This is a genomic window from Microbacterium sp. GXF0217, assembly GCF_054798195.1.
The window spans coordinates 168598-225425 of record NZ_JBSJZG010000006.1; the positions used below are offsets into that span (position 1 = coordinate 168598).

Consider the following 56828-nt stretch of genomic DNA (forward strand, 5'->3'; position numbering starts at 1 on the left):
CGCTCGCGGTCGCAGCCGGACTCGACGTCTGGCAGACCTGCGTGCTGAGCCTCGTGATGTTCACCGGCGGCTCGCAGTTCGCGTTCATCGGGGTCCTCGCCTCCGGCGGGGTCTCTGCGCTGCCGTCGGCGATCGCATCGGCCGCGCTCCTCGGGGTGCGCAACGTCGCCTACGGCATGCGCATGTCGCCGATCATCGGCCGGGGCGTCTGGCGGCGCACGGCCGCGGCGCACTTCACGATCGATGAATCGACAGCCGTTGCCATCTCGCAGTCGGATCCCCTGTTGAGCCGCGTCGGCTTCTGGGTCACCGGCATCGGCATCTTCGTCGGCTGGAACATCATGACTCTCGTCGGCGCGCTGCTCGGCGACGTTCTGGGCGACCCGAAGGCCTGGGGCCTGGATGCCGCGGCGGCGGCCGCGTTCCTCGCCCTGCTCTGGCCGCGGCTGAAGAAGCGGCAGGCCGTGGCCGTCGGTGTCGCGGCTGCCGTCGTCGCCGCATCCGTCACGCCGTGGCTCATGCCCGGCATTCCGGTGCTGCTCGCCGCGGTCGTCGCGATCGTCGTCGGCTGGTTCAACTGGGGGGAACGCGACGGCGATCGCGAGCGGGAGGTGCAGCCATGAGCATCTGGAGCGCGGTGCTCCTCGCCGCGTGCATCTGCGTCGCGCTCAAGGCATTCGGTTATCTCATCCCGGCGCACGTTCTGGCCGCACCGCGCCCGGCCCGGATATCGGATCTGCTCACCGTCGCCCTCCTGGCCGCTCTCGTGGCGGTGCAGACGCTCGGCGACGGACAATCCATCGTCGTGGATGCCCGCGTGCCGGCGGTGCTGGTCGCCGCGGTGCTGCTCTGGCTGCGGCAGTCGTTCCTCGTCGTCGTGTTCGCCGCTGCGGCCGTCGCCGCGCTGCTGCGGTGGGCGGGCTGGGCGGCGTGAGCCCAGCGGGCGCAGAGCACGACGCCAGTAGACTCGCGGGGTGAACACCTGGCTCTCCCGCATCCTCTCCTGGGCCGCCGCTGCCGTCGTCGGCGGTGTGTACGGAATCGCGGGGACCATCGCGCACAACCTGACCTGGGGGCCGGTGCCGGTCGGGCTGATCATCGCCGCGATCGCCTGCGGCGCGCTCCTCGTCGCGATCCGTGCTCTCACGCACGATCGGGGGTCGACGCTGGCCGCCGGCCTCGGGATGCTGGGGATGGTGACGCTCATCTCCGGCGTCGGTCCCGGTGGTTCCGTCGTGGTCGCCGACACGATCTGGGGCCGGGTGTGGATCTACCTCGTCGCCGGCCTTGTCCTGCTCGCGGTGGCGTGGCCGCGGTTCACTCCCGGCCCGCAGCGTGAGGAGCGCGCCTCCGACGGGACGTAGACTGGGGGAGTGACGTACGTGATCGCTCTGCCCTGTGTCGATGTGAAGGATCGCGCCTGCATCGACGAGTGTCCTGTGGACTGCATCTACGAGGGCGAGCGCTCGCTCTACATCCACCCGGATGAATGCGTGGACTGCGGCGCCTGCGAGCCGGTCTGCCCGGTCGAGGCGATCTACTACGAGGACGACCTCCCCGAGGAGTGGACCGACTACTACAAGGCGAACGTCGAGTTCTTCGAGGAGATCGGATCCCCCGGCGGCGCGGCCAAGGTCGGCGTCTACGACTTCGACCACCCGATCGTGGCAGCCCTTCCCCCGCAGGGGGAGTGACGGTGTCGGTCCACGATCTGGCCGACTACCCCTGGGACGCGGTCGTACCGTTGCGTGAGCGTGCAGCTCAGCATCCCGGCGGCCTGGTCGATCTCTCGATCGGTTCGCCGGTCGACCCGACGCCGGAGATCATCCGCGCCGCCCTCGCCGAGGCCACCGACGCGCACGCCTACCCGCAGACGCTCGGCACTCCGAAGCTGCGCGAGGCGATCGTTGACTGGTACGCGCGCCGGCGCGGCGTTCCGGATCTGACAGTGGACAACGTGCTGCCGACGATCGGCTCCAAGGAGCTCGTCGCCCTGCTGCCGACCCTGCTCGGGCTCGGCGAAGGCGACATCGTCGTGCACCCGACCGTCGCCTACCCCACCTACGAGGTCGGTGCGCGCGTGGTCGGTGCGACTCCAGTGCGCGCCGACGATCCGGCCGACTGGCCGGAGGGCGCCAAGCTCATCTGGATCAACACCCCTGGCAACCCCGACGGGCACACCTGGACCGTCGACGAGCTGGCGGCTGCGGTGCGGCGTGCCCGCGAGATCGGCGCCGTTCTGGCCAGCGACGAGTGCTACGCCGAACTCGGCTGGGACGGCGCATGGGCGACCGAGCCGATCCCGTCCGTGCTCGACCCTCGGGTCACCGGGGGCAGCAGGGCGAACCTGCTGAGCGTCTACTCGCTGAGCAAGCAGTCCAACCTCGCGGGGTACCGCGCCGCGTTCGTCGCCGGGTGCGCTCGCATCGTCGCCGATCTGCTCACCGCGCGCAAGCACCTGGGACTCATGCCACCGGCCCCCGTGCAGCACGCCATGGCCGTCGCGCTGGGCGACGACGCGCACGTCGCGGCGCAGAAGGGCCTGTATCGCGAGCGGCGCGACCTGCTCGTGCCAGCCGTCGCCGCCGCGGGCTTCCGCGTCGACGGTTCCGAGGCCGGGCTGTACCTGTGGGTCACCGAGGGTCGTGATGCGTGGGAGTCGATGGCGCGCATGGCCGACCTCGGCATCCTCGCGGGTCCTGGACCCTTCTACGGCGAGAGCTCGACCGAGCACATCCGCCTCGCTCTCACGGCACCGGTGGAACGGGTCGCCGAGGCGGCGCGACGGCTGCACGCCGCGGGCCTGTAGATATCGGCATCCCGGGCGTGCATCTCTTGGTGGATGTCACAGTAGGCCGGAGTGCGCACTAGGCTGTAATGGCGATTCGGTCGAGATCTGCCGCGGCGCACGACGCCGTGAATCGACGAGCAAGACCAACACGGTCGACACAGACGTAAGAGGAGGCCCGCGTGAGCGCGACGGGAGACCAGCAGCCGAAGGCGACGCTTTCGATCGACGGAACCACGGCAGAGTTCCCGGTGGTACGCGGCACGGGCGGCAACAACAGCATCGACTTCTCGACGCTGACCCGTCAGACCGGATACACCGGCCTCGACTACGGGTTCGTGAACACGGCGTCGACGAAGTCGGCGATCACGTTCATCGACGGCGACCAGGGCATCCTCCGCTACCGCGGGTACCCGATCGAGGAGATCGCGAAGAACTGCAGCTACCTCGAGGTGGCATGGCTGCTCATCTACGGCGAGCTGCCGACGCCGGCCGAGCTGGCCGACTTCGACGAGCGCATCCGCCGCCACACGCTGCTGCACGAGGACCTCAAGCACTTCTTCTCGGCGCTGCCGCACACGGCGCACCCGATGTCGGTGCTGTCGTCGGCCGTCGCGGCGCTGTCCACGTACTACGAGGGCCAGACCGACCCGAACAACCCGGAGCACGTCGAGCTCAACATGGTCCGCATGCTGGCGAAGCTGCCGGTCATCGCGGCCTACGCGCACAAGAAGAGCGTCGGGCAGGCCTTCCTGTACCCGGACAACTCGCTGAGCTTCGTCGACAACTTCCTCAAGCTCAACTTCGGCGTCCACAGCGAGCCGTACGAGGTCAACCCGGTGATGTCGAAGGCACTCGAGCTGCTGCTGATCCTGCACGAGGACCACGAGCAGAACGCGTCCACCTCGACCGTTCGTCTGGTCGGCTCGACCGGCGCCAACCAGTTCGCCTCGATCTCGGCCGGCATCCAGGCGCTCTCAGGGCCCCTGCACGGCGGTGCGAACGAGGCGGTGCTGACCATGCTCGGTCAGATCCGCGAGTCCGGTCAGAGCGTGCAGCGCTTCGTGGAGCGCGTCAAGAACAAGGAAGACGGCGTGAAGCTCATGGGCTTCGGACACCGCGTCTACAAGAACTACGACCCGCGTGCGAAGCTCGTCAAGAACGCCGCCGACGAGGTGCTCGCCTCGCTCGGCGTCAGCGACCCGCTGCTGGATCTCGCCAAGGAACTCGAGGAGATCGCCCTCGCGGACGACTACTTCGTCGAACGGCGCCTCTACCCGAACGTCGACTTCTACACCGGCGTGATCTACAAGGCCATGGGATTCCCCACTCGCATGTTCACGGTGCTGTTCGCGATCGGCCGCCTGCCCGGATGGCTGGCGCAGTGGCGCGAGCTGAACCTCGACCCGCAGACCAAGATCGGCCGCCCGCAGCAGCTGTACACCGGGGCGCCGGAGCGCGCGTTCCCGACGCGCTGATCCCAGCCCGCACAGCGAAAAAGCCGCTTCCCGTGAGGGAAGCGGCTTTTCGTGTCTCGGTGTCAGGCGCGCGGTGCGCTGGACGGACGCTGCGCGCGGCGGCGCTGGTTGCTGCGCTGCTGACCGGATGCCGGGGCGTGCGAGCCGCTCTCGCTCGAGTACCGCGAGACGGAGCCGCCACGGGGGACATCGCTGCGCGCGGATCCGGATGCCGCGTTGCGACCGCCCTGCCCGCGTCCGCCGCCCGAGCGCGAGCCCGCCTGCTTCTGGCCGCCGCGCTGGCCGCCCTGCGACTGACCGCCGCGTGATCCGCCGCCCTGAGGCTTGCGCTGACCGCCGGCCTGCGTCTGCTGCTGAACCGGGGCAGGCTTCACGTATGCGGCGCGATCGCCCACGAGGCCGTCGACGATCTCGTCGGTGACCGGCTCGAGTGCGGCGTCGATCTGCGCCTTGCGCAGCAGGTCCTTCACGTCGCGGCGCTGCTCGGGCAGCACGACCGTGACGACGGTTCCTGCGGCGCCGGCGCGTGCGGTGCGACCGGAGCGGTGCAGGTACGCCTTGTGCTCGACGGGCGGGTCGACGTGCACCACGAGGTCCACGTTGTCGACGTGGACACCGCGGGCGGCCACATCGGTGGCGACGAGGACGCGGACGCCGCCATCAGCGGGATCGGACGAGAACGCGGCGAGGTTGCGCTCGCGAGCGTTCTGCGACAGGTTGCCGTGCAGGTCGACCGCAGGGATGCCCGCGGCGGTGAGTGCCTTGGCGAGCTTCTTCGCCTGGTGCTTGGTGCGCGTGAAGAGGATGCGTCGGCCGAGACCGGACGCCAGCTCGTTGACGAGCGTCTTCTTGCGCTCGGCGTCGGCGAGCAGCACGCGGTGGGTCATCTCGCCGACGGGGACGCTGGCCTCGTCGACCTCGTGGCTGACCGGCTTCACGAGGAATCGGCGCGCGAGCGAGTCGATGCCGCGGTCCAGCGTCGCGCTGAACAGCAGGCGCTGGCCGCCGGCGGGCGTCGCCGTGAGGATGCGGGTGACACCGGGCAGGAAGCCGAGATCGGCCATGTGGTCGGCCTCGTCGAGGACGGCGATCTCCACGGCATCCATGAACGCGATCTTCTGCTTCATGAGGTCTTCCAGGCGACCGGGGCAGGCGACGATGATGTCGACTCCGCTGCGCAGCGCCTGCTCCTGCGGGCGCTGGCTGACGCCGCCGAAGATCGTGGCGACCGTGAGGCCGGCGGCCTTCGCCAGCGGCGCGACGGTCGCGGCGATCTGGGTGGCGAGTTCGCGGGTCGGTGCCAGCACGAGACCGCGCGGGTGCCCGGGGCGCGTGCGGGTGTTCGAGGCGGACAGGCGGGCGACGAGGGGGAGCGCGAAGGCGATCGTCTTGCCGCTGCCGGTGCGTCCGCGGCCGAGCAGGTCGCGACCGGCGAGCGAGTCGGGGAGGGTGTCGCGCTGGATCGCGAACGCCTCGGTCTTGCCATCAGCAGCCAGCACGGCTGCGAGGGGCGCGGGAACGCCGAGTTCGAGAAAAGTAGGCATAGTGGTACTCCGTCACGCGCCGAAGCGGCGCACGATAAGGGTTGAGGGTGGCGACGGCGCAGTGAGCGCATCGGTTCGCCGTTCGAAAGGCCAGACGAATGCTGGTGGTGGGAGCGTTGCGGCTCGCGTTCGGTCCTCAGAGACCCCGTGACGACGACGACGTTGTTCGGCCGGCGGCACGGACAACAGTGACCAGCCTACCAGTCCGCGTATGACCGCATCCGCATGCGGCAGGGACTGGCAGCACTGCAGGTGCTCCAGGCCCGGATCCGCACTGCATGATCGCGAATCCCCTGCAGGATGCGGGAGGCGTATCAGGCGTGCAGAGCCTCGTTCAGGGTCACGCCGACACCCGCGCGTTGCTTTGCCTCGATGGCTCCGGTGACCGAGTTGCGCCAGAAGAGGATGCCGTCGCGGCCGCTGAGCTCCGCGGCCTTGACGGTCTTCTTGCCGCCCTCCGCGGTCTTCGGGCCGTCGGCCAGCACGACCTTCGACCCCGCGGTCACATACAGACCGGCCTCGACGACGCAGTCGTCGCCGAGCGCGATGCCGATTCCCGCGTTCGCGCCGAGCAGCGAGCGCTCGCCGATCGAGACGCGCACGGTGCCGCCGCCAGACAGGGTGCCCATGATCGAAGCTCCCGCACCGATGTCGCTGTTGGCCCCGACGACGACGCCCTGCGAGATGCGTCCCTCGACCATGACCGGCCCGAGCGTGCCGGCATTGAAGTTCACGAATCCCTCGTGCATGACCGTGGTCCCGGGGGACATATGCGCGCCGAGGCGCACGCGGGAGGCATCAGCGATGCGGACGCCCTCGGGGAGCACGTAGTCCGTCAGACGGGGGAACTTGTCGAGCCCCTGCACCTGGATGCCGTTGCGCAGCAGCAGCGGCCGCAACCGGGCAGCATCGGCCGGGAGCATGGGGCCGGCAGAGGTCCAGGCGTTGTTCGGCAGGTGCCCGAAGATGCCGTCCAGATTCAGGTCGTTCGGCTGGACGAGCAGGTGCGACAGCGCGTGCAGGCGGAGATACGCGTCTGCGGTCGACGCCGGCGCCTCATCGAGATCGATCTGCGTCTGAACCAGTTCGGTGCGGACGTTGCGTCGCTCATCCGGCTCGGCCAGCGCATCCCACGTCGCGACAGCGGCGACGGCGTCCGCGGCATCCAGTTCTCCGAAGCCGACCTCCGGATACCAGGCGTCCAGAACCGTGCCGTCGTGTGCGATCGTGGACAGTCCGACACCCCATACCGTGCGCGCATTGCTCATGGGACAACGCTACCGTGCCAGGGCCCGCGGCCGTACGACACGTCCCGCTCGCGTGCGCCGTAGGCTGAGAGCATGGCACTCGATCTCACCGCCTCCTCGCTCGACATCACCAGGGCGATCTGCGACATGCCCAGCGTCTCGGGTGCCGAGGCCGATCTTGCCGATGCGATCGAGGCGGCGATTCGGCCGCTCGCGCACCTCGAGGTCATCCGGCACGGCAACACGATCGTCGCGCGAACGGACCTGGGGCGCGCACAGCGCGTCGTCATCGCCGGGCACATCGACACCGTGCCGATCAACGACAATCTGCCCACGAGGGACCTCGACATCGACGGCGAACCGCACCTCTGGGGTCGAGGAACCGTCGACATGAAGGCCGGCGTCGGGGTGCAGCTCAAGCTCGCGGCCGAGGTGACCGATCCCCTCGTCGACATCACGTGGATGTGGTACGACAACGAGGAGGTCGCGGCGACACTCAACGGGCTCAACCTGCTCTCCGCCGATCGGCCCGATCTGTTCCAGGCGGACTTCGCCATCCTGGGCGAGCCGTCCAACGGGCAGGTCGAGGGCGGCTGCAACGGAACGCTGCGCGCCGTCGTGCGCACCCACGGGATGCGAGCGCACAGCGCCCGCGCCTGGGTGGGCGAGAACGCGATCCACGGAGCGGCCCCGATCCTCGCCCGCCTGGCCGAGTACCGTGCGAAGGAGGTCGCCGTCGAGGGCCTGGTCTATCGGGAGAGCCTCAGCGCGGTGCGCATCACGGGCGGCGTCGCGGGCAACGTCATCCCCGACCTGTGCGAGGTGGAGGTCAACTACCGTTTCGCGCCGAGCAAGACCGCAGCGGATGCCGCAGCGCACGTGCGCAAGGTGCTGGACGGATTCGAGGTCGAGATCACGGATTCCGCCGAGGGCGCGCGTCCGGGACTGGACGCCCCGATCGCGCAGCAGTTCGTCGCAGCCGTCGGCGCGGAGCCGCGCCCGAAGTACGGGTGGACAGACGTCGCGCGCTTCTCCGCTCTCGGGGTGCCGGCCGTGAACTACGGACCCGGTGACCCCCTCCTCGCGCACCACGACCAGGAACGTGTGCCCACCGCTCAGATCGACGCCGTCGAACGCGGCCTGCGCGCGTGGCTGACCGGAGCCTGACGCCGGCCAGGGGCTGGGCGCAGACCCCGCTCGCCGCGCGCATCGCGGCGATCTACATCGTCGCGCGCCTCACAACGACGGGCCTGCTCGCGCTCGCGGCCATGCTGTCCGGCCCGGCGTCGCGCTACGGAGCGGATGCCGGGATCGCCGACTTCGTGATCGGCTGGGACGCGCAGTGGTACTGGCTGGTGGCTGTGGACGGGTACCCGTCCGATCTGCCGCTCACGGAGGCGGGGGACGTCGCCGAGAATGCCTGGGCGTTCATGCCGGTATACGCATACGCCGCCAAGATCCTCGGCCTGCCGCTGGGATCGTGGGGGGCCGGAGCGCTGGTGATCTCGCTCGTCGCCGGCTACTTCGCCTGCATCGCGCTGCACCGCCTGCTGCGCGATCGCATCGGCTCTGCGTCCGCGCTGTGGGCCGTCGCATTCTTCGCATCCGGCCCGCTGGCCGCACTGTTCCAGGTGGGGTACGCCGAGGCGCTCTTCCTCATGATGCTGCTGTTCGCGCTGGATGCCGTGCAGCGGCGGCGCTACGGCATCCTGTACCTTCTGATCCCGCTGATGGCCTTCACCCGCCCAGGAATCCTGGCATTCGCCCTGTTCCTCGGGCTCCACGGGATCGCGCGCTGGGTGCGCCGTGCCCGTGAGTCTCTGGCCGGACGGGAGATCGCGCACATCATCGCGCTCGGCGCGCTCGCGACCGTCACGGGTTTCGCCTGGCAGGCGATCGCGGGGATCGTCACGGGTGATGCGGGGTCGTATCTGGCGACCGAACTCGCCTGGCGGCGCGCCTGGGGCATGGGCGAGTCCGGTTTCGTGCCGTTCCAGGGGTGGGTCGAGGCGGCATCCTTCTGGTTCGCCCACTGGGGGATGCCCGGCTGGTGGGGTCCGATCGTTCTTGCGGTGCTGGTGGCCGCGATCGCCGCCGCGCTGCTGTTCGCACCGTCGGTCCGCCGGCTGGGCGTCGACGTCCGCCTGTGGAGCGCGAGCTATCTGCTGTACCTGCTCGCGGTCTTCTTCCCGCAGTCCTCCACGTTCCGGCTGCTCCTGCCGCTCAGCCCGTTGTGGGGTGCGGTCGTACCGCGCCGGCTCGGATCCCGGCTGGCGGTGCTCGCGGCGTGCCTCATCGGCCAGTGGGTGTGGATCTACCACGTGTACGCCCTCGGGAACACGTTCTGGCAGGTTCCGTGACGCTTGTTCATGACAGATTCTCTCAGCGCGGACACAGGGTCCCGGGGCTACCGATAAACTTGATGCATACCACCGAGGAAAAGGAGCCACGATGGCAGCGATGAAGCCGAGGACTGGAGACGGACCCATGGAGGCCGTTAAGGAGGGGCGCCTCATCATCGTGCGTGTTCCGCTCGAAGGCGGCGGCCGTCTGGTCGTTTCCGTGAACGACGCCGAAGCGAAGGAGCTTCACGACGTGCTCGCAGCCGTCGTGAGCGCCTGAGTCCTCTTCCCGTATCCAGCGGGACGACAAAGGGCGGCGGATCCTGGGATCCGCCGCCCTTTCCGTGTCTGCGGGTCAGTCGGCTTCGGTGACGCTGATCAGCTGCAGCAGTCCTTCGCCGGACGACGAGATCGATGCCAGCACGGCCTGGGACTGCTGCGTCTCCTGGATGAGAGACCGGTAGGCGGCGGTGACCGCATCGCGCTGAACGGGGTCGGCGACCTTGCCGCCGACGAGGATGCGGGGCACCAGGACGATGCCCCCGGTGCGCACAAGCCGCAGTCCGTGCTCGACGTACTCGATGACGTTGTCGGCGTCGGCGTCGACGAGAACGATGTCGTAGGAGCCCTCGTTCATCCGCGGCAGCACGTCGGTGGCCCGACCGGTGATGAATCGGGCACGGGTGGTGGGGATGCGCGCATCGGCGAACGCCTGACGGGCAGCGGCCAGGTGCTCCGGCTCGTTGTCGATCGAGGTGAGGACCGCATGCGGCGCACCGCGCAGCAGCCAGAGCCCCGAGACGCCGGCGCCGGTGCCGATCTCCACGATCGTCTTCGCGTTCACCGCGGCGGCGAGCACGGCGTACTGCGCACCGACGAGCGCGCTGATGGGGGCCGCGCCGATCTCGTCGGCGCGGGCGCGGGCGCGGGCGATGGCGTCCGGCTCGGCGGTGGCCTCGCGAATGTATCGCGCGTTGGCGTCGTGCTCGCTCATGACTTCTCCCGTACTGCTCGTTCCCCTCTTCAGATTAGGCGCATGCCGCGTACTCGGCGGACAGGCGCGGCGGGGTAGCCTTGTCGCATGGGCTTCGGACTCGACTTCGAGAAGCTGCTGGTGATCGGTCTGATCGCCGTGCTGCTGATCGGACCTGAACGGCTGCCGCACTACGCCGAGCAGTTCGCGAAGCTCGTGCGCCGCGGTGGCGAACTGCTGCGCGACACCAAGAGCCGTGTGCAGGAGGAGATGGGGCCGGACGTCGCGGATGTCGACTGGCGAAAGCTCGACCCGCGTCAGTACGACCCCCGCCGCATCATCCGCGACGCGCTGTTCGAGGATGCCGCGCCCGCACCGATCGCGTCATCCGCCACCGCGACCGCCGCTGCGACGGCCACCGCGATCGCCGCGACGCCGATCGATCCGATCACACCGCGGGTCACCCCCGTCTTCACGCGGACGAGCCCGCCGCCGTACGACCCCGAATCCACCTGACCCAACCGGTCTGCCGCTCAGCCTATCTTCTCGCGCAGGTGTTCGATGTCGGCATCCGACACCACGGCGCGGGGGAGCGCCGTCATCGCCGAACTGCTGCGCAGTTGCAGCATGACCGCATCACGACCGGCCTTCATGCGGCGAAAGCCCGTGAAGGGTATGCGCGAGGTGCCCCGCGCGCTCTCCACGCGCAGTTCGTTCGCGCCGACCCTGACCGACACGCTCGTCCCCTCCGGCATCGCGCTGGTGAGCGAGCGCCGCACGCTCGCCGCCGTGAACAGCACGTACAGCACCATGAGCCCGGCGAACAGCGCCGGCATGACGACGAGGCGCCCCGCCTGCGACGGAGCCGCGGTCAGCGCCGTGATGAACGGGATCAGGCTCCACACGAGACCGACGCCGAGCAGCACCCAGACGAAGATCGAGAGCGGCCGGGTGAGCAAGAAGATCGTCGCGTCGCGGGACATGCGGGTCAGCAGATCGCGGTCGACCTGAACGTATCGGGGTGCATCGGTCACCCAGCCATTCTCTCGCGCCGGGTCAGGCCGACGCGAACGGAAGGGAACGGCCGGCGAGGCCGCGTCCCTTCGTCACGATGCGCTGCGCGAGGGCATCGATCGCGGATGCCGCCGCATCCGCCGGATCCGCCTGCACGACCGGGGTGCCTGCGTCCCCACCTGCGCGCAGCGCAGGACTCAGCGGAATCGAGGCCAGGAGCTCGACCTGCTCCGTCGACGTGGACAGCGCCTGCGCGACTTCCGCGCCTCCACCCGAGCCGAACAGGTCGATCACGGTGCCGTCCGGCAGCGCGAAAGCGGCCATGTTCTCGACCACACCGATGACCCTCTGGCCGGTCTGGCGCGCCACGAGTCCGCTGCGGATCGCGACCTCGGATGCCGCGGCCTGCGGAGTCGTCACCACGAGCACCTCGGCATGGGGGAGCAGCTGTCCGATCGAGATCGCGATGTCTCCCGTGCCCGGCGGCATGTCGATGAGGAGCACATCCAGGTCGCCGAAGAAGACGTCGGTGAGGAACTGCTGAACCGTGCGGTGCAGCATGGGCCCCCGCCAGGCGACGACGGATTCGCCGTCGCGGAGGAACATGCCGATCGAGATCGTCTTCACGCCGTGCGCGACGGGCGGCAGCATGAGGTCGTCGATCCGGGTGGGCTGTGTGCCCCCGGGGATGCCGAGGAGCCCGGGGATCGAGAAGCCGTGCACATCGGCATCCACGAGTCCGACCGCGAGGCCGCGGTCGGCCAGCGCGACGGCGAGGTTGGCGGTCACGGTCGACTTGCCGACACCGCCCTTGCCGCTGGAGACGAGGATGACACGCGTGAGCGAGTCCGGTCCGAAAGGCATCTGGCGTGCCGGGCGGCCCGCCCTGAGCCTCTCGGTGAGGGCTTTGCGCTCATCCGGCGTCATGACGCCGACGGACACCTCGACGTCATCGACACCCGGAACGGATGCCGCGGCCGTGCGCACATCCGACTCGATGCGATTCGCTGCCGGGCATCCGACGATCGTCAGCACGATCCCGACGCGGGCGAGACCGTCCTCGACGGCGATGTCGCGCACCATGTCGAGTTCGCCGATCGGCCGGCGCAGCTCAGGGTCGGTGACGGCCTCGACGGCACGGCGGACCTGCTCGGCCGTCATCGCCGCGGACGCCGGGTCGAGAGGGGGCCGGTGCGCGGCGAAGAAGCGTCGTGACCGGCATCCGGGGCGTCTGAGCCGTCGTCCTCGAGCTCGGCGAGCAGCGACCGCAGCTCCTGCCGCAGCACGTCGCGCGTGACGACCTGCGCGTTGCGCTCCTCGAGCGACAGCCGCAGCGCGACGATCTCGCGAGCCAGGTACTCGGTGTCGGCGAGATTGCGCTCCGCCCGCTGACGGTCCTGCTCGATCTGCACCCGGTCGCGGTCGTCCTGGCGGTTCTGCGCGAGGAGGATCAGGGGGGCCGCGTACGACGCTTGAAGCGAGAGCATGAGGGTCAGAGCGGTGAAGCCGAGCGCCGCGTCATCGAAGCGCAGGTTCTCGGGCATCAGCGTGTTCCACGCGATCCAGATCACGCAGAACAGCGACAGGATGAGCAGGAAGGCCGGAGTGCCCATCGCGCGCGCGACCCACTCGGTGAAGCGGCCGAAGCGGTCGCGCGACGTGGGACGCTGGCGGACCGTGCCGCGCCCGAGCGGCGCGTCCAGCCCGGTGCGAGAGCTGCGGGCCATCATCGTCCGCCTCCGTCCGCTGGCTCCTCGATGTCATGCGATCGCCAGTCGTCCGGCAGCAGGTAGTCGAGCACGTCGTCGATGCTGATCGCCCCGACGAGGCGATGCGCGGCATCCACGACAGGAATCGACACCAGGTCGTAGCTGGCCAGCATGCGCGCGACCTCGGCGGCCGACGCGGTCGCGAGCACGGACTCCATGGTGTCGTCGACGATCGCGCCCAGTCGTTCGTGCGGCGGGTAGCGCAGCATCCGCTGGAAGTGCACGACACCCAGCAGGCGTCCGGTGGGCGTTTCGAACGGCGGCAGCGTGACGAAGACCGCTGCCGCGAGCGCCGGGTGCAGCTCATGCCGCCGGATCAGCGCCAGAGCCTCGGCCACGGTCGCGTCCGCCGACAGGATGATCGGTTCGGTGGTCATGAGACCGCCGGCGGTGTCCTGACCGTACGAGAGCAGGGTGCGGACGTCCTCGGCCTCTTCCGGCTCCATGAGCTCGAGGAGCTGCTCGAGGCGCTTCTTCGGCAGCTGAGCGAGCAGGTCGGCGGCGTCGTCCGGCTCCATCTGGTCGAGGATGTCGGCGGCGCGCTCGTCGCCGAGCCGGTCGAGGATGTGCACCTGCTCGTCCTCGGGCATCTCCTCGAGTGCATCGGCGAGACGATCGTCCGGCAGCTCCTCCGCGACCTCGATCATGCGCTGCTGCGGCAGATCGAGCAGCGTGTTGGCGAGGTCAGCGGCGTGCAGTTCGGAGTACGACGCGACCAGCTGTTCCGCGGACTGGGCTTCCCCGGGTGCGCGCTCCTCGTCGACCTCGTTCCAGGCGGCGAAGGCCGTCGGTCCCTTGGCGAAAGGGGAGGCGCTGGTCTTCGGCTTGCGCAGGAACAGCTGGGTGATGCTCCATTCGCCGAGACGGTTCGGTTCGATCGCGACGTCCTCGATGACCGCGGATCCGTCCCCGTCGACGAAGCGGATGCGCCGACCGAGCAGCTCGGCGAGCACGCGGACCTCGCCCGGCCGCGGTTGGAAGCGGCGGACGTTGATGAGACCGGTCGTGATGACCTGCCCTGAGCGGATCGAGGTGACTCGCCCGATCGACAGGAACACATGTCGGCGGCCGGGGATCTCGACCACCAGGCCGATCACGCGCGGTGCCGCGGTACTTCGATACACGACGACGACGTCCCGGACCTTGCCGAGCCGGTCGCCCACGGGGTCGAAGACGGCGCATCCGGCAAGACGCGCGACGAATACCCGTTGAGTGCTCACGCACCCAGCGTAGTCCGCGCCGGCCGGCGAACGGGGCCTTCGGCACCGTCATCGGCATGCGTGGAAGAATGGACGGATGAGCATGCTGAACCGCCCTGCCGACGGTGCCGACATCGGTGAGACCGTCGCCTCGATGCGCGAGTACGAACGAGCGCAGAAGACGGTGTCTCAGCTCATCGCCGGAGAGGTGCCGGCACGCGACATCGCGATCGTCGGCCAGGGGGTGCGGACGGTCGAGAAGATCACCGGTCGCCTCGGCTACGCCACGGCGGCGCGCTCCGGCGCGATCAACGGCCTGCTGATCGGACTCATCCTGTCGGCGATCCTCGTTCTGGGTACACCGGATGCCCCGATCCAGCTGTTCGTCGCCTACCTGTTCATCGGCGTCGCGATCGGCATGCTGCTCAGCCTCGTCACGTTCGCCATCGTGCGTCGTCGCCGTGACTTCGCGAGCGTCACGCAGATGGTCGCCGATCACTACGACGTCACGGTGCTGCCGGCATCCCTCGCGAAGGCGCGGAACGTGCTGGGCCCGCAGCGTCCGGCCGCGACCCGGCCGCCGGTCGACCTCGATGAGCCCCCGCGCTACGGGGAGCGGGTGACGCCGGGCAAGACGGCTCCCGCGAGCCCGGTTGCGGCGTCGAACGCCGCATCGACGACGGGCGAGGGTCCCGTCATCCCGCCGCGTCCGGCCGACCCCCGGCCGCAGTACGGCGAGCGGATCGCGGACGCCGGGACAGCGCCGACGGCTCCGCAGAAGCCGGTTAAGCCCTCGCCGGCTCCCGCGCCGGAGGGCGACGCGTCGACCGAGTCCGACGCGTCGACCGCGCCGGTAGAGCCGACCGATTCGAGCGGTTCGAGCGGTTCGAGCGGTTCGAGCGAGTCGAGCGAGTCGACCGAGTCGACCGACGCCGCGACCGAGCGCCGCGACGAGAAGCCCTCGGCCGACTGAGCCATGACCGAGGAGTCGCTGCTCGTCGACGTGGGTCTGCCCGCCGGCACCGTGACGATCCCGGCGTCCTGGTCAGAGCCCGACGCGCCAGCCGGCGATACCGTGATCCTCGCGCACGGAGCGGGCACCGGCCGAGAGCATCCGTTCCTCGTCGGCCTCGCCGCGGCGCTGAATGAGCAGGGCGTCAGGGTGGTGCGCTTCGACTTCCCGTACCGCGCGCAGGAACGCCGCATGCCCGGTCCGGCGGCGCACGCGATCGCGACCTGGCACGCGGTCCTGGCCGCGGTGCGCTCGCGCGTGGACGGACCGGTGTGGGCGGCCGGCCGGTCGTACGGCGGGCGGATGGCCTCGATGGCCGCAGCCGACGGCATGGATGTCGCGGGGCTCGTGTACCTCGCTTATCCGCTGCATCCGCCGGGCCGGCCCGAGAAGCCGCGGGTCGAGCACCTGCCGGCGATCACGGCGCCGCAGCTGTTCGTGGAGGGCACGAACGATCCGTTCATCCAGCCGCTGGAGCAGTTCGAGCGGGCCGTTGCGACGTGCCAGGACGCCCGCGTCGAATGGATCGAGGGCGGCGGACACTCGTACGAGGTCAAGGGGAACAAGCGCACGGCGGACGTGATCGGCGCTTCGGTCGCGCCCCTCGTGATCGGGTTCCTCTCGGCCACGCGCTGACCTCTGCCACGATGGTCGGGTGAGCCTCGAACGCATCGCCCTCATCTCCGACGTCCACGGCAACATGACGGCGCTCGACGCCGTGCTGGCCGACATCGCGGGTCGCGGCATCCATCGGGTGTTCAACCTGGGCGACACCGCCGGCAAGGGGCCGCGTGGCGAGGCGGCGGTGCAGCGCTGCCGCGAGGCGTGCGAGGTCAACGTACGCGGGAACTGGGACGACTTCCTGCCCGGCATCCGGCCGGGCGAGGGCGAGGGATTGGAGTGGTGGCATCACGAGCTATCTCCCGAGAGCAGGCAGTGGCTCGGCTCCCTGCCGCTGAGCCACGACCTCGTCATGAGCGGACGGCGCATCCGCCTGTTCCACGCGTCGGCGGAGAGCCCGCACATCCGGGTGCATTTCCACCACACGCCTGAGCAGTTCGCCGGCATGTTCGAGAACACATCGATGACGGGTGACGGGCCGGCGCCGGATGTCGTCGGTTACGCCGACATCCACGACGCGTACATCGAGTCCCTCGACAGCAGGACGCTGTTCAACGTCGGCAGCGTCGGCAATCCGCTGGATGTGCCGCAGCCGTCCTACGTCATCCTTGAGGGTGTTCTGGATGCCGAGCAGCCCGCGCCCTTCGGCATCCAGTTCGTGCGGGTGCCGTACGACGTCGAGGCGGAGATCGCGGTGGCCGAGGCCCTCGAGATGCCGGAACGGGGTGTGTGGGCGGTCGAGCTGCGCACCGCCGTCTACCGGGGGAGCCAGTCGTGACGGGTTTCCATCATGTCGAGGTCTGGGTCGCCGACCGCGCAGAGGACGACGCATGGCGGTGGCTGTTGACGTCCCTGGGGTTCGAGCTCGAACAGGAGTGGTCGGACGGGATGTCATGGTCCGCCGGCGGCGCCTACCTGACTCTGACGACCTCGCCGAACCTGTCCGCGGACGCGCACGATCGACGCCGCCCGGGCGTGAACCATCTGGCGTTCCACGGCGGGACTCCGGCCGAGGTCGACACGGTCATGGCGGACGCCGCATCGCATGGCTGGACGTCGCTGTATCCGGATCGGTATCCGCGTGCGGGCGGACCGGACCACTACGCGGGGTGGCTCGAGAACGCCGCCGGGTTCAAGGTCGAGATCGTCGCCTCGCGCTAGTCTGACCGGCATGCCCCTCGCTCTCGTCACCGGCGCCGCGCGCGCCGACAGCATCGCCGCCGGGATCGTCCCCCGCCTGCGCGCGGACGGTTGGGAGGTCGCCACGAGCGACCTGTCGGATGCCGACTTTCCGTGTGATCTCGCGACCCCCGAAGGACCGGATGAGCTCATCGCGGCCGTGGCGCGCGAGCGCGGTCCGATCTCGGCGCTCGTGCTCTCGCATGCGCACGACGTCGAATCCGGCATCCTCGACACGACGGCGGCGAGCTTCGACCGGCATGTCGCGATCAACGCGCGCGCCAGCCTGCTGCTGATCGCCGCCTTCGCCAGGCAGATTCCGGATGCCGGGGGATCCGTGGTCGCCCTCACGAGCGATCACACCACGGGGAACCTGCCATACGGGGCATCCAAGGGAGCGCTGGACCGCCTGGTGATCTCGGCCGCGCGCGAGCTCGGCCCGCTCGGCATCTCCGCGAACGCGCTCAACCCTGGTCCGATCGACACCGGATGGATGCCGGAGGGATTCGCGGACTCGCTCGCGCCGGCGCACCCGCTCGGGCGGATCGGGACGCCGGCTGACATCGCGGCGTTCGTGTCGTTCCTGCTCTCGCCGGAGGGCCGGTGGGTCTCCGGGCAGCTGCTGCACGCCGACGGCGGGTTCTCGGCGCGCTACTGAGTGGCCGTGCCCCTGCCGACGCGGCATGGCATCGCCGACGTGCCGAGCCGCGTCGGCGATGCAGCGAGCGTCACGCCTGGACGCGCGCGATCCAGGCCTCGACCTCGTCGGCGGTGCGCGGGATGCCGGCGGAGAGGTTCTCCGGCCCGTCGGCTGTCATGACGATGTCGTCCTCGATGCGCACGCCGATCCCGCGGAGCTCCTCCGGCACGGTCAGGTCATCGATCTGGAAGTACAGCCCCGGCTCGATCGTGAAGACCATGCCGGGCTCGAGGATGCCGTCGTAGTACATCTCGCGGCGTGCCTGCGCGCAGTCGTGCACGTCGATTCCGAGATGATGCGAGGTGCCGTGCACCATGTAGCGGCGGTGCTGGCCTCCGGCATCCGCGTCGAGCGCCTCTTCGGCTGTGACGGGGAGCACGCCCCACTCGGCGACGCGCGTGGCGATGACCTGCATCGCGGCCTCGTGCACCGTGCGGAACGGCACGCCGACCTTCGCGGCGGCGAACGCGGCATCCGCGGCCTCGCGGACCGTCTCGTAGACCCGGCGCTGCACCTCGGAGAACGTGCCGTTCACCGGCAGGGTGCGCGTGATGTCTGCGGTGTAGAGGCTGTCGGCCTCGACACCGGCATCCACCAGGATCAGATCCCCCTGGGTGACTGTTCCGTCGTTGCGCGTCCAGTGCAGGTAGCAGGCGTGCGGTCCGGATGCCGCGATCGTGTCGTAGCCCTCGCCGTTGCCGTCCTCGCGGGCACGGCGGTGGAACACGCCCTCCACGACGCGCTCGCCGCGTGCGTGGCGCGCGGCGTCGGGGAGCGCGCGGATGATGTCGTCGAAGCCCTGCGCCGTGATGTCGACCGCGCGGCGCATCTCGGCGATCTCGAACTCGTCCTTCACGAGGCGCAGCTCCGAGACGAACTGCGCCAGCCCGGCATCCTCGAGCGTCACATCATCGGTGGCGGGGACGAAGGCGGCGAGATGGTCCGTCGCGACCGCGAGGTCGGCGGCGACGCCGTCGAGCGAGGGCCGGGGGCCGATCCAGAACTCGCCGACCGTGGCATCCGCATAGAACTCGGTCGTCGTGCGATCCGCGCGCTCGCGGAAGTAGAGGGTCACGTCGTGACCGGCATCCGTCGGATCGAACACGAGCACGGAGTCGGGCTCGGCATCCGCGGCCCAGCCGGTCAGGTGGGCGAAGGCGGAGTGCGCGCGGAACGGATAGTCCGTGTCGTTGCTGCGCTGCTTCAGAGAGCCGGCGGGGATCACCAGGCGCTGTCCAGGAAAGGCCGCCGAGACCTTCGCGCGGCGCGCGGCGGCGTACGGCGCCTGGGCCCGAGCGGACGGCAGCGACTCAGGCCGCTCGGCCCACCCGGTCGAGATCGTGTCGAGGAAGCCGCGCGGGAACGGCTGCTTGCGGTTGGTGACGGGCGCCTTCGCCGCGTCGTCTTCGGTGGCCTGTGCGATCGTGTCGCTGGATCCGGTGCTCATGCATCCAGTCTCTCACTCCGGGCCGCCGCGTAGGCTGGGGGAGTGAGCCCCGACAGCACGCCGCAGCCTCCGACGCCCGCCACGACGATCCTCATCGATGCCGGTCTCGTCGTCGTGTTCTGCCTCATCGGGCGCCTCTCGCACGCCGAGGGGATCCTCGGCGACATCCCGGGGCTCGTCGGCACGATCTGGCCGTTCCTCGCCGCTCTCGTCGTCGCGCACGCCGCGGCCCTCGTGTTCCGCGTTCCTGCCGAGCGCGTGCTCCCGGGCATCCTGATCTGGCTCGTGACGCTCGGCGGCGGGATGGCGCTGCGCGCGCTCTCCGGCCAGGGCACGGCATGGGCGTTCATCATCGTGGCGGCGGTGACGCTCGCCGTGTTCCTGATCGGCTGGCGCCTGATCAACGTGCTCGTCCAGCGCCGACGCGACCGCTGAGCTCAGGCGTCAGGCGGCTGGTTCGAGCTGCACGACCAGTCCGCGGTGGTCGCTGCCGTCGGCGTCCAGCACGACGGAGCCGGTCGGCTGCCAGTTGGGGCTGGCCATGATGTGGTCGATCGGTGCGCCGATCAGCTCGGGGAAGGATGCCGGCCAGGTCGATACGACGCCGTTGCCGGTCCGCGTCGCCGCATCCCGGCAGTAGCCCATGTCGCCGCCGTCGATGCCGAGAGACGCCATGTGGTCGATCGTCGCGTTGAAGTCGCCCGCGAGGATGAAGTCGCCCTGCGGGCACTGATCAGCGATCCACGCCAGGTCGCTCTGCCACCGGTTCATGGCCTCGGGGCGCGGCGCGACGGCATGAACGGCGACGACCGTCGGCCCCTGACCGTCCACGGGCATGACGACCGCACTCGGAACCGAGCTGGTGTTGCTGGTCCCGTCGACGGATGACTGGATCACCGAGTAGTCGCCGAGGTCGGGCGAGATCAGGATCGTGGTCTGCCACGCCTGCGGGCCGAGTTCGACCTCGGGGTTGAACTGCACATGGTGCACCCACATCGGGTGCCCCTGCTCGCGCAGCATCACCGCGATCCGGGCGCCGACGGACTCCGCGGTCTCCGGAAGCGCCACGATATCGGCATCCTGAGCGAGGATCTCGGCAGCGATGTCGTCCGCCGTGATCGCCTCGCCTGCGGTGTTCCAGGTGAGCACCCGCACGGCATCCTCGGTCTTGGCCGGGAGCGTGTCAGCCCCGAAGCCGCGCACGGCGCCGATGGCGGCCGACGCGCCAGCTCCGATGATCGCGACGATCAGGATGGACGTCGCGAACCCGCGCAACGGCTTCGCGAACAGCAGCAGCAGCGCGATCACCGCGATGGCGGCGAAAGCGACCACGACCGCACCGCGCACGGCGACGAGCTGCGCGAACGGATACGTCTGCTCCAGACGGAAGAACTGGGGCCACACGACGACCGCCGTCGCGATAGCGAACAGCACGGTCAGCAGAATCCCCAGTACCCGGAACATCGCCCACCAGCCTACGGGCGCGATCTGTGAAACCACTGGCGCGCCCGACCCGTGGCGCGGGCGATACGCTCGGAGGATGCGCAGCGCACAGCGGTTCGAGGGCCCCGGTGACCTGCACCTGCATTCGAACCACTCCGACGGCACCCAGGCACCGGCCGAGGTGGTCCGCCAGGCGCACTTGCACGGCATCCGCACGCTCGCGCTGACCGATCACGACCGGACGTCCGGATGGGACGAGGCCGGCAGAGCCGCCGCGGCGCTGGACATGACGTTCCTGCCGGGGATGGAGCTCTCCGCCAAGCACGAGTGGCGCAGCGTCCACGTGCTCGGCTACCTCTTCGACCCCGTCGACCCGGCGCTCGCCGCCGAGACCGACCGCATCCGTGGCGATCGCGTCGGTCGGGCCGAGCGGATCGTGCGCAACATCGGCCGCGACTACGACCTCAACTGGGACGACGTGCTCGCGCAGACGATGCGGGATGCCACCGTGGGCCGCCCGCACATCGCCGACGCCCTCGTCGCCCGCGGCATCGTGCGCGACCGTGCAGAGGCGTTCGACGGCATCCTGCATCCGCGCGAGGGGTACTACGAACCGCACTACGCGCCCGACCCGCTGACCGCCGTGCGCCTCATCACCCAGGCCGGGGGAGTGGCGATCATCGCGCACCCAGTGACGGCAGGGCGCGATCGGATGATGCCCGTGTCGTTCATCGAGCGCCTGATCGCCGAGGGACTCGGCGGATTCGAGATCGATCACCGCGAGAACACCGAGGACGGCAAGCGCCTGCTCCGTGCGATCGCCGCCGAGCACGACCTCATCGTCACCGGATCGAGTGACTATCACGGTGCCGGCAAGCCGAACGTGCCGGGCGAGAACACGACGAGCGACGAGATGGTGGCCCGCATCATCGACCGCGCGACGGGCGCCGAGCCGCGGTACCCCTCATCCTGAGCGCACCAGCGTCGGAGAAATCCCGTCCGTCGGACGGATCGTGGGGATCGGGCCCGACGGCGGCGATCTCTCCGACGCTGCGGATGCCCACCGTGATGCACGCCAGGGTGTGGCGGCGGACGCTGCGGCTGCCGCTGCTCGTCGTGTTCGCCGGCGTGGCGGTGTTCATCTACCTCGCCGAGAACATCGGAACCTGGGCGGGCGCCTGGGTGTACCCCGACCAGGCCGAGATGTGGCAGCCGGTCTCGCCGAGCAAGCTCGGATCGTGGTTCCTGCTGATGATCATCTCGGTCGTGATGGTCACCTGGGTGTACCCGACGCAGCGGACGGCCAACACCGCACGCGCAGACGACGAGGGGCGGATGCCGAAGCATCCGCCCCTCGAGGAAGAACAATCTCAGGCGCCGGCGGCCGGAGCCTGAGGCGCCGAACCGCCACCTGCGCCGCCGCGACGGCGACGGCGACGACGTGCCGGAGCCGGCTTGCCGTCGTGGTGCTCCTTGCCTGCGCCGTCGTGCGTGCCCGCGCCCTCGGCGCTGCGGTCCGCAGCGGGTGCGGCCGAGCCGTGCTCGCTCTGCGCGGCGTCGCCCTCGGCGAACGTCGAGCCGACCGGCTCCGTCGCGGTGCGGCGACGGCGACGGCGACGGGTCGTGCCCTCCGAAGCGCCCTCGACCGCGGCATCCGCTGCCTTCTCGGGCTGACGCTGGCGCTGGGTCTTGACGGCCTGCGTCTTGGGCGCCGTGGTCAGGCGGCCCTTCGTGCCCTCCGGAATGTTCAGGTCGGTGTACAGGTGCGGACTCGACGAGTAGGTCTCGACGGGCTCCGGCTGACCGAACTCCAGGGCGCGGTTGATGAGAGCCCACTTGTGCAGGTCCTCCCAGTCGACGAACGTGACCGCGATGCCGGTCTTGCCCGCGCGTCCGGTGCGGCCCGCGCGGTGCAGGTACGTCTTGTCCTCGTCGGGGATGGTGTGGTTGATGACATGCGTCACGTCATCGACGTCGATGCCTCGAGCGGCGACATCGGTCGCGACGAGCACGTCGCGCTTGCCCGCCTTGAACGCGGCCATCGAGCGCTCGCGCTGCTCCTGCCCCATGTCGCCGTGCACGCCGCCGACGTTGAAGCCACGGTCGCCGAGCTCGTCGACGAGGCGCTGTGCCGCGCGCTTGGTGCGGGTGAAGATCACGGTCTTGCCGCGGCCCTCTGCCTGCAGGATGCGGGCGATGACCTCGTCCTTGTCGAGCGAGTGCGCGCGGTAGACGAGGTGCTTGATGTTCGCCTGCGTCAACCCCTCATCGGGATCGTTCGCACGGATGTGGATCGGGTTCGACATGAAACGTCGCGCGAGCGCGACGATCGGGCCGGGCATGGTCGCCGAGAAGAGCTGCGTGTGGCGCTTCTCCGGGACCTTCTGGAAGATCTTCTCGATGTCGGCGAGGAAGCCGAGGTCGAGCATCTTGTCCGCCTCGTCCAGCACGACCTCCGTCGCGTTGGAGAGGTCGAGCAGGCGCTGTCCGGCGAGGTCGATGAGTCGCCCAGGCGTTCCGACGACGATCTGCGCGCCGGCCTTGAGCTGGTCGATCTGCCCTTCGTACGCCTTGCCGCCGTAGATGGCGACCACGCTGGTCGAGCGGTTGCTGGTCAGCAGGTCGATGTCCTCGTACACCTGGACCGCGAGCTCGCGGGTCGGCACCACGATGAGCGCCTTGACGCCCGGCTCCGGGTTCTCGCCCAGACGCTGCACGACGGGGATGCCGAAGCCGAAGGTCTTTCCGGTTCCGGTCTTGGCCTGGCCGATGATGTCCTGGCCGGGCAGGCCGAGGGGGATGGTCTGCTCCTGAATGGGGAACGCGTCCACGATGCCCTTGGCGGCGAGAGCGTCGACGATGTCCTGATCGATGCCGAGTTCGGCGAAGGTTGTCACGATGTGATGTTGCCTGTCCGGCGGCCCGTGCGCGGGGCGCGCCACATATTTACGGATCCACGCCGTCTCATGTGCCACAGGCGCGGGGCCCTGCTCCGATGGCAGGGCGTGCGTCCAGCCTACCCGAGGGGCGCGTTCCGGCCGATAGAGCGGATGCCGTGGCCGCCGGTAGTGTGAAGCCCATGGTTCAGTGGTTCTGGCAGCGCAAGGCGCCGCGGCGCACGCTCACCCTGCGCAGCCGCGGTGACGACAGCGGCGCGACGCGCATCGACTTCGCCGAACTCGCCCCCGAAGAGGCGCGCTTCCTCGGTCAGGCGGCCTATCTGCAGCTGGGCTACTTCGAGACGCTCAGCCGGCTGATCCGTGCGACGCCGGAGCTCAGCGAGAAGGAGGCGATCTCGCGTGCCGCGGGAGCGGCCCTCGACAAGCACCGGGGCATCGTCGAGGTGATCGCCGAGCGCGGGGATGACCCGACCGAGCTGATGCTTCCGTTCCAGGAGCATCTCGACGCGTTCCGCCGGAAGACCATCGGCGCGCGGCCCCGCGAGACACTGCTGGCGGTGTACATCACGGCCGGAATGCTCGACGACTTCTACCTCGCCCTCGCCGGCAGCTACGGCGAGACCGGACGCCGGGTGGCGCAGATCCTGCGTCAGGACGACCACAGCGAGGAGATCGTGTCGATCCTCACCGCGACGATCGAGTCGGATGCCGAGTGGCGATCGCTGCTGTCGATGTGGGCGCGCCGGCTCGTCGGCGACGCGCTGCTGGTTGCGCGCTCGGCCTTGCGTCCAGAGCGTCTGGTCGCCGACGAGGACCGCATCGAGCCGGTCTACACCGAGCTGATGGGCGCGCACGCCCGCCGCATGGATGCGATGGGCCTCGCCGCCTGACGGCTTCGGGGTCAGATGCCGAGTGCGGCTCGCTTCGCGGCATCCGAACGCGTGCGCGCCGACGACAGCGCGAGCGTCGCCACCGCGGCGATCACGAGCGAACCGCCGATGCTGGCCAGCCACAGCCAGAAGCTGTCCTCGCCGACGCCTGCCCACTGCATCCCGGTGTAGATGAGTGCAGCGGCAGCGGTCGCGATGCCCGGCGTCACGACGACGCCGCGCAGGTCACGGGCAGGCAGCAGGTAGTGCAGCGCGATTCCCAGTGCGCACGCGGCGACGAGTGCGAGAAGGATGTACATGTCAGGCGAAGAAGCCGACGCGACGCGATTCCTCGGTGCCGAGTTCGATGTACGCGAGGTTCGCCGTCGGCACCAGGTAGGAGCTGCCCTTCACGTCGACGAAGCTGATGTGCGTCGCGTTCTGCTCGAGGGCTGCGGCCACCTGGGCGCGCACCTCGTCAGCGCCGGAGGCGGTCTCGAAGTTCAGCTCGCGGCCGGTGTTGACGATGCCGATGCGAATTTCCACGCGTGCTCCTTGAGGTCGGGGACTCAGGCAACTCTACCGCGCACGATCGGCCGCGGATCGGGCGCGGCGACCGGTTTCGCCCACGGCGCACAGCGCTCGGTGAGGTGTGTCGGCGCTCCCCGCTACCGTGGAGAGCATGACCGAGGATGCCGCTCAGCACGCCGTGATCGCCGCGCCCGCTGATGCGTCGGCCGTCGTGATCGGCGCCCCGGGAACCGGCAAGACGCAGGCGCTCGTCTCGCGCGTCACCGCGCTACTCGGCGCACACGGGCTGGCACCGGAGGCGCTGCTCGTGCTCACGCCGAGCAGGCAGGCGGCGACCCAGCTGCGCGATGCGATCGGCGTCCGCACGCGGCAGGCGACCCCTGGGCCGCTCGCACGGTCGCTGGCCTCGTTCGCCTTCCAGGTGGTGCGCGGCGCCATCGTGCACGCCGGCGTCGATGAGCCGCCGGCGCTGCTCACCGGGGCGGACCAGGACCGCATCATCGCGGACATGCTCGAGGGCGATGCGGCGGACGAATGCGACGGCGAGATGTCGCGGTGGCCGGCGCAGGTGAGCCAGGCCATGAGGGCGTCCACCGGATTCCGCTCCGAACTGCGCGCGTTCCTCGCCGAGTGCACGGAGCTGGGCGTCGACGCCGCGGAGCTGCGGACCTTCGACGACGAGATCTGGCGCGCGGTCGGCAGCTTCCTGCACGACTACCGGCAGGTGCTCGGCGGGATGCGGGCGGCGCACCGCGACATCCCCGATCTCGTCAGCGAGGCGGCGACCCTGCTGCGCTCAGCCGACCCCACGACGCTCGGACCCCTCGCTTCGCTGCGCATCGTCCTGATCGACGACGCGCAGGAGCTCACCCGCGGCGGTATCGAACTCGTCGCGGCGCTGCGCGCCAGAGGCATCGCCGTGTACGCGTTCGGCGACCCCGACATCTCGTCCGGAGCGTTCCGCGGCGCGACACCGCAGCTGTTCCACGAGCTCGCTGCACTGCTCGGGAACGTGCACGTGCTCGATATCCCGCACCGTCAGCAACCGGCGCTCACCGCGCTCACACGCACGGTGACGCAGGCGATCGGCGCCGCCGGTCGCGTCGAGCATCGCCGGGCGCCGGATCCGACCCCCGAGGATGCCGCGGCGACGGTCTCCACCTTCGTGGCGTCCTCTCCCTACGAGGAGTTCGATCGGATCGCCGGTGTGCTGCGCGACTGGCACCTCTCGCACGGCGTCGCGTGGAGCGACATGGCCGTCATCGCGCACGACACCCGCCAGGTGACGGCCCTGGAGACCGAGCTCGCCGCGCGCGAGGTCCCGACTCGCGCGGCCGGCGTCCAGCGTCCGCTGGGCAGCGAAGGCGTCGTCCGCGACATCGTCGGGGTCGTCCGGCTCGCGCTGACACCGCGAGAGGAGCGCGAGACCGAAGCGCTGACCGAGGCGCTGCGCACCCCGTTCGGCGGCATGGATGCTGTCGGGCTCCGCCGGCTGCGGGCGCGACTGCGTCACCTCGAACTCGCCGATGGCGGGGCGACCCCTGCGGGCGAGCTGCTGCGCCAGGCCATGCTGCATCCGGCGCACCTGGATCGGATCGATGCTCCGGAAGCGCGGGCGGCCGATCGTTTCGCGGTGACACTCGGTGAGGTGTCTGCCGCGGCGGCAGCCGGGGAGACGATCCACGAACTGCTCTGGCGCGTGTGGGATCGCGCACGCGGTCTCGACGGTGCGCGGCTGGAGAGATCGTGGCGTGCGGCCGCCGAGCAGCCGGGCGGCGGGGAGACCGCCCGAGCGCTCGACAGCCTGGTCGCGCTGTTCGACGCGGCCAAGCGCTTCGTGGAGCGCTCGCCGGAGGAGGAACCCTCCGTGTTCATCCACGACATCCTCGACAGCGAGGTGCCGGAGGACACGCTCTCGACGCCGGATCGTCCTGGTCTGGTCACACTGCTGACACCGGCGACGGCGCTCGGCACCGAGTTCGCGGCCGTCATCGTCGCCGGCGTGCAGGACGGCGTCTGGCCGAATGTGCGGCTGCGGGGCGGGATGCTGGGCGCCTGGCGCCTCGCGGACGCGGTCCTCGCCGCCCGCACCGGCGCGGTGAACCAGGCGCCAGGCGTGCTGGACCGGCGGCGCTCAGCACTGCACGACGAGCTGCGACTGTTCGTCCGCGCGGTGTCGCGTGCCAGGGCGCGACTTCTGATCACCGCCGTCGACGACGACGATCTGACGCCCAGCGGGTTCTTCGCCTTCCTGCCGCAGCCGGACGCGCCGGAGCTGCATCCGTCCGCCGAGCATCCGCTCACGCTGCGCGGGCTGGTCGCGAGGCACCGACGAGCGCTCACCACGTCGACATCGCCGCGAGTGCGCGACGAGGCCGCCGCTCAGCTCTCGATCCTCGCGCGCGAAGCCGTCGCCGGCGCGCACCCGGACGAGTGGTACGGCGTCGCGGCCGCGTCGACCAGTGCACCGCTGCACGACCTGTCGCTCGAGGCGGCCCGGGTGTCGCCGTCGCGGATGGAGTCGTTCGAGGAGTGCGAGCTGAACTGGGTCGTGTCCGCGCTGGGCGGCGACACCGTGCTCCCGCCGTCGGCCGGTATCGGCACGATCGTGCACGAGGCGATGGAGAAGGTGCCGGACGGCGATCTGGAGAGGATGCGCGAGATCCTCGCCGAGCACTGGCCGGAGCTGGATTTCGAGACCGCGTGGATCGGCCGCAAGGAGCGCCGCCGTGCCGACCAGTACATCGAGCGGCTGCACTCGTACCTCGCGGACGTCGCGACCGAGGGCGGTAGCGCGCTGGCGAGCGAGGTCGAGTTCCGGTTCGCGGTCGACATCGCGGAGGACGAGTCGCACTCGACAGATGGCGAGAGCCGCCCGACGCCGGCGGTGACCGGATTGAGCGGCCAGGAAGACGGGCCGCAACCGCACCGCGCCGTGGTGCACGGTTTCATCGACCGCGTCGAGGCGTATCCGCCCGGCGGCGGCGAGCACGCCAAGGCCCGCGGGCAGAAGTGGGATCGCATGGCATCGGGCACCGAGGCGGGAAGAGTGGTCGTCGTCGATCTGAAGACCGGGAAGTACGAGCCGGAGAACGAGCAGAAGGTCGTCGACCACGCCCAGCTCGCGGCGTATCAGGTCGCGGTCCAGCAGGGACTCATCGAGGGAGCGGATCCCGCGGCGCTGACCGGAGCACGCCTCGTCCTCGTCGCGAAGACGCTGTCGGGCAGCGACTACCGGGTGGCGCATCAGCACACGCTGGATGCCGGCGGCCGGAACGAGTTCCTGAATCGCATCGCCGACGCCGCACGGGGGATGTCGGCGAGCAGCTTCACCGCGCAGGTCGAGGTGCACTGCGCGGATACGCGGGCGCGCGTCCAGCCGTGTCGCATCCACACGGTCCCGGCGGTCAGCGCATGAACGGGCTTTCGTCGACGATGACGCCGTCCACCGGCTGGTCGGGCGCCGGACACGGCATCTCGGCGACGGACATCGCCGCGGCCCTCGGCCTGCCGACGCCGACCCCCGCGCAGCAACGGGTGATCGAAGCACCGGCGACACCGGCGCTCGTCGTCGCGGGTGCCGGCAGCGGCAAGACCGAGACGATGTCCGGTCGGGTCGTGTGGCTGGTCGCCAACGGCCACGTGCGCCGTGACGAGATCCTCGGGCTGACGTTCACGCGCAAGGCCGCAGGCGAACTGGCCGAGCGCATCGGCGCACGGCTTCTGCTGATCGACGAGTACGGTCGACGGGGCCTTCTTCCGCACCTCGCGGAGATCGTCGCGACCGGAGCGCTGGAGCGCGTGGAAGCCGCGACGGCCGGACCGCAGCGCGAGACCGTGCGCAGACAGGTGCTCGACGAGCTCGCCGCCCGCTACGAGACGGGGTGGACCCCGGCATCCACCCGCACAGCGGAGGATCTGCTGATCCGACCGAAGGTGTCGACGTACAACGCGTTCGCGGACTCGATCGTGCGCGAGCACGCGGCCAGGATCGGCCGCGATCCCGATGTCGCGATGCTGAGCCAGGCGGCCTCCTGGATGCTCGCGCGCGAGATCGTGATGCGGGCCGAGCTCCCCGGTCTGGAAGAGATCGATCGCGCCGTCGGCGGCGTCGTCGACGCCGTGCAGCGGCTCGCGGGCGACGCGCTCGACCACCGCGCCGACCTCGACCGCGCCGACCGGATCGCGATCCGACAGGCCGAGGCGTTCGCGCCGTACACGAGCGGCGGCACGGGCGACATCGACAAGGCGACGACCAACCTGCAGGCGCTCCCGACGCTGACGGTTCTGGTGCGCGAGTACATCGCCGAGAAGCAGCACCGCGGCGTGCTGGATTTCGCCGACCAGGTCGCCGGAGCCTTCGACATCGTCGAATCCTCGCCTGATGTGCGCGCCGAGCTGCGCGAGCAGCATCGCGTGGTGCTGCTCGACGAGTACCAGGACACCTCCGTCATCCAGACCCGGTTCCTCGCCGCCCTGTTCCGCGATTCCGCCGTGATGGCGGTCGGGGATCCGCATCAGTCGATCTACGGCTGGCGCGGCGCGAGCGCCGACAACCTCTATGCGTTCGCGCGCACGTTCGCCGACGAGGCGGCGGTGAGCACGTACAGCCTCATGACGAGCTGGCGCAACGATGCGCGCATTCTCGATGTCGCGAACCGGGTGCTGCGTCCGCTTCAGCGACCAGGGCTCGACGTGCCACCGCTGGAACCGCGCCCCGGCGCCGGTGCAGGTGAGGTCGAGGTCCGCTTCCCTCTCACCGTGGACGACGAGGCGGCCGAGGTCGCCGATTGGTTCGCCGATCGTCGCGCCGCGCACACCGGAACCAAACCGCACACCGGCGCGATCCTGTTCCGATCGAAACGGCACATGCAGACTTTCGCCGCGGCGCTGGCCGGTCGCGGCATCCCGCACCGGATCCTTGGCCTGGGCGGACTCCTCGCCACGCCGGAAGTCGTCGACGTGGTCTCGGTGCTTCGGGTCATCCACGACCCCAATGCCGGGTCCTCCCTGATCCGCCTGCTGGTGGGGCCGCGCTTCGGCGTCGGGGTGGCCGACATGGCTGCGCTGTACGACCTCGCCGGTGAGCTCGCCAGGCGCGACAGCGGCCTCCTCCCGCTGCCGGACGACCTCCGCCAGCGCATCAGGGCGTCGCGCGGCGCGGACGAAGCGGTGTCGATCATCGACGCGGTCGACGTCGTACGCGGGCTGCGCGACGACTATCGGCTCATCCAGAGGATCACTCCGGTCGGGCGCGCACGACTGCGTGCGGCCGGCGAGATGCTGGAGCGGCTCCGCCGGGCGTCCGCGCAGCCGATCCCCGAGCTCATCCGACTGATCGAACTCGAACTGCGGCTCGACATCGAGTTGGCCGCGAACGAGACCCGTGGTCCGGCGCGGATCGCCGCGACTCAGCTGCGCGCGTTCTCCGACGAGGTGCGCGCGTTCCTCGCCGCCGATCACCGCGGCACGATCGGCAGCCTGATCGCGTGGCTCGACAAGGCCGAGAGCACGGACGAGCTGATGCCGCGCCCGGAGCCACCGGAGCCGGGCATCGTGCAGCTGCTGACGATCCACGGATCGAAGGGGCTGGAGTGGGACGCCGTCGCCGTCGTGCGGCTGGTGAACGACGAGCTGCCCTCTCGGGCCTCAGACACGGCTGGGTGGTTCGGCTTCGGCGTGCTGCCGTTCGCGCTGCGCGGTGACGCGGCCGCGCTGCCGACGTTCACCTGGGTCCCCCCTGTCGATGAGGAACTCGACCCCGTCAAGCGGAAGAAGGCCGGTGTCGCATCGCTGACCGGGCGGAGCAAGACGAATCCGGGAGCCCTGAGCGTCTTCAAGGACGCGTATCGCGACTACCAGAAGCAGGAGGAGCGCCGCCTCGCCTACGTGGCCGTCACGCGCGCCCGCACTGACCTGCTGCTGACGGGTTCGCACTGGGCAGGGCAGAAGACGCCGCGCGAGCCGTCGCCGTACCTGCTCGAGGCGCTGGATGTGCTCGGCCTCGTGCTGCCAGGAGCGCCGGGGGAGGAGAACCCGTACGACGGTCCTGGGACGACGAGCCGATGGCCGATGGATCCGCTCGGTGCGCGTCGAACGGCCGTGGTGGCGGCGGCGGATGCCGTGCGCACTGCGCTCGAGCAGCAGCCGGGCCCTGTGCCGACGGACGAGCTGTCGCGTCTGCTCATCGAGCGCGCCGCGCGTCAGAACGGCGCCGTCGCCGATGCGCCGACGCGCGTACCCGCCTCGCGCTTCAAGGACTACGTGACGGATTACGCCTCGACGGTCCGATCGCTCGCCCGGCCCATGCCGGAGCGCCCGTACCGGCAGACGCGGCTGGGGACGGTGTTCCACGCCTGGGTCGAGCACCGCTCCGGTCTCGTCGGTGCGGGTCGTGCGCCGGATGCCGCGTTGTGGGAACTGGATGAGGAGGCGCCGGAAGTGCACGAGGGGTCGGCGGCGGACCAGGCGGACATGGCCAGGCTGCAGCAGATCTTCGAGCGCAGCGAGTGGGCTGACCTGCAGCCGATCGCCGTCGAGATCGAGATCGACTTCGCGCTTCGACAGTCTCAGGGAGAGTCGGGCGAGGAGGCGGAGGATGCGGCGTCCGGCCATATCGTGATCTGCAAGCTCGACGCCGTGTACCGCCGCGCCGATCGAGGCGACCGCATCGAGATCGTCGACTGGAAGACCGGCAAGGCGCCGCGTACGGCGGCGGAGAGGGACGAGCGGATGCTCCAGCTCGCCCTGTACCGGCTCGCCTACCACCGCCGATTCGGGGTGCCCCTGGAGGACATCGACGTGGCGCTCTACTACGTCGCGGACGACCTCGTCATCCGCGACGACCGGATCTACTCGGAGGCGGAACTGGTCCAGCGCTGGAGTGCGGCTCGCGCGGCGCGCTGAGCCTCGTCCTCCGAGCCCTCGTCCTCGGCGTCGCTCTGTGCGCTCTCGGGGGAGTTCGCGTTTTCGGGGGCGTCCGGGGGCAGCAGGTCCGATTCCGCGAGTTCGCTGAGGTCAGCCGTGGCGTGCGGATCGCCGACGGGCTCGGCTTCGGCTGTCTCCAGCCATAGATCCTCCGGGTTGTAGGCGTCCGTCTGCATCGACGTGTCGATGTCGGCGACTGTGCGATTCGGAACGCGATCCAAAGCGGCGAGGGCCGAATCCACGCCGTCGCCGCGCTCCGCGATCACTTCGAGGTCTCCGGCACGCAGCCCGTCCGCGAGCGATTCGAGTAGAGCTGCGGCGTCGTCGACGATGTCCGGGCGGCGCATCGCGTCGCCGTGCACGAGCCAGCGGGCGAATTCGAGTTCGGCGTTCAGCCGGGCGCGAACGCCGATCGCGGCATCCGGTGCGCGGTCGGATGCCGCGGTGTACGCCGCCTGCACATCGGCCGCGGCATCCGGTGCCGACGAGAGCCACGCGAGATCCACGGCGGGGTCGTTCAGGGACAGGCCGTGCCAGCCGACGACGCCGGTGACCTGCGGACCCTCGACCGGGTCGTCCGTGAACAGGAACGATGCGGCCTGCGCGCCGAGCGTGACCGCTGACTCGAAGCGCCAGAGATCGTCGTCGTCCGCCGCCTCACGCCAGCGGACGGTGAGGCGGGCAGGGACGCGGCCGGTGGCCGCCGCGCGGTCTACGAGCTGTCGGATCTCGGTCCGTACATCGTCGGCGGAGCGGACCGGAAGGCCGGCCGTGCGCACGATGGAGGCCGGAAGTGCGTGGACGGCGGCGATCGCGCGTCCCATCGATACCGCGGCCCCTCGACCGGCCGGGACGTCGGCGGCGTCGACGAGGAACCCGTCCAGGAGTCCCGTCACCAGTGCGCGGCCTTCGCCGAGCCGCGTCTCGCCGATGTACTCCGGCGCTTCGAACGGCAGGATCGCGCGCGCACCGGGACTCAGCGCGCGCAGCGCCAGGGCCTCCGCGGCGAGTTCGCGGGCGGTGTCATCGGCATCCGCGACGCGGATCGCGAGTTCGCGGCCATCGGCGAGTGTGGCGACGGCCGAATCGAACCGTCCGTCGCCGTCGGCGCTGAGCGCACGAGCACCCGTGACCTCTGCCCCGGGCAATGCGGCGGTCACCGCCGCCGCTAGAGTGAATGCAGAGCGTGCCATGTCCCCAGGGTAGGTCGCAGGCGCGTTCCATCCGCCCACGCCACGCCCGGAGAGAGGGAGTCGATGACCATCGGTCGCGCGCTGCTGGATCGTGCAGCGCACCTGCGCGACGTGCCAGGCATCCTCGACGCGCTGCGCGCGTCCGACGAGGTCGAAGTGATCGTCGTCCGGGCCGGACGTGCGCGTGTCGAGAACGGTGCCCTCGTCACGACGACGCCCTCGGACGCGGGCGAGGCGCAGTGGGCGCTGCTCGGTCGACGGGCATCCGGAACTCCGATCCTGCTGGCCGTCGTCGACCCGCCTGCGCAGTCGATCGATGCCGCTCCGGCGGAGACCTGGCTGAGTCTGCGCGAGACCGGCGGGATGCTGGATGAGCTGAACACGGAGCTCCTCGTCGAGGCGATGGCGCTCGCCGGCTGGCTCACGGATGCACGCTTCTGCCCGACCTGCGGGCGCGAGCTGGAGCTGCGCCAGAGCGGCTGGTCGCGCTGGTGCGCCGACTGCGATCGCGAGCAGTTCCCTCGCACGGACCCTGCGGTGATCGTCGCCGTGCAGAGCGAGGACGGCGAGCGGCTGCTGCTGGGCGCCAACGCGCAGTGGAAGGGACGGATGTACTCCTGCTTCGCCGGGTTCGTCGAGGCAGGGGAGTCGCTCGAGGAGACCGTGCATCGTGAACTCGAGGAGGAGGCCGGGGTGCATCTGACCTCGTTGCGGTACGTCGCCTCGCAGGCGTGGCCCTACCCGCGCTCCCTGATGGTCGGCTTCCGCGCGACGGCGGGGTCGGAGCGCGCCGCCCGCCCCGACGGCGAGGAGATTGTCGACGTCCGCTGGTTCACGCGCGACGAGATCGGCTCTGCGCTCGCGGGAGAGGGGCCTGTGGGCCTGCCTGGACCGGCCTCCATCGCCCGTGTCCTGATCGTGGACTGGTACGAGCGCAGGAGCGATGCAGTGCTCGAGAGGAGCGCGTCGCAGTGAGCGCCTTGGACGCGCTCGACGAACAGCAACGACAGGCCGCGTCCGTACTCCGAGGGCCGGTCGCCGTGCTGGCCGGAGCGGGAACCGGAAAGACCAGGGTCATCACGCACCGCATCGCGCACGGTGTCGACACCGGCGCGTACTCGCCGTCGCGCGTGATGGCGGTGACGTTCACCTCCAAGGCCGCCGGCGAGCTGCGCGGACGACTGCGGGCGCTCGGCGCCGTCGGCGTCGCGGCCCGCACGTTCCACGCCGCGGCACTGTCCCAGTTGAACTTCTTCTGGCCGACGCTGACCGGATCGCCCGCCCCGAAGATCGTCGACAACAAGGTGCGCGTGCTCGGGCAGGCCGCCGACGCGCTGCGACTGCGGCTGGACCGCGCCACGCTGCGCGACCTCGCCAGCGAGATCGAATGGCGCAAGGTCTCGATGATCGGCATCGACCAGCACGCCGCGCTCGGGCGCACGGTCGGCGGGGTGACGGGCGAACAGCTCGTCGATCTCCAGCACGGCTATGAGGCGCTCAAGGACGAACGGCACCAGCTCGACTTCGAGGACGTGCTGCTCGCCTGCGCAGGGATGCTGGAGGCCGAGAGCCGCGTCGCGGCATCCGTGCATGAGCAGTACCGTCACTTCACCGTCGATGAGTACCAGGACGTCTCGCCGCTGCAGAACCGCCTGCTTGAGCTGTGGCTGGGGGACCGGCGCGACCTCTGCGTCGTCGGCGACGCCAGCCAGACCATCTACTCGTTCGCGGGCGCCGACCAGCGGTACCTGCTCGAGTTCGAGCGCCGACACCCGGACGCGACGCTCGTCAGACTCGAGACGAACTACCGCTCGCAGGCCCCGATCCTCGCCGCGGCCAATGCGCTGATGCGCGGACGCCCCGGTGCGCTCGAACTCGTCCCGGCGCGCGAGGCGCTCACCGCCGAGTCTCCGACGGTGACCGCCTACGACTCGGAGACTGCCGAGGCCGCCGGCATCGCCGCACAGATCGCCGCGCGGATCGCGTCGGGGATCCCGGCATCCGACATCGCGGTGCTCTACCGGGCGCACGCGCAATCAGCGGTCATCCAGCAGGCGCTCGCCGCCGAGGGGATCCCGGCGACCGTGCTCGGCGGCACCCGCTTCTTCGACATGCCCGAGGTGCGACAGGCCGTGCTAGCGCTCCGCGGGGCAGCCGTGGCGCCCACGGAGCGCGATTTCCTGTCGAACGTGCAGAAGGTCCTGCGCGAACTCGGACTGACCGACGAGCCGCCGACAGCCGGGGGAGCGCAGCGCGACGGCTGGGAGGCACGGCGCGCGATCCTCCGGCTCGCCGAGGAGGCGGAGACGGGGACGACGCTGCGGACGTTCAGCGACGCGCTGATGGCGAGGGCGAAGGACCAGCACGAGCCGATGCTGCACACGGTGACGCTGTCGACGCTGCATGCGGCGAAGGGCCTGGAGTGGCCCCACGTGCACGTCGCGGGCTGGGCCGAAGGGGCGCTGCCGATCTCCTACGCCAAGGATTTCGAGGCGATCGACGAGGAGCGGCGACTCGCCTACGTCGGCATCACGCGCGCCGGGCGCACGCTCACGCTGTCCTGGTCGCGGGCAGCGGGCCGAGGAGAGCGCTCTGCGTCTCGGTTCCTTGCAGAGATCGGAACGACTGCTCTCGGCACCGGCATTCTGCGTGAAACCTCACCGCACTCCGCCGGCGGGTCCCGTCGGCGCTGAGGCGCACCATGGTCGACTCCGCTGCATCGGCGCGCAGCAGACGCTCGACGATCCCCGCGGTCTCCGCGACGAGCGCATGGGGGATCGCCGAATCCGTGCGTCCGACCAGCTGGCAGTGCAGCAACGGCCACGCCGGGTCGCGGTCGCGCTCGTGGCCGTCGCGGCATGCCAGGCACGGCGTCTCGCCCGGGACCACGAGAGGGCCGACGCTCACGCCGCCGAAGTCGAACGCCACGGGCAGGTGCGCGATGTCTTCGCGCTGGTAGGCGTTTAGCTGAGCGGCGGCCGCCGATCCGTGCACGAGCAGGATCCCGACGGCTCCAGGATCCGTGCGCGCCGCCTCCTGCACGCCGAGGTCGGCGAGTGCGTCGAGCATCCAGCCGCCGATGCGCGAGTCGCCGATGTTCAGACTCTCGGCCCACACCGCCGGGGCCGGGGGAGCGTCGGTTCGCAGGACCGGCGCCAGCGCGTCCAGCAGGTCTCGTGCGTCACGGCGCGGCGCACCGAGCGCATGGGCGGCGACATCGAACGAGGCGAGGGGGATCCCCTCGCACAGTCGCGAGACGAGCCGCTCGACCCAGGGGCGGTCGACGCGGACGCGCACGTCTCCCGCGACCCCGAACTGCAGGGTGTCGCCATCACGCCACAGCGGCGCGAACTCGGGGGCGATCCTCGTCAGGAGGGGGGACGAACGCGGCATGCCCCGATTCTGCTCGCCCCGTCAGCGCTCATGGGCGCCGAGGACGGATCCGTGGACAAATCCGCCTCGCGCGACCGATGTGCAGGGCGACTCGTGTGCAGGTCGACGGGTCAGACCGGAGTCTCGCCATCGCCCTTCTCTCCGTCAGGGCCCTTCTCGCCATCGCCCTTGCCTTCTGGGCCCTTGCTTTCGGCGCTCCCGTTGCCGAAGTCATCCCCGTCGAGCAGACGGGCCAGGGCCTCGTCGAACTCGTCCGCCGGCGGCTCCTCGCCGCGCGCCGTGGCCTGGAGTCGGGCGATCAGTGCGGTCGGGTCATCGATGTCCGCGGCATCCGGCATGAAGTCGGCGTAGTCCCACAGGCTGTCGCGGGCGGCGACGCCCACGGCATCCGTGACCGCCCGCCACATGGCTGCCGCCTCGCGCAGACGGCGCGGGCGCAGCTTGAGCCCGACCAGGGCACCGAGTGCGTCCTCGGCCGGTCCGCCGACCGCGCGCCGGCGACGGGCGGCTTCGGCGATGCGCACGCTGTCCGGCAGGCGGCTGGTCGCCTCCTCCGTGACCACGTCGACCCAGCCGTCGATCATCGCGATGACGTTCTCGAGGCGCGCCAGGGATTCGCGCTGAGCGTCGGTCTGCGCCGGCAGCAGCGCGCCGCCCTCGATCGCCGCGCGCAGCTCCTCGGGGTTGGAGGGATCGAGACGGCTGGCGACGTCCTCGAGCGCCTCCACATCGACCGTGACACCGCGCGCGAAGTCGGTGATCTGGCTCATCACGTGCAGGTGCAGCCACTTGGCGTGCCGGTACAGCCGTGCGTAGGCGAGCTCCCTGGTCGCGAGATACAGCGCGATCTGGTCCTCGGGGATCTCGAGTCCCTCGCCGAACGCGGTCAGGTTCTGCGGGATGATCGCCGCGGTCCCCGCCGGCAGCACGGGGATGCCGACGTCGCCGCCGGACACGACCTCGAGCGACAGATTGCCCAGCACCTGGCCGAACTGCGCGGCGAACACCGAACTGCCGAGACCCCGCATCAGGCGCCCAGCGCCCTGCACGACCTCTCGCATGTCCTCGGGCACCTGGCCGTCCAGCGCCGAAGTCAGCGCATCGGCGATGCTCGTCGACACCGGTTCTGCGATGTCCTTCCACACCGGCAGCGTCTGCTCCACCCATTCGCCGCGGGTGAGGATGCGCGGCGACTCGGCGAGTTCCGAGATCGTCGTCGCCTCGCCGAGCCAGAGGTTCGCCAGGCCGAACGCATCGGCGAGCGAGCCGCGAGAGCCGTCCGTGATGCCCTGGCCATCGCGATTGGCGATGTGCAGCGCCTGCCGAAGCGTGTTCTCCCAGGGGGCGCCGCCGAACACGCCCTGCACCTGTGCCATCAGCTGCGACATCATCGCCGGATCCAAGGGGATGCCGTCGGCACCGCCGAGGGCGTTCTGCAGCGCGTTCAGGTCGAAGTCCGCGCCGCCGTTCGCCATCATCCGACGGAGGAACTCCTGGAAGTCCTCGGAATTGGGGTCGTTGTCTGCCATCTCGATCGCCCTCTCAGCGCGCCTGTAGCCTGTGCCATCTACGCTAGTTGCAGCATCCTGCGCAGGACCCGACTGTTCGCAGATCGCTGTACGCCACTCGCGAACGACGGAGGTACTTCTGTGAGTCAGACCCGGTCTCGACGGCTCGGGCTGGGTGTGTGGGCGCTGATCGTCGCCCTCGTCGCCCTGATCGTGCTCACCTTCCTCCCCACCCCTTACGTGATCCAGCGTCCTGGGCCGGTGTACGACACGCTCGGCACCGCGGAGGATGCCGACGGCGTCGAGGTTCCCCTCATCGACATCGAAGGCGCCGAGACGTTCGATACGGCCGGCACGCTGGATCTGACCACGGTCCAGGTGGTCGGCAACCGGCAGCGCACACCCAGCTGGTTCGAGCTCGCACTCGCCTGGACGGACTCGTCCAAGGCGGTCGTGCCGATCGAGAGCGTGTTCCCCGAGGGCGTCACGACCGAGCAGCGCGATGAGCGCAATGCGGTGCTCATGGTCGACTCGCAGCACGAGGCGACCGCTGCCGCGCTGAACGAGCTCGGCTACGACACCGGCGCGCAGGTCGAGGTGGTCGAGGTCGTCGAGGGCGGCGCCGCCGACGGCGTGCTGCAGCCCGGCGACGTGATCGTCGCGATCGACGGCATCGCCGTCACCGCCGGCGCGCAGCTGCGCGAGGCGATCCAGGAGGCCGGCGGCGCGACCGTCTCGCTGACCGTGCAGCGCGCGGGCGAGGAATCCGAGATCGAGCTGACGCCGCAGAAGACCACCGCGGACGACGTCGACACCTGGCTGATCGGCATCACGCTGACCACCGAGTACGACTTCCCGATCGACGTCACGATCCAGCTGGACGACGTCGGCGGCCCGAGCGCCGGAATGATGTTCGCGCTGGGCATCGTGGACATGCTCACCGAGGGCGAGCTCAACGGCGGCGAGAACGTCGCCGGCACAGGGACGATCGACGCCGAAGGAACCGTCGGGCCGATCGGCGGCATCCGGCAGAAGCTGTACGGCGCGCGCAACGCCGGTGCGGACTTCTTCCTCGCCCCGGCATCGAACTGCGATGAGGTCACCGGACACGTCCCGGATGGTCTGCAGGTGTTCTCGACCTCGACGCTCGACGAGTCCATCGAGATCCTGGACACGATCGCCGACGGCGGGGACCTCGACGCCCTGCCCACCTGCACCGCGCAGCCCGCCGCGGTGCAGTGACCCGGTGTCCGCGCTGAGCGGACACCGGATCCGTCGCTCAGGCATCATGCCTAGGATGGAACGGTGACCACGACCTCAGCGCCGACACCGGCCACGCCCCGGACATCCCGACGTATCGTCGCCATCACGCTGGCGATCATCGCCGCGCTGGTTGCGGCCTTCTTCGTCTTCGCCTCGCTCTACACCGAGTTCCTCTGGTACGACCAGCTGAACTTCTCGAATGTGCTGACGACGCAGTGGCTCGCTGCAGCCATCATGTTCGTCCTCGGATTCGTCGGGATGGCGGTTCCCCTGTTCGTGACGATCCAGCTCGCCTACCGCCTCCGCCCGGTCTACGTGCGGCTGAGCTCGCAGCTGGACCGCTACCAGGAGGTCATCGAGCCCCTGCGCCGGCTCGCGATGTGGGGCATGCCGATCTTCTTCGGACTCTTCGCCGGTTTCGCCGCCGCAGGCAACTGGCAGACCGTGATGCTCTGGATCAACGGGGTCGCCACCGACACCGTCGACCAGCAGTTCGGCCTGGACACCGGCTTCTACCTGTTCGCTATGCCGTTCTACACGATCCTGCTCGCGTTCGTGTCGGCTGTGCTCCTGCTGTGCCTGCTCGTGACCGCCCTCGTGTCGTACCTGTACGGCTCCGTCCAGATCGGCCAGCGCGAACTGCGCATCTCGAAGCCGGCCCGCATCCAACTGGCCGTCATCGCCGGTCTCTACCTGCTCGTGCAGGCCGTCAGCCTCTGGCTCGACCAGTACAAGACCCTGATCTCCGAAGAGGACCGCATCACGGGTGCGGCGTACACGAGTGTGCACGCGACCATTCCCGGTCTCGCGATCCTCGCGATCCTCGCCGCGATCGTCGCCCTGCTGTTCTTCGTCACCGCGATCATCGGCCGCTGGCGCTACCCCCTCGTCGCGACCGCGCTGCTGATCGTCGCCTCGCTCGTCGTCGGCGTCGGCTACCCCTGGGTCGTCGACACCTTCCAGGTGCGCCCGAATCAGAACAGCCTTCAGGCGGAGTACTACCAGCGCAACATCGACGGCACGAAGTCCGCGTACGACATCGCAGACCTCGAGACGACGGCGTTCGAGGCGGCCCTCGACGTCGAGGCCGGTCAGCTGCGCGAGGACGCCGAGACCACGGCATCCATCCGCATCGTCGACCCAGGCATCATCAGCCCGACCGTGCAGCAGCTGCAGCAGTACCGCGGCTACTACCAGTTCACCGACACGCTCGACGTCGACCGCTACGAGATCGACGGCAAATCGCAGGACACGGTCACGGCCGTTCGCGAGCTGAACATGAACCAGCTCGGCGACGGCAACAACTGGAACAACCGCACCGCGGTGTACACGCACGGCTACGGCCTGGTCGCCGCTGCAGGCAACCAACGCACCGCGGATGGCGAGCCGGTGTTCCTGGAGAGCGGCATCCCGTCTTCCGGATTCCTCACCGACCGCGAGAACTTCGAGCCGCGCGTCTACTTCGGCGAGGCGTCGCCGCAGTACTCCATCGTCGGTGCGCCGGAGAGCACGGAGCCCGTCGAGATCGACTACCCGCGTGGTGAGGACGGGGCGAACGAGACCAAGACGACGTTCTCCGGCGACGGCGGTCCGCGCGTCGGCAACACGTTCAACAAGCTGCTCTACGCCCTGAAGTTCCAGGAGGCGGAGATCCTGTTCTCCGACCTGGTCAACTCGGAGTCGCAGATCCTCTACGACCGCGACCCTGCGCTGCGCGTGCAGAAGGTGGCGCCATACCTGACGATCGACTCCGACCCGTACCCGAGCGTCGTGGACGGACGCATCGTCTGGATCGTCGACGGCTACACCACGAGCGCGAGCTACCCGTACTCGACCGGCGTCAGCCTGTCCGAGGCGATCGCCGACTCGAACAACCCGGCACCCAGCCTGGCGTTCGACGACATCAACTACATCCGCAACTCGGTCAAGGCGACCGTCGACGCATACGACGGCTCCGTCACCCTGTACGCCTGGGACGACGAGGACCCGATCCTGCAGACGTGGCAGAACATCTACCCGTCGACGGTCGAGCCGATCAGCGAGATGTCCGGCGAGCTGATGAGCCACGTGCGCTACCCGACCGACCTGTTCAAGGTGCAGCGCAACATCCTCGGCGTCTACCACGTCGACGACGCGCGCTCGTTCGCCCAGCAGGACAACCGCTGGCAGACGCCGAACGACCCGCGCAACTCCAGCGAACTGCAGCCGCCGTACTACCTGACCATGAAGATGCCAGGGCAGGACGAGGCCGCGTTCTCGATGTTCTCGACGTTCATCCCGTCGTCTCAGGGCACAGCCGAACGCAACGTCCTCATGGGCTACCTGGCGGTCGACTCGGATGCCGGCGACACCGCGGGTGAGAAGAGCGCCGGCTATGGCAAGCTCCGAATGCTGGAGATCGACACCGACACCACGGTGCCAGGACCGGGCCAGGTGCAGAACACGTTCAACTCGGATGCCGATGTGGTGCGCGAGCTCAACCTGCTCCAGCAGGGTGAATCCGAGGTCAAGTACGGCAACCTGCTCACCCTCCCCGTCGGTGGCGGATTCCTCTACGTCCAGCCGGTCTACGTGCAGTCCTCGAGCGGCACGCAGCTGCCGCTGCTGCGCAAGGTGCTCGTCTCGTTCGGTGACGAGGTCGCCTTCGAGGACACCCTCACCGACGCGCTCGACGCCCTGTTCGGTGGCGACGCCGGTGCCGACGGCGGAGACGACAACGTCGACCCCGTCGATCCTGACACCGGTGAACCCACCGAACCGACGGACCCCGACACCGGTGAGACCCCCGGCACGGGGACGGATGCCGATGCATGGGCGACCGCGCTCGCCGACGCGCAGCAGGCCATGCTCGATCGAGATGCCGCGCTCAAGGCCGGCGACCTGACCGCATTCGCCGAGGCCGATGACCGGCTCACGGCGGCTGTCAACACGCTGCTCGAGCTCGAGGCGCAGGAGACCGGGGGCGAGTAGCCCGGGTGGTGGTGCTGAGAAGAGGACGTCCCTTCAGGGGGGCGTCCTCTTCTGCGTGTGGAGGGGAGTAGGGGGTGTGGTGGCCCGCGCTTTGCGCGAAGCGATGAGGGAGAGAGGACGTGGGGGCCCGCGCTTCGCGCGAGGCGTTGGGAGGGCAACCGGCTCCGCCGGCTGCCTGAAAGGTCACCAGGATTTGGCCACGGCGCCACTCCACGCGCCGCTGGCGCGTCGCGCGGAGCCTCGGGCGCCGCGGGACCGAGTTGCTCGCACCACATCTCCGCAACGCAAAACGACGAAATCCCGGCCCTGGCGGGCCGGGATTTCGTCGTTTTTGTTGCGGGGACAGGATTTGAACCTGCGACCTCCGGGTTATGAGCCCGGCGAGCTACCGAACTGCTCCACCCCGCGTCACGGTTGTGAGTCTATCCGCCGCGAGCTCGGCTGACGAATGCGGAGAGGAGACGGGCGTGTCGGTTCGCGCCGGGCACGATCGCGGAGGCGAGGGGAAAGCAAAAGGCTCCTGATCAGGTTTTCACCTGATCAGGAGCCTTTATTTGTTGCGGGGACAGGATTTGAACCTGCGACCTCCGGGTTATGAGCCCGGCGAGCTACCGAACTGCTCCACCCCGCGGCACAAGAATTTACTCTAGCACGGATCAGAGCGTTCGTCACATCGCGCCGACCATGGGCCAGGATGGAGGTATGTCCCCTGTCGTCGTCGCCGCGTGCCAGTTCGCTCCGACCGCCGACCGGATCCGCAATCGTGCCCGCATCGCGGAACTGACCGCGGATGCCGCAGCACGAGGCGCGACGGTCGTGGTGTTCCCCGAGTACGCCGCCTACTTCGTGGATCCCATGGACGCCAGCCTCGCCGAGAACGCCGAGCCCCTCGACGGCGAGTTCGTGCGGGCGCTGCAGGCCGTGGCATCCGCACACGGCGTGACGATCGTCGCGGGGATGGTGGAAGCCGCGGGGGAGCGGGTCAGCAACACTCTCGTCGCCGTGGACCGCGACGGTCTGCGCGCGACCTATCGCAAGCAGCACCTGTACGACGCGTTCGGGCAGACCGAGTCGGATTGGATCGTTCCCGGGGCGCTCGGCGCGGTCGAGACCTTCGACGTCGACGGCCTGCGCTTCGGGATGATGACCTGTTACGACCTGCGGTTCCCCGAGGTGACCCGCACGCTCGTGGATGCCGGGGTCGACGTCCTGGTCGTACCGGCGGAGTGGGTGCGCGGTCCGCTCAAGGAGCACCACTGGACGACGCTGCTCGCCGCGCGCGCGATAGAGAGCACCGCTTTCGTGGTCGCGGCTGACCACCCGGCGCCGATCGGCGTCGGACGTTCGCAGATCATCGATCCGCAGGGCGTCGTGCTGGCGGGGCTCGCCAGCGGCGAGGGGATCGCGCTCGCTGCACTGGAGCAGTCCGAGCTCGAGCGCGTCCGCGCCGTCAATCCGGTCCTCCGGCTGCGGCGATACTCGGTCGTCCCGCGCTGACCCGCCGACAGCGGTCGATCAGAACGCGGCGGACAGGCGGCGAATGCCCTCTTCGAGGACCTCGACACGCTTGCACGCCGCGAACCGCACGAGACCGGCGTAGTCGTCCGCGTGCTCAGGACTGACGAATGCACTGAGCGGAATCGCCACGACACCGGCGCGTTCCGGGAGCACGCGGCAGAACGCCGCGCTGTCCTCACCGCCGAGCGCCGTCGCGTCCGCGACCGTGAAGTACCCGCCCCGCGGCCGAATCACTCGGAACCCGGCACCCTCCAGCCCGGTGGCGAGCAGCGCGTGCTTGTGCTGCATGACGCGCGCGGCCTCCGCGAAGAACTCATCCGGCAGTCGCAGACCGACGGCGACGGCCGGCTGGAACGGCGCGCCGTTCACGTAGGTGAGGAACTGCTTCACCGTGAGGACTGCGGTGATGAGATCGGCAGGTCCGTGCACCCAGCCGATCTTCCAGCCGGTGGCCGAGAACGTCTTCCCCGCTGACGAGATCGTGAGCGTCCGCTCCGCAGCCCCGGGCAGCGTCGCGATCGGACGATGCACGTCGTCGAACACGAGGTGCTCGTACACCTCGTCGGTCACGATGATCGCGTCGTGCGCGTGAGCGAGGCGGACGATCTCGGCCTGCACCTCGCGCGAGAACACCGCACCGGTCGGATTGTGCGGATCGTTGACGAGAATGATGCGCGTCCGGTCTGTCACGGCATCCGTGAGCGCGTCGAGATCGGGCTGGAATTCCGCGCCGCGCAGCGGGACGGTGCGCAGGCGCCCGCCGGCCAGCGCGACGGCTGCGGCGTAGGAGTCGTAGAACGGCTCGAAGACCACCACTTCGTCGTCCGGCGAATCGATCAGCGCGAGCAGAGTCGCCGTGAGCGCCTCGGTCGCGCCCGCCGTGACGATCACCTCGCTCTGCGGATCGACGTCCAGGCCGTAGAACCGGTGCTGGTGCTCGCTGATCGCCGTCAGGAGATCCGGGATGCCGCGGCCGGGCGGGTACTGATTGGCGCCGTCGGCGATCGCCTGCCGCGCCGCCTCGAGCACTTCGGACGGACCGTCTTCGTCGGGGAAGCCCTGACCCAGGTTGATCGCACCGGTTCTCACCGCCGCGGCGGACATCTCTGCGAAGATTGTGGGGGCGACGTCGCCGGCAGGCGAAAGCAGCCCCGCTCCGGCGGCGGTGCGGCGCCACGCGCCGGGGATGACTCTCATGGAGAACAGGCTAAGGCCATAAGCGACACTCATCTGAGGCATAAGGAACACACAGACTCGGCGGGCAGTCTGAAGGAACCTTGTTGAAGGAGCAGAGACCATGACCGATCAGAACGCCCCCACCACCGGTTCCACGCCGGAGGATGCGAACAACGCGGCGGCGAACAGCGCGGCTGCGACGACGCCCGCGGTTCCGGCCGGGCACGAGGTTCCGCAGACCTTCGCTTCGCCGGCATCGACGACCCAGCGGCCCGCACCGGCGGCACACGCCACGGCCCAGCCGCAGGTCGGCGGATTCGTCCCGCCGGTCGCGCACGGTGCCGCCTTCGGCCCCGGCGCGGCCCAGACCGCGCAGCCCGGAGCCCACCAGACTCCGGACCAGCCCACCGTCCCGCTCGACGGCACAGCGCCCGTGACCCCGATCGCCACCAAGGAGCGCAAGCCCTTCGGCGCAGGCAAGGTCGCGGCCATCATCGTCGCGGCGGCTCTCGTCGGCGGCGCCGCGGGCCTCGGCACCAGCTACCTCGGCTCGACCATGTGGCAGCAGCCGGTGAGCAGCTCGGCCGAAGGCCCCGGCACCGTCACCGTGAACAACCCGGACGACGTCACCGAGGCCACTGCGGTCGCGACCAAGGCTCTGCCCTCGGTCGTCACGATCGCCGTGCAGGGTTCTGACGCCGCCGGCAGCGGATCCGGCGTGATCCTCAGCGACGACGGCTACGTGCTGACGAACACGCACGTCGTGACGCTCGGCGGCGCGGCCGCCGACCCGACGATCCGCGTCACCACCTCCGACGGCCACATCTACGCGGCCACGGTCGTCGGCACGGACCCGATCTACGACCTCGCCGTGATCAAGCTCACGGATGCCGAGGGACTGACCCCGATCGAGTTCGCCGATTCGTCCGAGCTGAACGTCGGAGCGACCGCGGTCGCTGTCGGCGCGCCGCTGGGCCTGGCCAACTCGGTCACGACCGGCATCATCTCGTCGCTGAACCGGAGCATCGAGATCGCATCCTCTGCGCTGCCCGACAGCGCAGACCAGGACCGCCCGAACGGCGAGAGCGAGGGCGAGGAGGGCGGTCCCTTCCAGTTCGACATCCCCGGCCTCGAGCAGCAGCAGGCCGCCGCCAGCGAATCGATCTCGATCGCGGTCATCCAGACCGACGCGGCGATCAACCCCGGCAACTCCGGCGGCGCACTGGTCGACGGCGAGGGCAAGCTCATCGGCATCAACGTGGCGATCGCCACGGCATCCAGCTCCGAGGAGTCCGGCTCCATCGGCGTGGGCTTCGCGATCCCGTCGAACGTCGCCGAGCGCATCTCCAGCGAGCTCATCGAGAACGGCGAGGCCACGCACGGTCTGCTGGGCGCTTCGGTGAGCGACGCGGCGAACTCGGCGGATGCCGACATCGCCGGGGCCTACATCGCCGACGTCACCGACGGCGGCGCGGCCGAGGCCGCCGGCCTGAAGAAGGGCGACGTCGTCACCGAGTTCAACGGCGCGCCGATCACGGGTGCCAGCGACCTCACCGCTCAGGTCCGCGCGGCCGCCGCCGGCAGCACCGCCGAGATGACCTACGTCCGCGGCGGGAAGACGTACGAGATCGAGGTCGAGCTGGGCGAGCTCTCGCTCTGACGCACTCAGCGGGCGTCGTCCCCGCGCACACGAAGGACGCCACCCCGCGCGATAGGCTCGCGGGGTGGCGTCCTTCTCTTTCGGCACCGGCAATGCGGCGAAGCTCCTGCGCATTCCGCTGTATGCCGCGGGGCGCATCGGCGCCGCGCTCGTTCCGCGCGGATCGCGCTGGGTGTTCGGCTGCGGTGCCGGCATCGGCGACGGGGCGCTCGCGCTCTGGCGGGTGGCGACGGATGCCGGACACGACGCCGTCTGGCTCACCGCGTCCGAGCGCGAGGACCGGGACGCGGCAGCGCTCGGCATCCGGACGATCCGCAAGCAGAGTCTCGCCGGCTGGTGGGCGACGGTCAGAGCCGGCGTCCTCGTGGTGACGCACGGATTCGGCGATGTCAACCGCTATGGCGGCGGGGGAGCGTTCACGGTCCAGTTGTGGCACGGCATCCCGTTGAAGCGGATCGGACTCGACTCGCCGGCCACGACCCAGGTGCCGCGGATCCCTGGCGCCGCGCCGCTGCGTGCACTCATCGGTCGCCTCTACCGATCGTCCGCTCAGCGTATCGACGTGCTGCCTGCCGCATCCGATCGCGCACGCGGGCGCCTGGAATCGGCGTTCGCGCTCGGCGACGACCGTGTGGTGGTCACGGGCGAACCGCGCGTCGACGTGCTCTCGGCCGGCACGGGCGCCGAGCGCCGCGCCAGAGCATCCGACCTGCTCGCCTCCGCCGGAGTCGCGATCCCCGACCGCGCGAGAAGCATCCTGTACGCGCCGACGTGGCGGGACGGTGCGGCGGATCCGGCCGTCCCCACCGCCGCCGAGTGGGTGCGCATCATCACCCTTCTCGAGCGCCACGACGCGGTTCTTCTCGTGCGCTCGCATCCGCTGGGCGAGGGGGCGTACGCGCCGCCGCTGCCGACCGGACGGGTTCGGATGCTCGGATCCGCCGTCCTCGCGGACGTGACCGGCGCGCTGCCGGCGATCGACGTGCTCGTCACGGACTACTCCTCGCTCGCCTACGACGTCGGACTCCTCGCGATGCCGGTCGTGCATCTGACTCCGGATGCCGACGACTACGCCCGCACCCGCGGCTTCTACGGACGCCTGGATGAGGTGACCGGAGGCGATGAGGCGGCCGATTGGGACGGCGTGATCGCGCAGCTGGATGCGATGCTCGACGACGAGACCGTCCTCGCCGCTCGCGCTGCGGCGTCCGCCGGGCTCAGTGCCCGTATGCACGCATACCGCGACGGACATAACACCGACCGGGTCTACCGGGCGATCCGCGCCAGAGGCGCCGGAGCACCCCGGCGAGCCGCCAGAGAGGGAGAGCACTCATGACCACCGCCGAGATCGATGAGGCGCGCGGCGCGCTCGTCATCGCAGGCGACGGCGCACGTCCCGCCTCCGCTGTGCTCGAGGGCGCTCGCGCCCGCGTCAGCGCTCGCCTGACCGGGGCAGGCAAGACGTGGAAGGCCGTGTTCCCGCTGCGCACCTCCCGCTTCGGCGGTGCGGAGCTGCCGCTCCCATCCGGGGAGTACGTCCTGCGCATCGACGGCGCGGACCTCGCGAGCGCCTCCGTCGAGCGCAGTGTGCGCGCCGGCCTCGGCATCGCGGTGGAGGGCTCATCGGTGACGATCGACCCGCCGCTGGATGCCGTGCATCGTTCGCCCGAGGGGCAGCGCACGCTCGAGGAGCGCTATGTGGCGCAGCCGGGCGGCACCGAGAACGCGGTCTTCTTCGAGAGCTTCTACGGCCAGAGCGCCGGCTGCAACCCCCGCGCGATCGACCGCGAACTCGCGCGCCGCGCGCCGGAGGTCCTGCGGTACTGGAGCGTCGCCGATCTGTCGGTCGCGGTGCCTGAGGGCGCGATCGCGGTCGTCGAGGGCAGCCCGGAGTGGTGGCGAGCGCGCGCGTGCGCGCGCCTGCTCGTCGTGAACGACTGGCTGCGGCGGCGGTACGTCCGAAAGAACGGGCAGCGCGTCCTCCAGACGTGGCACGGCACGCCGCTCAAGCGCCTGGCGCTGCATCGGCCGGGGTTCGCACCGCGCCGCATGGCAGCGGTGGTCAAGGAGTCCCGCCGATGGGATGTCCTCCTCGCGCAGAACCGCTACTCGGAACGCATCCTCGCGAAGGCGTACGCGTTCTTCCGCAAGCCCATCTGGGTCGACGGATACCCCCGCAACGACGTGCTCGTGAACGGCGATCCGGCCGCGGTGCGCCGAGCCCTCGGCATCCGCGACGGGGAACGCGTGCTGCTCTACGCGCCGACCTGGCGCGACGACCGCACCGAGATCGTGGACTTCATCGACCCCGAGCGCCTGGCGCACGACGCGGATGCCGTCGTGCTGGTGCGCGGGCATTCCCGCACGCTGAAGCCGGGCCGAGATCAGGACGGTGCGCGCGTGATCGACGTCACGGGCTATCCGCAGACGGCCGAACTGCTGCTGATCGCCGATGAGCTGATCACCGACTACTCCTCGGTGATGTTCGACTTCAGCGTCACCGGCAAGCCGATGCACTTCCTGGTGCCCGATCTCGAGCACTACCGAGGGCGTCTGCGCGGGTTCTACTTCGACCTCGCGACGCGAGCCCCCGGGCCGCTGCTGCACACCCAGGAGGAGCTCGTCGCCTCGTTGGCCGACCCGTCGCGCGCGGCGACGTACGCGGAGCGCTACGACGCGTGGCGCCGCCAGTTCAACGCGCGAGACGACGGTCACGCCGCGGAGAGCGTCGTTTCGCGGATCCTCGACCTGGGCTACGTCGAGGTCTGAGAACCGCTACGGCAGGGGCGTGTTGCGCGAGCCCAGCCGCGAGGCGTCGACCGTGTCGCGCGCACCGCGCAGCACGCCGCCGAGGAAGCCCCACCCCCAGGAGAGATGCATGGTGGGCAGCACCGCCATGATCCAGAGCCGTTCGCGGAAGCCGTGCCCCTGAGTCAGAGCCATGACGATCACCAGGACCGCGTAGGCGCCCAGCGGCAGGTACACCAGGAACGCGATCAGCGACGGGATGCCGGAGAGCACTCCGGTCAGCTGCAGCACGGCGATGAGCAGCGCGACGACCACGTTCGCCAGCAGCGCAGGGGGCGCGAAGAACCGCAGACCGTTGCTGCGGCCGTAACGGCGCACCAGCTCGCCGCGCCACGCACCGGTGGCGCGGAACTGCCTGGCGAGGCGCAGCCAGCTCTCCCGCGGCCAGTAGGTCACCGAGAGTGCGGGGTCGAACCAGACGCGGTGCCCGGCCTGGCGGATGCGCAGATTCAGCTCCCAGTCCTCGCCGCGGCGGATGCTCTCGTCGAACAGCCCGACCTCATCCAGGACGCTGCGGCGCATGACGCCGAGGTACGCGGATTCGGCTTCGCCCTCGCGGGCGCCGCCGTGGTAGGCGCCGCCGCCGAGGCCGATCGGGGAGTTGTAGGCCCAGGCCGCCGCCTTCTGGAACGGCGTGCGTCCCTCCGCGTGCATGACGCCGCCGACGTTCGCGGCCCCTGTCCGCTTCAGGGTCTCGATGGCTTTGGCCGCGTAGCCGGGGGAGAGCTCGGAGTGCGCATCGACGCGGACGATCGTGTCGTAGCGACCCGCTCGGATCGCCGTGTTGAGGCCCACCGGGATGTCGGCCGCCGGGTTGTCGACGAGGCGGATGCGGTCGTCACCGGCCGCGAGCTCTCGAGCGAGTTCGGTGGTCCCGTCTGTGGAGGGCCCGAGGGCGAGAATGAGCTCGGAATCGCCCGGTGCCTGCTGCGAGAGGACGGACTCGACCGCGTGCTGGAGATAGGCCCGCTCGTTCAGCACGGGCATGACGAACGTGACACCGGGGGCAGGTGTTGTCGTTTCGTTGTCGAGCACCACCCGATCATGTCACGAGGCGGGGTGGGGTGCCTGGGTACTCTGGACAGGTGAGTCTTGTGTCCGATGGAAAGAAGGCGTACCGGCTGCTCCGGCGCGCACTGGCTTCGCGGACCGCGGTGCAGCGCGTCCGTCGGCGTCTGGCCACGATGCCGCCGCACGAGAGCGATCACTACAAGGTCGCCGTGTACTTCGCCGACGGCGCCGTGAACATGTACCAGATGCGTCAGTGGTACCGGCCGCTCGCCGAGCTGTCGAAGCTGTGGCCGGTCGTCGTGCTCTCGCGCAGCGCGACCGGTGCGGAGAAGCTGCTCGACGAGGACTCCCCGCCGGTGGCCTTCGTGCCGAAGGTGCGCGATCTCGAGAAGTTCATCGCCCGGCAGGACATCCGCGTCGTGCTGTATGTGAACCAGAACACCCGCAACTTCCAGATGTTCCGGTACGGGCGGCGCTGGCACGTGTTCATCAACCACGGCGAGTCCGACAAGATGTACATGACGACCAACCAGTACAAGGCGTACGACTACGCGATGGTGGCAGGGCAGGCTGCTCGGGATCGTCTCTCGCGGACGCTGTGGGACTACGACATCGACCGGCGCACGATCGAGATCGGTCGCCCGCAGGCCGATCATTACTCCGGCACTCTGCCGTACACGCCGGACGAGCGAACCGTCGTGCTGTACGCGCCGACCTGGGAGGGCGACCGCCCGAGCGCGCACTACGGGTCGATCGCAACGCACGGCGAGATGCTCGTGAAGAAGCTGCTCGCCACCGGATCGCACCGCGTCATCTATCGTCCGCACCCGCGCAGCGGCGTGGTCGACGACGAGTACGGGGCGGCGCACCGGCGGATCCTGTCCGCGATCGAAGCCGCGAATGCTGCGGATGCGAAGGCTCATCACTTCTACGACAACGGACCGGAGCTCGGCTGGCAGCTCGTCTCCGCCGATGTCGCGATCGTCGATATCTCGGCGATGGTCTACGACCGGCTCGCAGCGGGGAAGCCGCTGCTCATCACGCGGCCGGCCGACGAGCGCGCCTCGATCGACACCAAGGGCTACCTGTCGGACTGCGAGTGGCTCACGGTCGACGGCTCCTACGACATCGTGGCCGAGGTCGAGCGCGTCCGCGCCGATGACGACGCCATCGCGAAGCTGCGCATGTGGGTGCAGCATTACTTCGGCGACACGACGCCGGGAGTCGCGACCGCGAAGTTCCATGCCGGAATCGAGCGTCTGATGGGGCAGTGGGACGAATGGCGCGCCGCTGAGATCGGTGCGACGCCGGAGGAAGAGGACGACGACGACGAAGAGGCCAAGGACGGCGAGGACTGACCCGTGGACTTCTCCCGCACCGCAGAGGTCGCCGCGCGACTCGACGTCGTCGAGCAGTCGCCGTCCACGAACGCGCAGCTGCGCGAGCGAGCGGCTGGCGCCCCGCACCTGAGCGTCCTGCTGACAATGCACCAGACGGCCGGACGCGGTCGGCTCGATCGCACCTGGACGACGCCGGCCGGCACGGCTCTGGCGATCTCGGTCCTCCTGCGCGATCTGCCCGACGCCGAATCGTACGGGTGGATCCCGCTCGCCGCCGGCATGGCGATGGCGGATGCCGTGGCCGCACAGCTCCCCGATCACGAGGTCGGGGTGAAGTGGCCGAACGATGTGCTGGTCGACGGGCGCAAGATCTGCGGCATCCTCGCCGAGGGCCTGGACGGCACCGTGATCGTCGGCGCAGGAGTGAACACGGCGATGACCGAGGAGCAGCTGCCCGTGCCGACGGCGACGTCGTTCGCGGCGCTCGGTGCGACCGCCGACATCGACCGACTCGCGGCGGACTTCGTCCACGCGCTCGATCGGGCGCTCTCCGGTCTCGTCGTGGCGGCGGACGCCGACGCCGCGGGGCTCCGCGTCGCCGTGGAGGCGCGCTGCCTGAGCCTCGGACGCCCTGTGGAGGTGTCGCTGCCGGACGGCGCCGCGCTGAACGGCACCGCCATCGGTCTCGCATCCGACGGGCGGCTCATCGTCGACGCCGGCGGGGTGCGGCGCTCCGTCGCCGCGGGCGACGTGGTGCACGCGATGCTGTCCTGAGGGGGCTGCTGGCGCTGACACGCCGCGCAGAGTCGGGTGATGTCGCCGGCCTCGGTCACAATGGAGGCATGACGCAGCCTGTGACGCTTGGCGGTCGGCCGATGATGCCACCACCGGGTGCGCCCAGCGAAGAGCTGCTCATCGCCCGTTTCCGCAGCCAGGCGCGGCGGCTGTTCTGGTCGTCCCTGCTGCTGATCGCCGTGTTCGGCGCCACAGCCTACTTCTACGACAACCTGCCTGACGGCTTCGAGAACTGGATGCTGCTGTCGGCCGCAGGAGCGCTGCTGCTCCTCGGCGTCGTGATCCCTTTTCTGACCTGGGTCTCCCGGACGTACCTGATCACCACGCGGCGCGTCATCGTGAAGTCCGGGCTGGGCGCCCGCCACCGCCGTGAGATGACCCATGTGCGCGGCTACACGATCAGCGTGCGCCGCGGCATCCTGCAGCGCTTGTGGGGAGCGGGAACGATCACGCTGTCCAACGGCGTGGACGCGCCCCTTCGACTCGTCAACGTGCCGACCGTCACCCTCGTGCACGAGACGCTCGTGGATCAGATCGAGGTCAACCAGATCCTGGCGCACCGAAACGCGCAGTCCGCGTCCGACACCGGGCCGACGTCCTGACCGAATCCCGCACCGGTGTCCGGATGCGGGAGAATGATCGAGACGAATGGAGACGCGAATGGCGTTGCGTGTGGGTGTGATCGGCGGAGGCCAGCTGGCCCGGATGATGATCGCCCCCGCGGTCGAGCTGGGGCTCGAGCTGCGGGTGCTGGCGGAGACCGAGGGGATGTCGGCTCAGCTGGCCGCCACGGCGGTCGGCGACTACCGCGATCTCGAGACGGTCCGCGCGTTCGTGCAGGACGTCGATGTCGTCACCTTCGACCACGAGCACGTCCCGCAGGAGGTGCTGCGCGCCCTCGTCGGTGACGGAGCGGCCGTGCATCCCGGCCCCGACGCCCTGCGGTACGCGCAGGACAAGCTCGACATGCGGGCGCGTCTCGCCGAACTCGGCATCCCGCAGCCGGACTGGGCCGCGGTGTCGACGCCTGCCGAGCTGCAGGCGTTCCTCGACGATCACGGCGGGCGAGCGGTCGTGAAGACGCCCCGCGGCGGCTACGACGGCAAGGGTGTGCGCGTGGTGTCGGATGCCGCGCACGCCGCCGACTGGTTCGACGGCCTCAAGGGCGGTGCCCTGCTCGCGGAGGAGCTGGTGTCATTCGTCCGCGAACTCGCGCAGCAGGTCGCGCGCCGGCCGAGCGGAGAGATCGTCGCGTATCCGGTCGTGGAGACCGTGCAGCGCGACGGCGTATGCGCCGAGGTCTTCGCACCGGCACCGGGAACGACACCGCGTCTGGTCGAGGTCGCCGAAGGCATCGGGCGCAGCATCGCCGAGGGCCTCGGTGTGACCGGCATGCTCGCTGTCGAGCTGTTCGAGACGGACGACGAGCGCATCCTCGTCAACGAGCTCGCCATGCGGCCGCACAACAGCGGTCACTGGAGCCAGGACGGGTCTGTGACCTCGCAGTTCGAGCAGCACCTGCGGGCGGTCGCCGATCTGCCGCTCGGCGAGACGACGCCCCGGGCACCCTGGTCGGTCATGATCAACATTCTGGGCGGGCCGACCGATGGGACGCTCGATTCCCGGTTCGCCGACGCCATGACGGACCAGCCGTCGGCCAAGATCCACACCTACGGCAAGGCGCCGCGTCCAGGCCGCAAGGTGGGGCACGTCAACGCGACCGGGGACGACCTGGACGACGTCGTCTTCGTGGCGAGGGCAGCGGCCGACCACTTCCGCTGAGCCTGTCGCAACGCGAGTCCCGCGGGAGGCCGCGCCGTTCAGCGGATCGTGAGGCGTCAGCCCGTACCCTGGGTGAGTGACTGAGCCGCTGCATTCCGCTGCCATGCCCCTTGTCGGTGTCGTGATGGGTTCCGACTCCGACTGGCGCATCATGAGCGACGCCTCCCAGGCGCTGACCGATTTCGGGATCGCGCACGAGGTGGAGGTCGTCTCGGCGCACCGGACGCCCGACAAGCTCGTGCAATACGCACGTGAAGCGCGCAGCCGCGGCATCAAGGTGATCATCGCGGGCGCCGGGGGAGCAGCGCACCTGCCTGGCATGCTCGCGTCGATGACGGCGCTGCCCGTGGTCGGCGTCCCCGTCCCGCTCGCCTACCTGGACGGCATGGATTCGCTGCTGTCGATCGTGCAGATGCCCGCAGGAATCCCGGTCGCGACGGTCTCGATCGGCGGGGCGCGCAACGCCGGCATCCTGGCCGCCCGGATCATCGGATCATCGGATGCCGAGATCGCCGACCGCATCGAGGAGTACGCCCGCACGCTCGAGGGGCAGGTGGCGGAGAAGAACCAGCGGCTGAAGGACTCGCTGTGACCATCGCCGCGCCGCGCGCGGGTTTCGGTGCTCGTCCCCTCATCGAGACGCGACCGATGCGGAACCCCGACCTGACCGATCCCGGTTTCATGGCGCGGCGCGGGTGGTGGCTCCTCGTCCTCAACCTGCTCGTGCCCGGGTCGGCCCAGGTCCTCGCGGGCAATCGCCGCCTCGGCCGCTTCGCTCTCGGCGCGACCCTGACCGCGTGGTTCCTCGTGATCGTCGCCGTCGGGCTCGCACTGTTCGCGCGCCCGACATTCCTCTGGCTCACCGTGGGCGCCGGTTGGGTGTCCAGCATCCTCCTCACCCTCGTGCAGGCGGCGCTGGTGGCCTACCTCGTACTGTGGATCGTGCTCGCGATCGACACCCTGCGGCTCGTGCGCCTGGTGAAGGTGTCGACGCTGTCGCGATTCGGCATCCCGATCGCGATGATCGTGGTCCTCGGCCTCGTCGGGAGCGGGACGGCATATGCCGCGAGCGTGGTCGGCTCCAGCAGGGACACGCTGGGATCGATCTTCACGCAGAGCGGACCGAGTCTGCCCCCCAGTGACGGCTACTACAACATCCTCCTTCTCGGTGCCGACAGCGGCGAGGGCCGCGATTCGATGCGCTACGACAGCATCTCGGTCGTCTCGGTCAACGCGGACACCGGCGCCGTGACGATCACCGGCATCCCGCGTGACATGCCCGGCTTCCCCTTCGCCGAAGGCCCGATGCACGACAAGTATCCGGATGGGCACGAGAGCCACAACGACACGACCTGCGGCTGGGGCAGCGGGATCAACCAGCTGCGCACCGAGGTCGAGGTCTGCAACGACGGTGCCGAGCTGTATCCAAATGCCGTGGCGCAGGGTTCCGAACCGGGCATCGAAGCCACCAAGGACGCCGCTGAGGGCATCCTCGGGATCACGATCCCGTACTACGTGTTCATCGACATGCACGGCTTCGCCAACCTCGTCGATGCGCTCGGCGGAGTGCAGATCACGGTCGACCAGCGCCTGCCCAAGGGCGGCGGTCCTTCGTACACCGGAGAACCGGCCGAGGACTGGGCGATCGGCTGGATCGAGCCGGGCGAGCAGATGATGGACGGCGACACCGCGCAGTGGTACGCCAGGTCGCGGTATACGACCAACGACTGGGACCGCATGAAGCGGCAGCGTCAGCTGCAGGAGGCGATCCTCGCCCAGTTCACGCCGCAGACCGTGCTCACGCGGTTCAACGAGATCGCCGCAGCCGGAACCGCGCTCGTCGAGACGGATCTTCCGCAGGACAAGTTGCCGGAGTTCTTTGATCTGGTCACCAAGGCGAAGGAGCTCCCGGTCACCACGATCGAACTCACGCCCGAGAACGGGATTGACGATCGGGACCCGGACTACGAGTACATCCGCCAGGTGATCCAGGACACGCTGCACCCGGCGACGCCGACGCCCGAACCGTCTTCCTGAGCGCCGCACGTCGATGGGCCCGAGGAGCCCCACGCTCCACGAGCCCATCGACTCGGCACTGAGCGACGACGGACGGAGGGGGAGGGGCCGTCGCCGCCCGGCCGGTCCGGTCACCGCGCGCAGCGGCCGGACTTCAGGAGCGGCGTCGGCGCGCGGCGCCGGCCGCGAGCAGGACGCCGCCGGCGGTGAGCGCGATCGCGCCTCCGCCGAGGATCCACGGTGAGAGCGAGCCGCCGGTCAGGGCGAGCTCCATGCCGGAGTCGGCCGACCCGGTCAGCGGCATCTCGGTGTCGGCGGGTGCCGGGTCCTGGTCGCACCCCGAGCCGGAGTCGTCGACCGTGATGGTCGCCGTGTAGCCCCGAGGGGCGATCGTCGTGGCTCGCGTGCTGTC

Annotated in this window: 52 protein-coding genes and 2 tRNA genes (2 of these 54 only partly in view); 35 read left to right on the forward strand and 19 right to left on the reverse strand. The window is 69.9% G+C overall.

Annotated elements, in window-relative coordinates:
• The 6 genes from ACWAT3_RS13685 to ACWAT3_RS13710 all read left to right on the forward strand — a co-directional run.
• On the forward strand, positions 1-623 hold the 3' portion of the coding sequence (locus ACWAT3_RS13685) for an AzlC family ABC transporter permease (protein WP_460799268.1). The gene continues 85 nt to the left of window position 1, outside the view; 623 of the gene's 708 nt are visible here — the last part of the coding sequence; its start codon lies beyond the left edge, outside the window; its stop codon occupies positions 621-623.
• Positions 620-934 (forward strand): AzlD domain-containing protein, encoded by a 315-nt coding sequence (locus tag ACWAT3_RS13690; protein WP_429457088.1) that lies wholly within the window; start codon positions 620-622, stop codon positions 932-934. Before ACWAT3_RS13685 ends, ACWAT3_RS13690 begins: the two co-directional genes overlap by 4 nt.
• Before the next feature lie 40 nt (positions 935-974).
• Positions 975-1364 carry a histidinol dehydrogenase gene (locus tag ACWAT3_RS13695; RefSeq protein ID WP_460799270.1) on the forward strand — a complete coding sequence of 130 codons (390 nt, stop codon included), beginning with the start codon at positions 975-977 and terminating at the stop codon, positions 1362-1364.
• A 9-nt stretch (positions 1365-1373) separates the two neighbouring features.
• Positions 1374-1694, forward strand: coding sequence for a ferredoxin (gene fdxA / locus ACWAT3_RS13700; RefSeq protein WP_120229204.1), 321 nt, complete (start codon positions 1374-1376; stop codon positions 1692-1694).
• A 2-nt stretch (positions 1695-1696) separates the two neighbouring features.
• Complete coding sequence (gene dapC, locus ACWAT3_RS13705) at positions 1697-2809, forward strand: succinyldiaminopimelate transaminase (RefSeq protein WP_460799272.1); 1113 nt, start codon at positions 1697-1699, stop codon at positions 2807-2809.
• Between the two features lie 161 nt (positions 2810-2970).
• Positions 2971-4266, forward strand: a complete 1296-nt coding sequence (locus tag ACWAT3_RS13710) for a citrate synthase (protein ID WP_460799273.1) — start codon at positions 2971-2973, stop codon at positions 4264-4266.
• Positions 4267-4328: 62 nt separating this feature from the next.
• Here the strand turns inward: ACWAT3_RS13710 and ACWAT3_RS13715 are convergent, their stop codons facing one another.
• Together ACWAT3_RS13715 and dapD are read right to left on the reverse strand one after the other, a co-directional pair.
• A complete protein-coding gene (locus ACWAT3_RS13715; protein WP_460799275.1) occupies positions 4329-5810 on the reverse strand; it encodes a DEAD/DEAH box helicase in 1482 nt (493 codons plus the stop codon).
• A gap of 314 nt (positions 5811-6124) precedes the next feature.
• Entirely contained in the window at positions 6125-7078 is a 954-nt protein-coding gene (gene dapD, locus ACWAT3_RS13720; protein ID WP_460799277.1) for a 2,3,4,5-tetrahydropyridine-2,6-dicarboxylate N-succinyltransferase, read from the reverse strand.
• 72 nt (positions 7079-7150) lie between these two features.
• On the opposite strand from dapD, the gene dapE reads away from it, so the two are divergent.
• From dapE to ACWAT3_RS13735, 3 genes are all read left to right on the forward strand, one after another.
• Entirely contained in the window at positions 7151-8224 is a 1074-nt protein-coding gene (gene dapE / locus ACWAT3_RS13725; protein WP_460799279.1) for a succinyl-diaminopimelate desuccinylase, read from the forward strand.
• Positions 8206-9417, forward strand: a complete 1212-nt coding sequence (locus ACWAT3_RS13730) for a hypothetical protein (RefSeq protein WP_460799281.1) — start codon at positions 8206-8208, stop codon at positions 9415-9417. Before dapE ends, ACWAT3_RS13730 begins: the two co-directional genes overlap by 19 nt.
• 91 nt (positions 9418-9508) lie before the next feature.
• Complete coding sequence (locus tag ACWAT3_RS13735; RefSeq protein WP_099197008.1) at positions 9509-9679, forward strand: DUF3117 domain-containing protein; 171 nt, start codon at positions 9509-9511, stop codon at positions 9677-9679.
• A gap of 75 nt (positions 9680-9754) precedes the next feature.
• Here the strand turns inward: ACWAT3_RS13735 and ACWAT3_RS13740 are convergent, their stop codons facing one another.
• On the reverse strand, positions 9755-10393 hold the full coding sequence (locus ACWAT3_RS13740; RefSeq protein WP_460799283.1) for an O-methyltransferase: 639 nt from the start codon (positions 10391-10393) through the stop codon (positions 9755-9757).
• A gap of 87 nt (positions 10394-10480) precedes the next feature.
• Here ACWAT3_RS13740 and ACWAT3_RS13745 point away from each other — a divergent pair, with 87 nt between their 5' ends.
• A complete protein-coding gene (locus ACWAT3_RS13745) occupies positions 10481-10888 on the forward strand; it encodes a Sec-independent protein translocase family protein (RefSeq protein WP_460799285.1) in 408 nt (135 codons plus the stop codon).
• 17 nt (positions 10889-10905) lie between these two features.
• Here ACWAT3_RS13745 and ACWAT3_RS13750 read toward each other — a convergent pair whose 3' ends face one another.
• The 4 genes from ACWAT3_RS13750 to ACWAT3_RS13765 are packed head-to-tail and all read right to left on the reverse strand — an operon-like array spanning position 10906 to position 14375.
• The gene (locus ACWAT3_RS13750; RefSeq protein WP_460799287.1) at positions 10906-11406 is read right to left on the reverse strand and encodes a YcxB family protein; all 501 of its coding nucleotides are present in this window, start codon (positions 11404-11406) and stop codon (positions 10906-10908) included.
• Positions 11407-11428: 22 nt separating this feature from the next.
• Positions 11429-12547: an Mrp/NBP35 family ATP-binding protein gene (locus ACWAT3_RS13755; RefSeq protein ID WP_460799289.1), complete on the reverse strand. Its 1119-nt coding sequence runs from the start codon at positions 12545-12547 to the stop codon at positions 11429-11431.
• Complete coding sequence (locus ACWAT3_RS13760; protein WP_460799290.1) at positions 12544-13113, reverse strand: DUF1003 domain-containing protein; 570 nt, start codon at positions 13111-13113, stop codon at positions 12544-12546. The genes ACWAT3_RS13755 and ACWAT3_RS13760 overlap by 4 nt, the downstream gene beginning before the upstream one ends.
• Positions 13113-14375: a magnesium transporter gene (locus tag ACWAT3_RS13765; RefSeq protein ID WP_460799292.1), complete on the reverse strand. Its 1263-nt coding sequence runs from the start codon at positions 14373-14375 to the stop codon at positions 13113-13115. Before ACWAT3_RS13765 ends, ACWAT3_RS13760 begins: the two co-directional genes overlap by 1 nt.
• Before the next feature lie 76 nt (positions 14376-14451).
• Between ACWAT3_RS13765 and ACWAT3_RS13770 the strand changes: the two genes are divergently transcribed.
• From ACWAT3_RS13770 to ACWAT3_RS13790, 5 genes are read left to right on the forward strand one after another with little or no spacing between them, the layout of a single operon-like run.
• The gene (locus ACWAT3_RS13770) at positions 14452-15327 is read left to right on the forward strand and encodes a YflT domain-containing protein (protein WP_460799293.1); all 876 of its coding nucleotides are present in this window, start codon (positions 14452-14454) and stop codon (positions 15325-15327) included.
• A gap of 3 nt (positions 15328-15330) precedes the next feature.
• Complete coding sequence (locus tag ACWAT3_RS13775; protein WP_460799294.1) at positions 15331-16002, forward strand: alpha/beta hydrolase family protein; 672 nt, start codon at positions 15331-15333, stop codon at positions 16000-16002.
• A gap of 19 nt (positions 16003-16021) precedes the next feature.
• Positions 16022-16765 (forward strand): metallophosphoesterase family protein, encoded by a 744-nt coding sequence (locus tag ACWAT3_RS13780; protein WP_460799296.1) that lies wholly within the window; start codon positions 16022-16024, stop codon positions 16763-16765.
• Positions 16762-17148, forward strand: coding sequence for a VOC family protein (locus tag ACWAT3_RS13785; protein WP_460799298.1), 387 nt, complete (start codon positions 16762-16764; stop codon positions 17146-17148). Before ACWAT3_RS13780 ends, ACWAT3_RS13785 begins: the two co-directional genes overlap by 4 nt.
• A 10-nt stretch (positions 17149-17158) precedes the next feature.
• Entirely contained in the window at positions 17159-17824 is a 666-nt protein-coding gene (locus tag ACWAT3_RS13790; protein WP_460799300.1) for an SDR family oxidoreductase, read from the forward strand.
• Between the two features lie 70 nt (positions 17825-17894).
• Here the strand turns inward: ACWAT3_RS13790 and ACWAT3_RS13795 are convergent, their stop codons facing one another.
• Positions 17895-19313, reverse strand: a complete 1419-nt coding sequence (locus tag ACWAT3_RS13795; protein ID WP_460799302.1) for an aminopeptidase P family protein — start codon at positions 19311-19313, stop codon at positions 17895-17897.
• 42 nt (positions 19314-19355) lie between these two features.
• On the opposite strand from ACWAT3_RS13795, the gene ACWAT3_RS13800 reads away from it, so the two are divergent.
• Complete coding sequence (locus ACWAT3_RS13800; RefSeq protein WP_460799304.1) at positions 19356-19748, forward strand: DUF3054 domain-containing protein; 393 nt, start codon at positions 19356-19358, stop codon at positions 19746-19748.
• Positions 19749-19757: 9 nt separating this feature from the next.
• Here the strand turns inward: ACWAT3_RS13800 and ACWAT3_RS13805 are convergent, their stop codons facing one another.
• Positions 19758-20777 carry an endonuclease/exonuclease/phosphatase family protein gene (locus ACWAT3_RS13805; RefSeq protein ID WP_460799306.1) on the reverse strand — a complete coding sequence of 340 codons (1020 nt, stop codon included), beginning with the start codon at positions 20775-20777 and terminating at the stop codon, positions 19758-19760.
• Positions 20778-20853: 76 nt separating this feature from the next.
• On the opposite strand from ACWAT3_RS13805, the gene ACWAT3_RS13810 reads away from it, so the two are divergent.
• Both ACWAT3_RS13810 and ACWAT3_RS13815 read left to right on the forward strand, forming a co-directional pair.
• Positions 20854-21729, forward strand: a complete 876-nt coding sequence (locus tag ACWAT3_RS13810; protein WP_460799308.1) for a PHP domain-containing protein — start codon at positions 20854-20856, stop codon at positions 21727-21729.
• Positions 21730-21812: 83 nt separating this feature from the next.
• Entirely contained in the window at positions 21813-22151 is a 339-nt protein-coding gene (locus ACWAT3_RS13815; RefSeq protein WP_460799310.1) for a DUF817 family protein, read from the forward strand.
• Here the strand turns inward: ACWAT3_RS13815 and ACWAT3_RS13820 are convergent.
• Complete coding sequence (locus ACWAT3_RS13820; protein ID WP_460799311.1) at positions 22127-23653, reverse strand: DEAD/DEAH box helicase; 1527 nt, start codon at positions 23651-23653, stop codon at positions 22127-22129. The two genes, ACWAT3_RS13815 and ACWAT3_RS13820, sit on opposite strands and share 25 nt — an antisense overlap.
• Before the next feature lie 182 nt (positions 23654-23835).
• Here ACWAT3_RS13820 and ACWAT3_RS13825 point away from each other — a divergent pair, with 182 nt between their 5' ends.
• On the forward strand, positions 23836-24546 hold the full coding sequence (locus tag ACWAT3_RS13825; protein WP_460799312.1) for a ferritin-like fold-containing protein: 711 nt from the start codon (positions 23836-23838) through the stop codon (positions 24544-24546).
• An 11-nt stretch (positions 24547-24557) separates the two neighbouring features.
• Here ACWAT3_RS13825 and ACWAT3_RS13830 read toward each other — a convergent pair whose 3' ends face one another.
• Both ACWAT3_RS13830 and ACWAT3_RS13835 read right to left on the reverse strand, forming a co-directional pair.
• On the reverse strand, positions 24558-24845 hold the full coding sequence (locus ACWAT3_RS13830; protein WP_460799314.1) for a hypothetical protein: 288 nt from the start codon (positions 24843-24845) through the stop codon (positions 24558-24560).
• 1 nt (position 24846) lies between these two features.
• Complete coding sequence (locus tag ACWAT3_RS13835; protein ID WP_460799316.1) at positions 24847-25071, reverse strand: DUF3107 domain-containing protein; 225 nt, start codon at positions 25069-25071, stop codon at positions 24847-24849.
• Between the two features lie 136 nt (positions 25072-25207).
• Here ACWAT3_RS13835 and ACWAT3_RS13840 point away from each other — a divergent pair, with 136 nt between their 5' ends.
• Positions 25208-28474, forward strand: a complete 3267-nt coding sequence (locus ACWAT3_RS13840) for an ATP-dependent helicase (RefSeq protein WP_460799318.1) — start codon at positions 25208-25210, stop codon at positions 28472-28474.
• The gene (locus tag ACWAT3_RS13845) at positions 28471-31962 is read left to right on the forward strand and encodes an ATP-dependent helicase (protein ID WP_460799320.1); all 3492 of its coding nucleotides are present in this window, start codon (positions 28471-28473) and stop codon (positions 31960-31962) included. Before ACWAT3_RS13840 ends, ACWAT3_RS13845 begins: the two co-directional genes overlap by 4 nt.
• Here ACWAT3_RS13845 and ACWAT3_RS13850 read toward each other — a convergent pair.
• Positions 31908-33176: a protein kinase family protein gene (locus ACWAT3_RS13850; RefSeq protein ID WP_460799322.1), complete on the reverse strand. Its 1269-nt coding sequence runs from the start codon at positions 33174-33176 to the stop codon at positions 31908-31910. The genes ACWAT3_RS13845 and ACWAT3_RS13850 overlap by 55 nt on opposite strands.
• 63 nt (positions 33177-33239) lie before the next feature.
• Here ACWAT3_RS13850 and nudC point away from each other — a divergent pair, with 63 nt between their 5' ends.
• Together nudC and ACWAT3_RS13860 are read left to right on the forward strand one after the other, a co-directional pair.
• Positions 33240-34151 carry an NAD(+) diphosphatase gene (nudC, locus tag ACWAT3_RS13855; protein WP_460799324.1) on the forward strand — a complete coding sequence of 304 codons (912 nt, stop codon included), beginning with the start codon at positions 33240-33242 and terminating at the stop codon, positions 34149-34151.
• Complete coding sequence (locus tag ACWAT3_RS13860) at positions 34148-35869, forward strand: ATP-dependent helicase (protein WP_460799326.1); 1722 nt, start codon at positions 34148-34150, stop codon at positions 35867-35869. The genes nudC and ACWAT3_RS13860 overlap by 4 nt, the downstream gene beginning before the upstream one ends.
• Before the next feature lie 810 nt (positions 35870-36679).
• Here ACWAT3_RS13860 and ACWAT3_RS13865 read toward each other — a convergent pair.
• Positions 36680-38098: a zinc-dependent metalloprotease gene (locus tag ACWAT3_RS13865; protein ID WP_460799328.1), complete on the reverse strand. Its 1419-nt coding sequence runs from the start codon at positions 38096-38098 to the stop codon at positions 36680-36682.
• Positions 38099-38218: 120 nt separating this feature from the next.
• Between ACWAT3_RS13865 and ACWAT3_RS13870 the strand changes: the two genes are divergently transcribed.
• Complete coding sequence (locus ACWAT3_RS13870; protein WP_460799329.1) at positions 38219-39319, forward strand: YlbL family protein; 1101 nt, start codon at positions 38219-38221, stop codon at positions 39317-39319.
• Between the two features lie 63 nt (positions 39320-39382).
• Positions 39383-42310: a UPF0182 family membrane protein gene (locus tag ACWAT3_RS13875; RefSeq protein WP_460799331.1), complete on the forward strand. Its 2928-nt coding sequence runs from the start codon at positions 39383-39385 to the stop codon at positions 42308-42310.
• 334 nt (positions 42311-42644) lie between these two features.
• Here the strand turns inward: ACWAT3_RS13875 and ACWAT3_RS13880 are convergent.
• Together ACWAT3_RS13880 and ACWAT3_RS13885 are read right to left on the reverse strand one after the other, a co-directional pair.
• A tRNA-Met gene (locus tag ACWAT3_RS13880) sits at positions 42645-42718 on the reverse strand.
• A 149-nt stretch (positions 42719-42867) separates the two neighbouring features.
• A tRNA-Met gene (locus tag ACWAT3_RS13885) sits at positions 42868-42941 on the reverse strand.
• Positions 42942-43012: 71 nt separating this feature from the next.
• Here ACWAT3_RS13885 and ACWAT3_RS13890 point away from each other — a divergent pair.
• Positions 43013-43807 (forward strand): carbon-nitrogen hydrolase family protein, encoded by a 795-nt coding sequence (locus ACWAT3_RS13890; RefSeq protein WP_460799333.1) that lies wholly within the window; start codon positions 43013-43015, stop codon positions 43805-43807.
• 18 nt (positions 43808-43825) lie between these two features.
• Here the strand turns inward: ACWAT3_RS13890 and ACWAT3_RS13895 are convergent, their stop codons facing one another.
• A complete protein-coding gene (locus ACWAT3_RS13895; protein WP_460799334.1) occupies positions 43826-45025 on the reverse strand; it encodes an aminotransferase class I/II-fold pyridoxal phosphate-dependent enzyme in 1200 nt (399 codons plus the stop codon).
• A gap of 100 nt (positions 45026-45125) precedes the next feature.
• Between ACWAT3_RS13895 and ACWAT3_RS13900 the strand changes: the two genes are divergently transcribed.
• From ACWAT3_RS13900 to ACWAT3_RS13910, 3 genes are all read left to right on the forward strand, one after another.
• Positions 45126-46664 carry a S1C family serine protease gene (locus tag ACWAT3_RS13900; RefSeq protein ID WP_460799336.1) on the forward strand — a complete coding sequence of 513 codons (1539 nt, stop codon included), beginning with the start codon at positions 45126-45128 and terminating at the stop codon, positions 46662-46664.
• Between the two features lie 64 nt (positions 46665-46728).
• Complete coding sequence (locus ACWAT3_RS13905; RefSeq protein ID WP_460799337.1) at positions 46729-48000, forward strand: CDP-glycerol glycerophosphotransferase family protein; 1272 nt, start codon at positions 46729-46731, stop codon at positions 47998-48000.
• Positions 47997-49433, forward strand: coding sequence for a CDP-glycerol glycerophosphotransferase family protein (locus ACWAT3_RS13910; RefSeq protein WP_460799339.1), 1437 nt, complete (start codon positions 47997-47999; stop codon positions 49431-49433). The genes ACWAT3_RS13905 and ACWAT3_RS13910 overlap by 4 nt, the downstream gene beginning before the upstream one ends.
• 6 nt (positions 49434-49439) lie before the next feature.
• On the opposite strand, the gene ACWAT3_RS13915 is transcribed toward ACWAT3_RS13910, so the two are convergent.
• Positions 49440-50510: a glycosyltransferase family 2 protein gene (locus ACWAT3_RS13915; RefSeq protein ID WP_460799340.1), complete on the reverse strand. Its 1071-nt coding sequence runs from the start codon at positions 50508-50510 to the stop codon at positions 49440-49442.
• A gap of 47 nt (positions 50511-50557) precedes the next feature.
• On the opposite strand from ACWAT3_RS13915, the gene ACWAT3_RS13920 reads away from it, so the two are divergent.
• The 6 genes from ACWAT3_RS13920 to ACWAT3_RS13945 all read left to right on the forward strand — a co-directional run bounded on the left by ACWAT3_RS13920 (position 50558) and on the right by ACWAT3_RS13945 (position 56437).
• A complete protein-coding gene (locus ACWAT3_RS13920) occupies positions 50558-51841 on the forward strand; it encodes a CDP-glycerol glycerophosphotransferase family protein (protein ID WP_460799342.1) in 1284 nt (427 codons plus the stop codon).
• A gap of 3 nt (positions 51842-51844) precedes the next feature.
• Complete coding sequence (locus ACWAT3_RS13925) at positions 51845-52597, forward strand: biotin--[acetyl-CoA-carboxylase] ligase (RefSeq protein ID WP_460799344.1); 753 nt, start codon at positions 51845-51847, stop codon at positions 52595-52597.
• Positions 52598-52665: 68 nt separating this feature from the next.
• On the forward strand, positions 52666-53220 hold the full coding sequence (locus ACWAT3_RS13930) for a PH domain-containing protein (RefSeq protein WP_460799345.1): 555 nt from the start codon (positions 52666-52668) through the stop codon (positions 53218-53220).
• Between the two features lie 58 nt (positions 53221-53278).
• Positions 53279-54400 carry a 5-(carboxyamino)imidazole ribonucleotide synthase gene (locus tag ACWAT3_RS13935; protein WP_460799347.1) on the forward strand — a complete coding sequence of 374 codons (1122 nt, stop codon included), beginning with the start codon at positions 53279-53281 and terminating at the stop codon, positions 54398-54400.
• 124 nt (positions 54401-54524) lie between these two features.
• Complete coding sequence (gene purE, locus ACWAT3_RS13940) at positions 54525-54992, forward strand: 5-(carboxyamino)imidazole ribonucleotide mutase (RefSeq protein WP_460799393.1); 468 nt, start codon at positions 54525-54527, stop codon at positions 54990-54992.
• Positions 54989-56437 carry an LCP family protein gene (locus ACWAT3_RS13945; RefSeq protein ID WP_460799349.1) on the forward strand — a complete coding sequence of 483 codons (1449 nt, stop codon included), beginning with the start codon at positions 54989-54991 and terminating at the stop codon, positions 56435-56437. Before purE ends, ACWAT3_RS13945 begins: the two co-directional genes overlap by 4 nt.
• Positions 56438-56570: 133 nt before the next feature.
• Here the strand turns inward: ACWAT3_RS13945 and ACWAT3_RS13950 are convergent, their stop codons facing one another.
• On the reverse strand, positions 56571-56828 hold the end of the coding sequence (locus ACWAT3_RS13950) for a hypothetical protein (RefSeq protein WP_460799351.1). Its footprint extends 384 nt past the window's final position; 258 of the gene's 642 nt are visible here — the last part of the coding sequence; its start codon lies beyond the right edge, outside the window — the gene reads right to left on this strand; its stop codon occupies positions 56571-56573.

Bases quoted from the DNA above. Each gene is read 5' to 3' on its own strand.
- ACWAT3_RS13895 (WP_460799334.1), bottom strand. From the start codon at position 45,025: ATGAGAGTCATCCCCGGCGCGTGGCGCCGCACCGCCGCCGGAGCGGGG.
- ACWAT3_RS13865 (WP_460799328.1), bottom strand. From the start codon at position 38,098: ATGGCAGACAACGACCCCAATTCCGAGGACTTCCAGGAGTTCCTCCGT.
- ACWAT3_RS13815 (WP_460799310.1), top strand. From the start codon at position 21,813: ATGCCCACCGTGATGCACGCCAGGGTGTGGCGGCGGACGCTGCGGCTG.
- ACWAT3_RS13790 (WP_460799300.1), top strand. From the start codon at position 17,159: ATGCCCCTCGCTCTCGTCACCGGCGCCGCGCGCGCCGACAGCATCGCC.
- ACWAT3_RS13845 (WP_460799320.1), top strand. From the start codon at position 28,471: ATGAACGGGCTTTCGTCGACGATGACGCCGTCCACCGGCTGGTCGGGC.
- ACWAT3_RS13715 (WP_460799275.1), bottom strand. From the start codon at position 5,810: ATGCCTACTTTTCTCGAACTCGGCGTTCCCGCGCCCCTCGCAGCCGTG.
- ACWAT3_RS13900 (WP_460799336.1), top strand. From the start codon at position 45,126: ATGACCGATCAGAACGCCCCCACCACCGGTTCCACGCCGGAGGATGCG.
- ACWAT3_RS13935 (WP_460799347.1), top strand. From the start codon at position 53,279: ATGGCGTTGCGTGTGGGTGTGATCGGCGGAGGCCAGCTGGCCCGGATG.
- ACWAT3_RS13690 (WP_429457088.1), top strand. From the start codon at position 620: ATGAGCATCTGGAGCGCGGTGCTCCTCGCCGCGTGCATCTGCGTCGCG.
- ACWAT3_RS13930 (WP_460799345.1), top strand. From the start codon at position 52,666: ATGACGCAGCCTGTGACGCTTGGCGGTCGGCCGATGATGCCACCACCG.
- ACWAT3_RS13770 (WP_460799293.1), top strand. From the start codon at position 14,452: ATGAGCATGCTGAACCGCCCTGCCGACGGTGCCGACATCGGTGAGACC.
- ACWAT3_RS13840 (WP_460799318.1), top strand. From the start codon at position 25,208: ATGACCGAGGATGCCGCTCAGCACGCCGTGATCGCCGCGCCCGCTGAT.
- ACWAT3_RS13735 (WP_099197008.1), top strand. From the start codon at position 9,509: ATGGCAGCGATGAAGCCGAGGACTGGAGACGGACCCATGGAGGCCGTT.
- dapE (WP_460799279.1), top strand. From the start codon at position 7,151: ATGGCACTCGATCTCACCGCCTCCTCGCTCGACATCACCAGGGCGATC.
- ACWAT3_RS13775 (WP_460799294.1), top strand. From the start codon at position 15,331: ATGACCGAGGAGTCGCTGCTCGTCGACGTGGGTCTGCCCGCCGGCACC.
- ACWAT3_RS13805 (WP_460799306.1), bottom strand. From the start codon at position 20,777: ATGTTCCGGGTACTGGGGATTCTGCTGACCGTGCTGTTCGCTATCGCG.
- ACWAT3_RS13910 (WP_460799339.1), top strand. From the start codon at position 47,997: ATGACCACCGCCGAGATCGATGAGGCGCGCGGCGCGCTCGTCATCGCA.
- dapD (WP_460799277.1), bottom strand. From the start codon at position 7,078: ATGAGCAATGCGCGCACGGTATGGGGTGTCGGACTGTCCACGATCGCA.
- ACWAT3_RS13825 (WP_460799312.1), top strand. From the start codon at position 23,836: ATGGTTCAGTGGTTCTGGCAGCGCAAGGCGCCGCGGCGCACGCTCACC.
- ACWAT3_RS13810 (WP_460799308.1), top strand. From the start codon at position 20,854: ATGCGCAGCGCACAGCGGTTCGAGGGCCCCGGTGACCTGCACCTGCAT.
- ACWAT3_RS13795 (WP_460799302.1), bottom strand. From the start codon at position 19,313: ATGAGCACCGGATCCAGCGACACGATCGCACAGGCCACCGAAGACGAC.
- ACWAT3_RS13890 (WP_460799333.1), top strand. From the start codon at position 43,013: ATGTCCCCTGTCGTCGTCGCCGCGTGCCAGTTCGCTCCGACCGCCGAC.
- ACWAT3_RS13850 (WP_460799322.1), bottom strand. From the start codon at position 33,176: ATGGCACGCTCTGCATTCACTCTAGCGGCGGCGGTGACCGCCGCATTG.
- ACWAT3_RS13760 (WP_460799290.1), bottom strand. From the start codon at position 13,113: ATGGCCCGCAGCTCTCGCACCGGGCTGGACGCGCCGCTCGGGCGCGGC.
- nudC (WP_460799324.1), top strand. From the start codon at position 33,240: ATGACCATCGGTCGCGCGCTGCTGGATCGTGCAGCGCACCTGCGCGAC.
- ACWAT3_RS13755 (WP_460799289.1), bottom strand. From the start codon at position 12,547: ATGACGGCCGAGCAGGTCCGCCGTGCCGTCGAGGCCGTCACCGACCCT.
- purE (WP_460799393.1), top strand. From the start codon at position 54,525: ATGGGTTCCGACTCCGACTGGCGCATCATGAGCGACGCCTCCCAGGCG.
- ACWAT3_RS13830 (WP_460799314.1), bottom strand. From the start codon at position 24,845: ATGTACATCCTTCTCGCACTCGTCGCCGCGTGCGCACTGGGAATCGCG.
- ACWAT3_RS13745 (WP_460799285.1), top strand. From the start codon at position 10,481: ATGGGCTTCGGACTCGACTTCGAGAAGCTGCTGGTGATCGGTCTGATC.
- ACWAT3_RS13740 (WP_460799283.1), bottom strand. From the start codon at position 10,393: ATGAGCGAGCACGACGCCAACGCGCGATACATTCGCGAGGCCACCGCC.